Annotated in this window: 47 protein-coding genes, 1 other RNA gene and 9 pseudogenes (1 of these 57 running past the window's edge); 28 read left to right on the forward strand and 29 right to left on the reverse strand. The window is 55.2% G+C overall.

The window, feature by feature from the left end:
* The 3 genes from dnaX to GM30_RS07670 form a co-directional block, all read right to left on the reverse strand.
* Nucleotides 1-1,018: DNA polymerase III subunit gamma/tau (dnaX, locus tag GM30_RS07660; RefSeq protein ID WP_155483942.1), on the reverse strand; the 1,018-nt coding region annotated here is incomplete at its 3' end.
* Between the two features lie 93 nt (nt 1,019-1,111).
* Nucleotides 1,112-1,663, reverse strand: coding sequence for an adenine phosphoribosyltransferase (gene apt, locus GM30_RS07665; protein WP_049848134.1), 552 nt, complete (start codon nt 1,661-1,663; stop codon nt 1,112-1,114).
* 150 nt (nt 1,664-1,813) lie between these two features.
* Nucleotides 1,814-2,191: a DUF454 family protein gene (locus GM30_RS07670; RefSeq protein WP_049848135.1), complete on the reverse strand. Its 378-nt coding sequence runs from the start codon at nt 2,189-2,191 to the stop codon at nt 1,814-1,816.
* A 67-nt stretch (nt 2,192-2,258) separates the two neighbouring features.
* Between GM30_RS07670 and priC the strand changes: the two are divergent.
* Together priC and rsmS are read left to right on the forward strand one after the other, a co-directional pair.
* Nucleotides 2,259-2,720, forward strand: a pseudogene (priC, locus tag GM30_RS07675) (primosomal replication protein PriC); the annotation flags it as partial.
* A gap of 45 nt (nt 2,721-2,765) precedes the next feature.
* Nucleotides 2,766-2,954 (forward strand): pleiotropic regulatory protein RsmS, encoded by a 189-nt coding sequence (rsmS, locus tag GM30_RS07680; RefSeq protein WP_049848136.1) that lies wholly within the window; start codon nt 2,766-2,768, stop codon nt 2,952-2,954.
* A 68-nt stretch (nt 2,955-3,022) separates the two neighbouring features.
* Here the strand turns inward: rsmS and mscK are convergent, their stop codons facing one another.
* Nucleotides 3,023-6,376, reverse strand: coding sequence for a mechanosensitive channel MscK (gene mscK / locus GM30_RS07685; protein ID WP_049848190.1), 3,354 nt, complete (start codon nt 6,374-6,376; stop codon nt 3,023-3,025).
* A gap of 126 nt (nt 6,377-6,502) precedes the next feature.
* On the reverse strand, nt 6,503-7,144 hold the full coding sequence (gene acrR / locus GM30_RS07690) for a multidrug efflux transporter transcriptional repressor AcrR (protein WP_049848137.1): 642 nt from the start codon (nt 7,142-7,144) through the stop codon (nt 6,503-6,505).
* Nucleotides 7,145-7,286: 142 nt separating this feature from the next.
* Between acrR and acrA the strand changes: the two genes are divergently transcribed.
* From acrA to GM30_RS07750, 12 genes and pseudogenes are all read left to right on the forward strand, one after another.
* The gene (gene acrA, locus GM30_RS07695; RefSeq protein WP_049848138.1) at nt 7,287-8,480 is read left to right on the forward strand and encodes a multidrug efflux RND transporter periplasmic adaptor subunit AcrA; all 1,194 of its coding nucleotides are present in this window, start codon (nt 7,287-7,289) and stop codon (nt 8,478-8,480) included.
* Nucleotides 8,481-8,502: 22 nt separating this feature from the next.
* Nucleotides 8,503-11,652, forward strand: coding sequence for a multidrug efflux RND transporter permease subunit AcrB (gene acrB / locus GM30_RS07700; RefSeq protein WP_049848139.1), 3,150 nt, complete (start codon nt 8,503-8,505; stop codon nt 11,650-11,652).
* A gap of 508 nt (nt 11,653-12,160) precedes the next feature.
* Nucleotides 12,161-12,535, forward strand: a complete 375-nt coding sequence (tomB, locus tag GM30_RS07705) for an Hha toxicity modulator TomB (RefSeq protein ID WP_049848140.1) — start codon at nt 12,161-12,163, stop codon at nt 12,533-12,535.
* A gap of 26 nt (nt 12,536-12,561) precedes the next feature.
* Complete coding sequence (locus GM30_RS07710) at nt 12,562-12,780, forward strand: HHA domain-containing protein (RefSeq protein WP_049848141.1); 219 nt, start codon at nt 12,562-12,564, stop codon at nt 12,778-12,780.
* Between the two features lie 215 nt (nt 12,781-12,995).
* The gene (locus GM30_RS07715) at nt 12,996-13,457 is read left to right on the forward strand and encodes a YlaC family protein (RefSeq protein WP_049848142.1); all 462 of its coding nucleotides are present in this window, start codon (nt 12,996-12,998) and stop codon (nt 13,455-13,457) included.
* A gap of 104 nt (nt 13,458-13,561) precedes the next feature.
* Entirely contained in the window at nt 13,562-14,263 is a 702-nt protein-coding gene (locus GM30_RS07720; protein WP_049848143.1) for a GNAT family N-acetyltransferase, read from the forward strand.
* 224 nt (nt 14,264-14,487) lie between these two features.
* The gene (locus GM30_RS07725; protein ID WP_049848144.1) at nt 14,488-15,516 is read left to right on the forward strand and encodes an isopenicillin N synthase family dioxygenase; all 1,029 of its coding nucleotides are present in this window, start codon (nt 14,488-14,490) and stop codon (nt 15,514-15,516) included.
* Nucleotides 15,517-15,537: 21 nt separating this feature from the next.
* Nucleotides 15,538-16,344, forward strand: a complete 807-nt coding sequence (locus tag GM30_RS07730) for a MetQ/NlpA family ABC transporter substrate-binding protein (RefSeq protein ID WP_049848145.1) — start codon at nt 15,538-15,540, stop codon at nt 16,342-16,344.
* Nucleotides 16,341-17,075, forward strand: coding sequence for a methionine ABC transporter ATP-binding protein (locus tag GM30_RS07735; protein WP_049848146.1), 735 nt, complete (start codon nt 16,341-16,343; stop codon nt 17,073-17,075). The genes GM30_RS07730 and GM30_RS07735 overlap by 4 nt, the downstream gene beginning before the upstream one ends.
* The gene (locus GM30_RS07740) at nt 17,072-17,731 is read left to right on the forward strand and encodes a methionine ABC transporter permease (RefSeq protein ID WP_162212983.1); all 660 of its coding nucleotides are present in this window, start codon (nt 17,072-17,074) and stop codon (nt 17,729-17,731) included. The genes GM30_RS07735 and GM30_RS07740 overlap by 4 nt, the downstream gene beginning before the upstream one ends.
* 117 nt (nt 17,732-17,848) lie before the next feature.
* On the forward strand, nt 17,849-19,408 hold the full coding sequence (locus GM30_RS07745) for an EAL domain-containing protein (protein WP_049848148.1): 1,560 nt from the start codon (nt 17,849-17,851) through the stop codon (nt 19,406-19,408).
* 39 nt (nt 19,409-19,447) lie between these two features.
* Nucleotides 19,448-19,946, forward strand: a pseudogene (locus GM30_RS07750) (flavin reductase family protein).
* Between the two features lie 3 nt (nt 19,947-19,949).
* On the opposite strand, the gene GM30_RS07755 reads toward GM30_RS07750, so the two are convergent.
* A complete protein-coding gene (locus GM30_RS07755) occupies nt 19,950-20,222 on the reverse strand; it encodes a metal/formaldehyde-sensitive transcriptional repressor (protein ID WP_049848149.1) in 273 nt (90 codons plus the stop codon).
* Between the two features lie 133 nt (nt 20,223-20,355).
* On the opposite strand from GM30_RS07755, the pseudogene GM30_RS07760 reads away from it, so the two are divergent.
* A pseudogene (locus GM30_RS07760) lies at nt 20,356-21,164 on the forward strand (nickel/cobalt efflux transporter).
* Between the two features lie 45 nt (nt 21,165-21,209).
* Here the strand turns inward: GM30_RS07760 and GM30_RS07765 are convergent.
* The 3 genes and pseudogenes from GM30_RS07765 to yczE all read right to left on the reverse strand — a co-directional run bounded on the left by GM30_RS07765 (nt 21,210) and on the right by yczE (nt 25,368).
* The gene (locus GM30_RS07765; protein WP_038155045.1) at nt 21,210-21,563 is read right to left on the reverse strand and encodes a DUF1428 domain-containing protein; all 354 of its coding nucleotides are present in this window, start codon (nt 21,561-21,563) and stop codon (nt 21,210-21,212) included.
* A gap of 62 nt (nt 21,564-21,625) precedes the next feature.
* Nucleotides 21,626-24,681 (reverse strand): annotated as a pseudogene (locus GM30_RS07770) (beta-galactosidase).
* A 93-nt stretch (nt 24,682-24,774) separates the two neighbouring features.
* Nucleotides 24,775-25,368 carry a membrane protein YczE gene (yczE, locus tag GM30_RS25470; RefSeq protein WP_049848150.1) on the reverse strand — a complete coding sequence of 198 codons (594 nt, stop codon included), beginning with the start codon at nt 25,366-25,368 and terminating at the stop codon, nt 24,775-24,777.
* A gap of 87 nt (nt 25,369-25,455) precedes the next feature.
* On the opposite strand from yczE, the pseudogene GM30_RS07780 reads away from it, so the two are divergent.
* Nucleotides 25,456-26,729, forward strand: a pseudogene (locus tag GM30_RS07780) (aminotransferase-like domain-containing protein).
* A gap of 132 nt (nt 26,730-26,861) precedes the next feature.
* Here the strand turns inward: GM30_RS07780 and GM30_RS07785 are convergent.
* Nucleotides 26,862-27,077 (reverse strand): hypothetical protein, encoded by a 216-nt coding sequence (locus GM30_RS07785; RefSeq protein WP_049848151.1) that lies wholly within the window; start codon nt 27,075-27,077, stop codon nt 26,862-26,864.
* Nucleotides 27,074-27,322 carry a hypothetical protein gene (locus tag GM30_RS07790; RefSeq protein ID WP_038155067.1) on the reverse strand — a complete coding sequence of 83 codons (249 nt, stop codon included), beginning with the start codon at nt 27,320-27,322 and terminating at the stop codon, nt 27,074-27,076. Before GM30_RS07790 ends, GM30_RS07785 begins: the two co-directional genes overlap by 4 nt.
* A 296-nt stretch (nt 27,323-27,618) precedes the next feature.
* Here GM30_RS07790 and GM30_RS07795 point away from each other — a divergent pair, with 296 nt between their 5' ends.
* The gene (locus tag GM30_RS07795) at nt 27,619-28,047 is read left to right on the forward strand and encodes a GFA family protein (protein ID WP_049848152.1); all 429 of its coding nucleotides are present in this window, start codon (nt 27,619-27,621) and stop codon (nt 28,045-28,047) included.
* 34 nt (nt 28,048-28,081) lie between these two features.
* On the opposite strand, the gene ffs is transcribed toward GM30_RS07795, so the two are convergent.
* Nucleotides 28,082-28,178, reverse strand: an RNA gene (gene ffs / locus GM30_RS24020) — signal recognition particle sRNA small type.
* A gap of 188 nt (nt 28,179-28,366) precedes the next feature.
* On the opposite strand from ffs, the gene GM30_RS07800 reads away from it, so the two are divergent.
* Complete coding sequence (locus GM30_RS07800; RefSeq protein ID WP_049848153.1) at nt 28,367-28,678, forward strand: MGMT family protein; 312 nt, start codon at nt 28,367-28,369, stop codon at nt 28,676-28,678.
* A gap of 37 nt (nt 28,679-28,715) precedes the next feature.
* On the opposite strand, the gene GM30_RS07805 is transcribed toward GM30_RS07800, so the two are convergent.
* Nucleotides 28,716-29,288 carry a YbaY family lipoprotein gene (locus GM30_RS07805; RefSeq protein WP_049848154.1) on the reverse strand — a complete coding sequence of 191 codons (573 nt, stop codon included), beginning with the start codon at nt 29,286-29,288 and terminating at the stop codon, nt 28,716-28,718.
* A gap of 213 nt (nt 29,289-29,501) precedes the next feature.
* On the opposite strand from GM30_RS07805, the gene tesB reads away from it, so the two are divergent.
* Nucleotides 29,502-30,362 (forward strand): acyl-CoA thioesterase II, encoded by an 861-nt coding sequence (gene tesB, locus GM30_RS07810; RefSeq protein ID WP_049848155.1) that lies wholly within the window; start codon nt 29,502-29,504, stop codon nt 30,360-30,362.
* 38 nt (nt 30,363-30,400) lie between these two features.
* Here the strand turns inward: tesB and amtB are convergent, their stop codons facing one another.
* The 5 genes from amtB to cof form a co-directional block, all read right to left on the reverse strand.
* Nucleotides 30,401-31,687: an ammonium transporter AmtB gene (gene amtB, locus GM30_RS07815; protein WP_049848156.1), complete on the reverse strand. Its 1,287-nt coding sequence runs from the start codon at nt 31,685-31,687 to the stop codon at nt 30,401-30,403.
* Between the two features lie 30 nt (nt 31,688-31,717).
* Nucleotides 31,718-32,056, reverse strand: coding sequence for a P-II family nitrogen regulator (glnK, locus tag GM30_RS07820; protein WP_038155077.1), 339 nt, complete (start codon nt 32,054-32,056; stop codon nt 31,718-31,720).
* Nucleotides 32,057-32,233: 177 nt separating this feature from the next.
* Nucleotides 32,234-35,500 carry a SmdA family multidrug ABC transporter permease/ATP-binding protein gene (locus tag GM30_RS27835; protein WP_072094068.1) on the reverse strand — a complete coding sequence of 1,089 codons (3,267 nt, stop codon included), beginning with the start codon at nt 35,498-35,500 and terminating at the stop codon, nt 32,234-32,236.
* 45 nt (nt 35,501-35,545) lie between these two features.
* A complete protein-coding gene (locus GM30_RS07830) occupies nt 35,546-36,004 on the reverse strand; it encodes an Lrp/AsnC family transcriptional regulator (RefSeq protein WP_049848157.1) in 459 nt (152 codons plus the stop codon).
* 164 nt (nt 36,005-36,168) lie between these two features.
* Nucleotides 36,169-36,987, reverse strand: coding sequence for an HMP-PP phosphatase (cof, locus tag GM30_RS07835; RefSeq protein WP_049848158.1), 819 nt, complete (start codon nt 36,985-36,987; stop codon nt 36,169-36,171).
* A gap of 121 nt (nt 36,988-37,108) precedes the next feature.
* Here cof and GM30_RS07840 point away from each other — a divergent pair.
* Nucleotides 37,109-38,682: pseudogene (locus tag GM30_RS07840) on the forward strand (SgrR family transcriptional regulator).
* 52 nt (nt 38,683-38,734) lie between these two features.
* Complete coding sequence (queC, locus tag GM30_RS07845; RefSeq protein ID WP_049848159.1) at nt 38,735-39,430, forward strand: 7-cyano-7-deazaguanine synthase QueC; 696 nt, start codon at nt 38,735-38,737, stop codon at nt 39,428-39,430.
* On the opposite strand, the gene GM30_RS07850 is transcribed toward queC, so the two are convergent.
* The 11 genes and pseudogenes from GM30_RS07850 to bolA all read right to left on the reverse strand — a co-directional run bounded on the left by GM30_RS07850 (nt 39,431) and on the right by bolA (nt 50,373).
* Nucleotides 39,431-39,751 carry an addiction module antidote protein gene (locus GM30_RS07850; RefSeq protein ID WP_049848160.1) on the reverse strand — a complete coding sequence of 107 codons (321 nt, stop codon included), beginning with the start codon at nt 39,749-39,751 and terminating at the stop codon, nt 39,431-39,433.
* Nucleotides 39,744-40,091 (reverse strand): type II toxin-antitoxin system RelE/ParE family toxin, encoded by a 348-nt coding sequence (locus GM30_RS07855; protein ID WP_049848191.1) that lies wholly within the window; start codon nt 40,089-40,091, stop codon nt 39,744-39,746. The genes GM30_RS07850 and GM30_RS07855 overlap by 8 nt, the downstream gene beginning before the upstream one ends.
* A gap of 48 nt (nt 40,092-40,139) precedes the next feature.
* A complete protein-coding gene (locus tag GM30_RS07860; RefSeq protein WP_049848161.1) occupies nt 40,140-40,538 on the reverse strand; it encodes a YbgC/FadM family acyl-CoA thioesterase in 399 nt (132 codons plus the stop codon).
* A 105-nt stretch (nt 40,539-40,643) separates the two neighbouring features.
* Nucleotides 40,644-41,015 (reverse strand): helix-hairpin-helix domain-containing protein, encoded by a 372-nt coding sequence (locus GM30_RS07865; protein WP_049848162.1) that lies wholly within the window; start codon nt 41,013-41,015, stop codon nt 40,644-40,646.
* Between the two features lie 148 nt (nt 41,016-41,163).
* Nucleotides 41,164-42,920, reverse strand: a pseudogene (gene ppiD / locus GM30_RS07870) (peptidylprolyl isomerase).
* 201 nt (nt 42,921-43,121) lie between these two features.
* Nucleotides 43,122-43,394 (reverse strand): nucleoid-associated protein HU-beta, encoded by a 273-nt coding sequence (gene hupB / locus GM30_RS07875; protein ID WP_007373541.1) that lies wholly within the window; start codon nt 43,392-43,394, stop codon nt 43,122-43,124.
* A gap of 210 nt (nt 43,395-43,604) precedes the next feature.
* Nucleotides 43,605-45,959, reverse strand: a complete 2,355-nt coding sequence (gene lon / locus GM30_RS07880) for an endopeptidase La (RefSeq protein ID WP_124965760.1) — start codon at nt 45,957-45,959, stop codon at nt 43,605-43,607.
* Between the two features lie 185 nt (nt 45,960-46,144).
* Nucleotides 46,145-47,419, reverse strand: a complete 1,275-nt coding sequence (gene clpX / locus GM30_RS07885; RefSeq protein ID WP_049848163.1) for an ATP-dependent protease ATP-binding subunit ClpX — start codon at nt 47,417-47,419, stop codon at nt 46,145-46,147.
* Nucleotides 47,420-47,545: 126 nt separating this feature from the next.
* A complete protein-coding gene (gene clpP / locus GM30_RS07890; protein ID WP_038155095.1) occupies nt 47,546-48,169 on the reverse strand; it encodes an ATP-dependent Clp endopeptidase proteolytic subunit ClpP in 624 nt (207 codons plus the stop codon).
* A gap of 259 nt (nt 48,170-48,428) precedes the next feature.
* Nucleotides 48,429-49,727 carry a trigger factor gene (tig, locus tag GM30_RS07895; protein WP_049848164.1) on the reverse strand — a complete coding sequence of 433 codons (1,299 nt, stop codon included), beginning with the start codon at nt 49,725-49,727 and terminating at the stop codon, nt 48,429-48,431.
* A gap of 328 nt (nt 49,728-50,055) precedes the next feature.
* A complete protein-coding gene (bolA, locus tag GM30_RS07900) occupies nt 50,056-50,373 on the reverse strand; it encodes a transcriptional regulator BolA (RefSeq protein WP_049848165.1) in 318 nt (105 codons plus the stop codon).
* Between the two features lie 305 nt (nt 50,374-50,678).
* On the opposite strand from bolA, the gene GM30_RS07905 reads away from it, so the two are divergent.
* The 7 genes and pseudogenes from GM30_RS07905 to cyoE form a co-directional block, all read left to right on the forward strand.
* Nucleotides 50,679-51,257: a lipoprotein gene (locus GM30_RS07905; protein ID WP_049848166.1), complete on the forward strand. Its 579-nt coding sequence runs from the start codon at nt 50,679-50,681 to the stop codon at nt 51,255-51,257.
* A 47-nt stretch (nt 51,258-51,304) separates the two neighbouring features.
* A pseudogene (gene ampG / locus GM30_RS07910) lies at nt 51,305-52,618 on the forward strand (muropeptide MFS transporter AmpG); the annotation flags it as partial.
* A gap of 508 nt (nt 52,619-53,126) precedes the next feature.
* The gene (cyoA, locus tag GM30_RS07915; RefSeq protein ID WP_049848167.1) at nt 53,127-54,071 is read left to right on the forward strand and encodes a cytochrome o ubiquinol oxidase subunit II; all 945 of its coding nucleotides are present in this window, start codon (nt 53,127-53,129) and stop codon (nt 54,069-54,071) included.
* Between the two features lie 19 nt (nt 54,072-54,090).
* Nucleotides 54,091-56,000: pseudogene (cyoB, locus tag GM30_RS07920) on the forward strand (cytochrome o ubiquinol oxidase subunit I).
* The gene (locus GM30_RS07925) at nt 55,990-56,604 is read left to right on the forward strand and encodes a cytochrome o ubiquinol oxidase subunit III (RefSeq protein ID WP_049848168.1); all 615 of its coding nucleotides are present in this window, start codon (nt 55,990-55,992) and stop codon (nt 56,602-56,604) included. The pseudogene cyoB and the gene GM30_RS07925 overlap by 11 nt, the downstream one beginning before the upstream one ends.
* Nucleotides 56,604-56,930, forward strand: coding sequence for a cytochrome o ubiquinol oxidase subunit IV (locus GM30_RS07930; protein ID WP_038155109.1), 327 nt, complete (start codon nt 56,604-56,606; stop codon nt 56,928-56,930). Before GM30_RS07925 ends, GM30_RS07930 begins: the two co-directional genes overlap by 1 nt.
* Before the next feature lie 11 nt (nt 56,931-56,941).
* Nucleotides 56,942-57,671, forward strand: partial view of a heme o synthase gene (gene cyoE, locus GM30_RS07935; RefSeq protein WP_049848169.1) — the 5' portion only. The gene runs 158 nt beyond the window's last position; the window shows 730 of its 888 coding nt (coding positions 1-730); its start codon is at nt 56,942-56,944; its stop codon lies off the right edge, out of view.

Below are 57,671 nucleotides of genomic sequence, written 5' to 3' on the forward strand. Positions count from 1 at the left end.
GCAGCTCTTTGCGGCCAATCAGCATCGTCTGGTAATAGAGCTGGATATCCGCTGGCGGTACGGTGCGTGCCAGGTCGCGCATTCTCTGCTCTACTGCGGCCATGTCAGCGCCCAGCGCCGACGGTGACAGTTGCACCATCGCAATGCGGTGCAACAGGCTTTGCATTTCAACCAGCAGCGCTTCCCATTCCACGCCGCGCTGGGCGGCTTCGTTAACCAGCGCCATCACGCGTTCGCCCTCGGCCGCGACCAGCGCTTCTATCAGCGACAGCGCCTGATCGTCATCCAGCGTGCCGAGCATGGTGCTCACCGCGTCGGTGGTCAGTTGCCCTTCTCCGCTGGCAATCGCCTGATCGGTCAGGCTGAGCGCATCGCGCAGGCTGCCGTCAGCGGCGCGGGATAACAGCTGCAGCGCGCGCGGTTCGAAGCTGATTTTCTCTTCGCCGAGGATATGCTCAAGCTGATGGCGAATTTGTTCGACATCCAGCGCTTTCAGGTGGAATTGCAGGCAGCGGGAAAGAATGGTGACCGGCAGCTTTTGCGGATCGGTGGTCGCCAGCAGGAATTTCACATGCGATGGCGGCTCTTCCAGCGTTTTCAGCAGCGCGTTAAAGCTGTGGCGCGACAGCATGTGCACTTCATCGATCAGGTAGACTTTAAAGCGACCGCGCGCCGGGGCGTACTGGACGTTATCCAGCAGATCGCGGGTATCCTCTACTTTGGTGCGCGACGCGGCATCGATCTCAATCAGATCGACAAAACGCCCCTGCTCGATTTCACGGCAGTTATCGCACACGCCGCAAGGGGTCGCGGTAATACCGGTTTCGCAGTTGAGCCCTTTCGCCAGCAGTCGGGCGATAGAGGTTTTCCCGACGCCACGGGTGCCGGAAAAAAGATACGCGTGATGAATGCGTCCTAACGATAAGCCATTCGCCAGGGCTGTCAGCACATGTTCCTGGCCAACGACGTCAGCAAAGGTTTGTGGGCGCCATTTTCGGGCTAAGACCTGATAACTCATGGGCAGGCTCTGCAACGCTGGAAGGTGGATTGTCAGGGGAGTCATGCTAACACAGCCTCGCAGTGACCGCGAGACTGTGTATTCGAGTCGGGATCAATGTCCCGGGAATGGAACCAGGCTGTAGCTATGAATGCCCTGATTTTCCAGGCGCTTTTCGCCACCCAGATCGAACAGGTTAATGATAAACGCCGCATCAGTGACTTCACCACCCAGACGACGAATCAGTTTTACCGTCGCTTCAATGGTGCCGCCCGTCGCCAGCAGGTCGTCCACCACCAGCACTTTATCACCCGGATGAATGGCATCCTGGTGAATTTCCAGCTGATCGGTGCCGTATTCCAGTTCATAGCTTTCGGCAATAGTTTCACGTGGCAGTTTGCGCGGTTTACGCACCGGGACAAACCCTACGCCCAGCGCCAGCGCGACCGGGGCACCAAACAGAAAACCACGCGCTTCGGTGCCCACCACTTTGGTGATACCGGCGTTTTTATAACGTTCGGTGAGCAGGTCGATACTCAGCGCGTAGGCTTTCGGGTCTTCCAGCAAACTGGTGACATCACGGAACAGAATGCCAGGCTTCGGATAATCCTGGATACTTTTGATGCTGTTTTTCAGATATTCAAGCTGCTGTGCAGTCGCTGTCATAGGTTTATGCCTGATAAATACTATTACTAAAGGCGCGCAGCGTTCCGGGCCAGGAAGACAACTGTCTAACCTTTGACCGGGCGCACCTGTACTCGAAAACGCTCGAATTTACTGGCAGAAAGCAATAATTGCAACAGCCATTATTGTGCTTTACGGTTTTTGTTGCTTTGCATCAACCACCGGCAGTCGCCACATAAATATGAGCAGACAGAAAAGGATAATCAGAAGCAAGATTCGTACCCACGCCATTTTTACCATCCATAGCGAGAGGCCGAATGTGATTAAAATCACCACAATGGCACGCGGTTTCGCGCCTGCTGGCATCGCCTTGTGTTTCTGCCAGAAACGCAGATAGCCGCCAAACCACGAGCGGTAGAGCAGCCAGTGGTGAAAGCGCGGCGATGAGCGTGAGAAACACCAGGCAGCAAGCAGAATAAAGGGCGTCGTCGGTAGCACGGGTAAAAACACCCCGAGCGTTCCTAAGACTACCGCCAGCCAGCCAATGATGATTAAAATAGTACGTTGCATAATGCGAATCGTTATCAACCATGACCGCTACTGTAACATAAACACTCACCATTACTGGAAGCGCAACGTGAAAACTGACTCGCTTTTACACATGCTGGAAAAGCAGCTGACTATGCTGGAGGCTCGCACTGCACCGCTGGCGCAGTTTGCGACGCTCGGCCCGCGCTTCGACAGGCAGTTATTTCAGACGCGCAGCTCGCGCCTGGACGCGTGTCTGGCAGAAGCGCGGCATCATCTCAGCGCGCTGAAGCAGGCCGTGGAAAATCAGCAACGACCACAGATAACCTGGCTTGCGGAACATCTGGCGGCGCAAATGGAAGCCATCGCCCGCGAAACCGACGCCTGGTCGCTGCGATCCTGGGATACCGGTTCTCCTGCGCTGACGCGCTGGCAGCGGAAACGACTGCAGCATCAGGAATACGAACGTCGTCTACTGGAAATGCGGTGCCAGCGCGAGCAGCAACGGGCGCAGGCCACGGGGTTCGAGGAGCAGCAGCGGCTGTCCCGTGAAGTGGAAGNCCTTGCAGGATATTGAAGCCGTTCTGGCGCGAATGACGCGTTAACAGGAGACAGTATGTCACTCGAAAATGCCCCTGAAGAGGTCAAACTGGCGGTCGATCTGATTATGCTGCTGGAACAGCATGAGATCCCCCCGGAAACCGTGTTGCGCGCGCTCGAGATTGTGCAGCGGGATTTTGAAAAGAAACAAAAAAACGCGGAAGCCGCCTCGCAAGAAAGGAATCCGCCGTCTGATGCCGGGTGATAAATGAAGAACTGACGGCGCTGACGCACTAAGAAGTCACGGGGCGAGCACTCACCCGCCCCGCGTGCTTATTCGCTTACCGCGCCTGCGGCATCATCCCCGTTGATCTCTCGCTTCACTTCCGTGACTTCATCACCTTTTTCATTACGCAGATGGACTTCCAGCTGGTTAAAGGCAATGTCGATACCGTTTTCACGGCACAGGCGATCGATAGCCCGGTTTAGTTCATCCACCGTGTAGCTGCGATCGCGCAGTTCGCGGACGTACAGACGAAGCTCGTGATCCAACGTACTGGCGCCAAAGGTGGTAAAGAACACGGCTGGTGCCGGATCCTGCATCACCGTCGGATGTTCATTCGCCGCTTTCAGCAGCACCTCTTTGACCTTGTCGAGATCGGAACCGTAGGCCACGCCGAGGCGGATCACCACGCGGGTAATGGTATCGGACAGCGACCAGTTGATCAGTCGCTCGGTCACGAAGGCCTTATTCGGGATGATGACCTCTTTTCGGTCGAAGTCAGTAATCGTCGTGGCACGGATACGGATCTTGCTGACGGTCCCCGAGAAGGTCCCGATGGTCACGGTATCGCCGATGCGCACCGGGCGTTCAAACAGGATAATCAGACCAGAAACAAAGTTACCGAAAATTTCCTGTAAGCCAAAACCAAGACCCACCGACAACGCCGCCGCCAGCCACTGCAATTTATCCCACGAGACGCCAAGCGATCCAAACACCGTCATCGCGCCCGCCGCGATAATGACATAGTTCAAAATAGTGGTAATGGCGTAGGACGCCCCCTGACGCATATTCAGTCGGGAAAGCACCAGCACCTCAAGCAGGCCCGGCAGGTTGCGGATCAGCGCCCAGGCGACCATCGAGGCGATCACCGCGAACAACAGGCTGCCCAGCGTAACGCTCTTCATGACGCTGGCGCCCGCCTCGGAACCGGTGTAATGCCACAGGGTAATGCTGTCCAGATAAGCGAATACGGTGATGAGATCGGACCAAATGGCCCAGAACACCACGGCGAACAGCGCCACCATCACCAGCATAGTGATACGCAGCGTTTGCTGGTTGACCTGCTCCAGCGCGATGGTCGGCTCTTCCTGCGGCTCCGCACCTTCCGCGCCCTCTTTCACCATATGCTGACGGCGCGCCAGTGCACGGCGGTAGGCGATGCGACGAGCGGCGACGCTCAGCCCGCGCAGTACGGTTTGATAGAGCAGATTCCAGATGATGACCAGATACACGGTTTCAATCCAGCGCCCGGCCAGCCGCAGCGTGGTGTAAAAATAACCGGTGGCGGTGAGCACCATCAGCGCGATCGGGACTATCGCCAGCACGGTGATGGTGGCCAGACGCAGGCTGTGAGACTCTTTGTCCCGCCAGCTGTCACGGCACATTGGCCAGATCAGGATGGTGATCAGCAGCAGGTTGAGCAGAATGACAAACTGCCCCAGCACATCATCCATCAAATGCAGTGGAGACAGTTCAGACACCACCGACCAGAAGTGCAGCGGCAACAGCGCGAGGCTGACGCGCACAATCTGGCGTCGCCAGTGGCTGGTCAGTTCCGCGGGCATGTTGAAATGCGTGACGGCGACGCCATTTTTTTCCAGCACTTTCCAGCAGACGCCAAATACCAGCCAGAACATCGCCAGCTTTTTACTGAACGCCCACAGCAGGTCGCTGACATTGAGTTGCATGGTGAGCAAAATCAGCCCGACGGCGAGAATAATCATCACCACCGGCAACGCACGGATCAGGTCGATGAGAATCGCTTTCGGCGTATGCAACTGACTGTCGTTACGCAGTTGCCCCACCTGAGACGCCAGTTTCTGTTGATAATCCCGCAGCCATTTCAGCCGCCAGCGAATCAGCGCGGCAATCAGTAACAACGGCAACCCGGCCAGGAACGCGATAAACACCGCCGGCCACGCCTTTTCCCAGTTCACGGTAATTTTCATCGCCTTAAACTGATCTTTCAGCGCTTTCGGGAAGGATTTAACCCATTCCCAGTCCATCGGCTTGTTGCTGTTGACCCAAAAAATCTGCTGCGTGAGGATCTCTTTTAAGCTTTTCGACACGCTCACCAACTGCTGCTGGTTGATTTGCAGGTTAATCGCCATCATCAGCTGGTTGCCCAGCTGTTTGTTGAGCTGATCGAGCAGCTCGCGGCGCATGTCGACAACCTGCAGCAGCGCGTCATGCACCTCGTCATTCACGTCGCTGCTGTGCCCCTCTTCCAGTTTTGCGACAAAGTTGTCGCTCTGGAAAAGCGCATCACGCTGCTGGTTGACTTCGAACTGTTCAAGACGCAAATCCGCAATGCGGTTGGTCATATCCTCGAGTTCGTCGGCGGACGGCAGCGTCTGTTGCTGCTGGTAAAGAATGCGCGACAACAGCAGGCTACCCTTCAGAACGGCAATCTGCTCTTTAATATTGCGTTCGGACTGCAGGGCGCGATCCAGCCAGTTTTTGACTTTGATGTTTTGCTGAACCAGCTGGTTGCCGTTTTCCGTCGCGGTGATCAGCCGCTGGCTCAGCTGATGGTTAATTTCCAGCTCCTGTTTCACCAGCGGATTGGCCTGAATACGCGCCGTTTCGTCCGGCGTCACCGCTTCCTGCGCGGTTTTTTCGGTCAACGTCAGGCGCTTGCTGTTGACCGCCTCCTGCAACAGCTGGAGCTGATGCTCAAGGCGGTTGCTGTTGGCCGTCACATAGTCACGCTGTTTCTGCAGCGTATCCTGTAAAATCGTGTTGCCTTCGAGGCTTTTCCGCTGCTGGTCGATCTGCGCATTGAGCAACGCCTGCTGCGTCAGCAACAGCCCCTGTTCGCTGGGGCGCAACGCGCCTTCGCCGACCATTGTGCCGTTCAGACGGTTGCGGATCTGCTGAAGCTGTTGCGACGCCGTATACATGGCGTTCTGCACCCGTTCAGGCTGCGTCTGCAACGACACTAATTGGCTGTTATAGGTCGCGAGATCGTTTTGTGAGGTCTGTAAATCGTCGAGGATTTGTGACACCCGCGCTTCAAGTTGTCGCAGCGACAGCGTGCTCAGCGTTTTACGGGTTTCGTCGTCGTTATCGACGTCGCTCAGCGCGTTGAGGCTGTCCATCGCCTGGCGCATTTTGGCAGGCGCCTGCGCGACCTGTTGCTTGAGCTGCGCTGTCTCATCTTTGACGCGGTCGATTTTATCGAGCGTCTGTAATGTTTCAGTAAGATCCTGCTGGATAAGCTTGTCCTGCGCAGAGAGGTCTTTTTGCTTATTCAGGGCATTGAGCTGGCTCTGGACATCAGCGCGTTCGGGCAGGTCATTCGCCCCCGCGCGGGCCTGACTCATCGAGACGATGCTAAAAAAACAAATGAATACGACAAACAGTGCGGTGAGATTATTCCGCCAGCGAATTGAGTGCAGCATAGTGTTATCAAGAATGATTGCAGAAACCGGGATGACCGGGGACAATTGCCCGGCGAAGAATAGCACTTCTGCTTTCAGCCGAATAGCCAAAGACGCTAAGAAAATTCCTGGTGTAGTGCTGAAAATTCACGCCGGTAACGCGCGCAGCGTCGGGCAAAACTGATACATTTCCAGTAATATAGCGACGTAGTCCCGGGCTTCTTTTTTGAGATCAAACGACTGAGGGGAAAAAAGCCAGTTCTCCATGATGCCGGAAATGTAGCTACGCATCAGGATCGCTGAGCGGCGGGTGAGTAGATTGGCGGGCAGAAGTTGGGCTTGAATGCACTCCTTCAGCGTCTGTTCAATGCGGTCGTAACTCTCGAGACACAGGCTGCGTTGCGCCTGTTGCACCACCGCCATCTCACCGACGAACTCGCATTTATGGAAAATTATTTCCATCATCAGGCGACGGCGCTCTTCGATCACCGTAGCTTCAAGAATATAGACTAGTATTTCCCTTAAAACTGAGAGTGGATCGCCGGGGAATTTTGCCCGATACTCAGTTTCGAGATCGCTGATACTGGACTCTGAAAGCTCCCAGATCTCACTGAATACTTCTGATTTGTTTTTGAAATGCCAATAAATAGCACCACGCGTGACGCCAGCGGCTTTTGCAATCTCTGCCAGTGAGGTGGATGATACTCCCTGCTGCGAAAACAAACGCAGCGCGACATCCAGTATGTGTTGCCGCGTTTCGAGCGCTTGCTGTTTGGTTTTTCGTGCCATATGTCGGTGAATTTACAGGGGTTAGATTTACATACATTTGTGAATGTTTGTACCATAGCACGACGATAATATAAACGCAGCAATGGGTTTGCGGACATTTGATCCATTGATCAATTTGAAATCGGATACTAGAGGTTTACATATGAACAAAAACAGAGGGTTGACGCCTCTGGCGATCGTTCTGATGCTCTCAGGCAGCTTAGCGCTAACAGGATGTGACGAAAAACCGGCTCAACAAGGAGCGCAACAGATGCCCGCCGTTGGTATCGTAACGCTCAAATCAGAACCTCTACAGATCACCACTGAACTTCCGGGCCGCACCAGCGCGTACCGTATCGCCGAAGTTCGCCCACAGGTCAGCGGTATCATCCTGAAACGTAACTTTGAAGAAGGAAGTGATATCGAAGCCGGTGTCTCTCTGTATCAGATTGATCCAGCAACCTATCAGGCCAGTTATGAAAGCGCGAAAGGTGATCTGGCGAAAGCGCAGGCCGCCGCCAACATCGCGTCGCTGACGGTCAAACGTTATCAGAAACTGTTGGGTACCAAATACATCAGTCAACAGGATTACGACAACGCGCTCGCCGATTCACAGCAGGCAAGCGCCGCCGTGGTCGCCGCGAAAGCCGCGGTGGAAACCGCACGCATTAACCTCGCCTACACCAAAGTCACGTCACCGATCAGCGGCCGCATTGGCAAATCCGCTGTGACGGAAGGCGCGCTGGTGCAGAACGGCCAGTCAACCGCGCTGGCCACCGTGCAGCAGCTCGATCCCATCTACGTGGACGTGACCCAGTCAAGCAACGACTTTCTGCGTCTGAAAGAAGAGCTGGCGAGCGGCAAGCTGCAGCAGGAGAACGGCAAAGCGAAAGTTGAGCTGGTCACCAGCGACGGCAAAACGCTGCCGCAGGCGGGAACGCTGGAATTCTCCGACGTGACTGTTGATCAGACTACCGGTTCTATCACCCTGCGCGCCGTCTTCCCGAACCCGAAAGGCGACCTGCTGCCAGGCATGTTTGTGCGTGCCCGTCTGCAGGAAGGCACCAATCCGAATGCCTTGCTGGTTCCGCAACAAGGCGTGACCCGTACGCCGCGTGGTGATGCGACAGCGATGATCGTTGGCGAAGGCGACAAAGTTGAAGTGCGTCAGATCACGGCAACGCAGGCGATTGGCGACAAGTGGCTGGTGACTGACGGTCTCAAATCTGGCGATCGCGTCATTGTTACAGGACTGCAAAAAGTGCGTCCTGGTGTTCAGGTAAAAGCGCAGGAAGCCGCAGCGGAAAATAATCAACAAGCCGCGGCGGGCAACCAGCCTGAACAACCTAAGTCTTAACTTAAACAGGAGCCGTTAAGACATGGCTAAGTTTTTTATCGATCGCCCCATTTTTGCATGGGTTATCGCGATCATCATCATGTTGGCAGGGGCGCTTGCGATCCTGAAGCTGCCAGTGGCGCAATATCCTACCATTGCGCCGCCCGCGATTCAGATCACCGCAAGCTACCCTGGCGCGGATGCGAAAACGGTCCAGGATACCGTGACGCAGGTTATCGAACAGAACATGAACGGTATCGATAACCTGCTGTACATGTCCTCGGCCAGTGATTCCTCTGGTACGGTACAGATTACGATTACCTTTGATTCCGGGACGGACGCGGACATCGCGCAGGTTCAGGTGCAGAACAAACTGCAACTGGCCATGCCACTGCTGCCGCAGGAAGTTCAGCAACAGGGTGTAAGCGTAGAGAAATCGTCCAGTAGCTTCCTGATGGTTCTCGGTATGATCAGTACCGACGGCTCCATGACCCAGGAAGACATCGCGGACTACGTCGGTGCGACCATTAAAGATCCGGTCAGCCGTACCAGCGGTGTCGGTGACGTTCAGCTGTTCGGCGCCCAGTATGCGATGCGTATCTGGATGGATCCGAACAAACTGAATAATTTCCAGTTAACGCCTGTAGACGTCATTACCGCGATCAAAGCACAGAACGCCCAGGTGGCGGCTGGTCAGCTCGGTGGTACACCGCCGGTGAAAGGCCAGCAGTTGAACGCCTCGATCATCGCGCAAACCCGTCTGACCAACACCGATGAGTTCGGCAAAATTCTGCTGAAAGTCAATCAGGATGGTTCTCAGGTTCGCCTGCGTGATGTGGCGAAAATCGAACTCGGTGGTGAAAACTACGACGTTATTGCCCGCTTTAACGGCCAGCCGGCGTCCGGTCTGGGGATCAAACTGGCCACCGGCGCCAACGCGCTGGATACTGCCGAAGCGGTCCGCGCGACCATCGCCAAACTGGAACCGTTCTTCCCGCATGGCCTGAAAGTGGTTTACCCGTACGACACCACCCCGTTCGTTAAGATCTCCATTAACGAAGTGGTGAAAACGCTGGTCGAAGCGATCGTGCTGGTGTTCCTGGTGATGTACCTGTTCCTGCAAAACTTCCGTGCGACGCTGATCCCAACCATCGCGGTGCCGGTCGTACTGTTGGGGACGTTTGCGATCCTCGCCGCGTTTGGCTATTCGATAAACACCCTCACGATGTTCGGGATGGTGTTGGCGATAGGCCTGCTCGTGGATGACGCCATCGTCGTGGTGGAAAACGTCGAACGTGTAATGATGGAAGAAGGGCTACCGCCGAAAGAAGCCACGCGTAAATCCATGGGCCAGATTCAGGGCGCACTGGTTGGTATCGCGATGGTGCTGTCTGCGGTGTTCATCCCGATGGCCTTCTTCGGCGGATCGACCGGGGCCATCTACCGTCAGTTCTCCATTACTATCGTTTCCGCGATGGTGCTGTCCGTACTGGTGGCGATGATCCTCACCCCTGCCCTGTGCGCCACGATGCTGAAACCGGTGGCGAAAGGCGATCACGGCGAAGGCAAAAAAGGCTTCTTCGGCTGGTTTAACCGCATGTTTGATAAGAGCACGCACCACTACACCGACAGCGTTGGCAACATCCTGCGCAGTACCGGTCGTTATCTGCTGCTCTATATCATCATCGTGGTCGGCATGGCGTATCTGTTTGTTCGCCTGCCAAGTTCGTTCCTGCCGGACGAAGACCAGGGCGTGTTCCTGACCATGGCGCAGCTTCCGGCCGGTGCGACGCAGGAGCGTACGCAAAAAGTGCTGGACGAAGTGACCGATTACTACCTGAAAAACGAGAAAGACAACGTTAACTCCGTCTTTACCGTTAACGGCTTCGGTTTCTCCGGGCGTGGTCAGAACTCCGGTCTGGCGTTTATCTCACTGAAAAACTGGGATGAGCGTCCGGGCGAAGAGAACAAAGTACCGGCTATCGCCGAACGCGCCAGTGGGCACTTCGCCTCCATCAAAGATGCCATGGTCTTCGCCTTTAACCTGCCCGCTATCGTGGAACTGGGTACGGCGACTGGCTTTGACTTCCAGTTGATTGACCAGGCGAACCTGGGCCACGAAAAACTGACCCAGGCGCGAAACCAGCTGTTTGGTGAAATTGCGAAACATCCTGACCTGTTGGTCGGTGTTCGTCCAAACGGTCTGGAAGATACGCCGCAGTACAAGATCGATATCGATCAGGAAAAAGCCCAGGCGCTGGGTGTTTCCATCAGCGACATCAATACCACGCTGGGTTCTGCCTGGGGCGGTAGCTACGTCAACGACTTCATCGACCGCGGTCGTGTGAAGAAAGTGTACGTGATGTCCGAAGCGAAATACCGCATGCTGCCGGACGATATCAACAACTGGTTCGTGCGCGGTAGCGACGGGCAGATGGTACCGTTCTCCGCCTTCTCAACGTCACACTGGGAATACGGATCGCCGCGTCTGGAACGCTATAACGGTCTGCCATCGATGGAAATTCTCGGTCAGGCTGCACCCGGCAAGAGTACCGGTGAAGCCATGGCGATGATGGAAGAACTGGCGAGCAAGCTGCCGACGGGTATCGGTTACGACTGGACGGGCATGTCCTTCCAGGAACGCCTCTCCGGTAACCAGGCACCGTCGCTGTATGCCATCTCGCTGATTGTGGTCTTCCTCTGTCTGGCTGCGTTGTATGAGAGCTGGTCGATTCCGTTCTCGGTCATGCTGGTGGTGCCGCTGGGGGTTATCGGTGCGCTGTTAGCGGCGACCTTCCGCGGACTGACCAACGACGTGTACTTCCAGGTGGGCCTGCTGACAACCATTGGCTTGTCGGCGAAGAACGCGATATTGATCGTAGAATTCGCCAAAGATCTGATGGAAAAAGAAGGTAAGGGGCTGATTGAAGCGACGCTGGAAGCGGTCCGTATGCGTCTGCGTCCGATCCTGATGACCTCGCTGGCGTTCATCCTCGGGGTACTGCCGCTGGTGATCAGTTCCGGCGCAGGCTCCGGTGCGCAGAACGCGGTGGGTACGGGCGTTATGGGCGGTATGGTGACCGCAACCATTCTCGCTATCTTCTTCGTACCGGTGTTCTTTGTGGTGGTTCGTCGCCGCTTTAACCGCAAGAATGAGGATATTGAGCACACCCACACGGTTGAGCATCACTAATCCTGCACATCAAGGGCCGCAAATGCGGCCCTTTTTTCTCACCAAAATCCCAAAAAGAAGTTATTGCCTTAAGGTTTATTTAAGATAAGGCGATTAAAGTATATAATACAGCGTATAGGGGTTTATCCCTCTCATCTTTACGTGTTAAATATTACCTCTAAGAAAACTGCGCGGACCACCAGGAATATTCCTGGCTGAGTGATGACATTAAGAATTGTCATTAAATTCTGTGTGATAATACTAACTTAATGAATTATAAGGACCATACATGGAACTGGCTCTTTAATCCATGGTCGCACGTATTCGTTTTACTAACACGATGGGTGGATTAACTTTTATTACGCCGGATATTTGTAATTTTTCGTAATAGCCCAGTGAAATCTTTATAAGAGTAGATTATAGTAATAGCTAATCAGGTTTACAGCTAATGCCTCAGGTCAGTCAGTAGTCTCCATCCCGAAACGGTGTTTGATCGTCGTCGTGTATACCACTCATAAGGGGATGCGTTATGGACGAATATTCGCCAAAAAGACATGATATCGCACAGCTTAAATTTCTCTGCGAGACCTTGTATCATGATTGCCTTGTTAACCTCGAGGAGAGTAACCACGGCTGGGTTAACGACCCGACTTCCGCGGTTAATCTTCAGTTGAATGAGCTGATCGAGCACATTGCAACCTTCGCACTTAATTACAAAATTAAGTATAATGAAGACAATAAACTGATTGCTCAGATTGATGAATACCTGGACGACACATTTATGTTGTTCGGTAACTATGGGATTAATGCAGAAGATCTGCAGAAATGGCGGAAGTCCGGGAACAGACTGTTTCGTTGTTTCACTAATGTGAGCCGGGCCAACCCCGTCAGTCTCTCATGTTAAAGATATTACAAACAACAGGTGAATTTATGTCAGAAAAGCCGTTAACCAAAACCGATTATTTGTTGCGTCTGCGACGCTGTCAGTCTATTGATACCCTCGAGCGTGTGATCGAAAAAAATAAATATGAACTTTCCGACAATGAACTGGCTGTATTTTACTCAGCGGCCGATCATCGTCTCGCTGAATTGACGATGAATAAACTTTACGACAAGATCCCGACTTCCGTATGGAAGTTCATCCGGTAATTTTGCGTTTACTTCACTTATGTTTGTTTCGTTTCTGCTATTCAGGCTCGTTGCTTCCGTGTGAATCTCAACACTCAACATCATCGGGATTGTTCCCTGAAAACGGTGACAGCGGCTAACTGTTATGCTTTTCTGCAACCAATCTGTTACTTTTCGCCTCGGTTTTAGCAACATAAAATAGGTTGTTTCCCTTTATCGCCAAACCCGAGGACCGGATGACAGAGATCCAGCGGCTGCTCACCAACACGATTGATGAGCTCAATCAACAGGAAAAGCGTGACAACCGACCGCGCTTTAGCATCAGTTTTATTCGCAACCATCCGGGGCTGTTTCTCGGTATGTACGCGGCGTTTCTGGCCACGCTGATTGTGATGCTGCGTTCTGAAACGCTGGCCGACTCGGTCTGGCTGCTGCTGGTGCTGTTTATACTGTTGAATGGCTTTTTCTTTTTCGACGTCTATCCGCGTTACCATTATGAAGATATCGACGTGCTGGATTTTCGCGTTTGTTATAACGGCGAGTGGTACAACACCCGCTTCGTGCCTTCGCAATTAATAGACAGCATTCTCCAGTCGCCACAGGTGGCGGAAGAACAAAAGTCGCAGCTGCAAAAAATGGTCGCCACCAAAGGTGAACTCTCTTTCTATGATATTTATACCCTGACCCGTGCCAGCTGAGGCTGGCACCACGGCACTTCCCTCACCCAAATTCGTGACCCAGAGACTTTCCATCCTGAACGGAACAGCATACGCTCGTAGCGTGTTCCCATAAGGATATTCCCATGAGTCAGCTCAATCAGTTTGGTCAGCCTGTTGGTGATGCGCTCCCCGACTGGCAGCCGCGCCCCTTTCCCACACGCGTAACCCTGGAAGGTCGGCTATGCCTTCTTGAACCGCTGCAGGTGCCTCATGCCAGCGCGTTGTTTGCTGCTTACAGCCTCTCACCCGATACACGTAGCTGGACGTGGCTCGCGCGCGAACCGGACAGCTGTGTTGAAGACTTCACCCGCTGGGTCGAGAGCATCAGCACGCTGCAGGATCCGCTTCATTTTGCCGTTATCGACAAGCAAACGAATTCCCCGGTCGGCTCGCTGGCCCTGATGCGTATTGATGCCAAAAATGGCGTGATGGAAGTGGGCAGCGTCCATTTCTCTTCACTGATGACGCGTACGCCGTTATCGACAGAGGCCCAGTGGTTGCTGATGCGTTACGCGTTCGACACGCTCGGCTATCGTCGTTATGAATGGAAATGTAACAGCCTGAATGAGCCCTCCCGCGTCGCCGCAAAGCGACTGGGGTTTCAGTATGAAGGACGATTCCGTCAGGCACTGGTGACAAAAGGCCACAACCGCGACACTGACTGGTTTTCCGTGATCGACAAAGAGTGGCCCGCCCTCGATTGCGCCTTTCGCCAGTGGCTCTCAGCCGACAATTTCACCCCTGACGGCACGCAGCTGAAGACGCTGGAAAGCTGCCGCCAGTAACTCACCTCCTGAACCGGTGCTTTTGCGTTATGCGTTTTCTGCAAAAGCACCGAACCCCTCGCCGTCATAAGTTAGAAAAGAACGGTATTGGTTGAAAAATTCCGCTTCAGGCACTCTGCATTCAGACCCTGATAATGAGGAATTCACCATGCAGCGCTGTTGTTGTTACTCCCCGGCTATCCCCAAAAACACTTTTCCATTGCACCTGTTTTCAGGAGACAACAATGAGTATTACCACGCTGCCCGTACTGGATTTTGCCCGCTATCGTAATCCCGCCGAACGCCCCGCGTTCCTGCGACAGCTGCGCCACGCCGCGCGTGATGTCGGTTTTTTCTATCTCACCAATCACGGTATCAACGACGAACTGCAACTGACATTGCAGCAGGAAGCCCGGCGTTTTTTTGCTCTCAGCGAAGCGCAAAAAGAGCAGGTGGCGATGATCCACTCGCCGCATTTTCGCGGTTATAACCGGGCGGCGGCAGAGCTGACGCGCGGGCAACCCGACTGGCGTGAGCAGTTTGACATCGGTGCCGAGCGCCCTGCTCTCCAGCTTGCCGACAACGCCCCCCGCTGGCAGCAGCTTCAGGGGCCAAACCTGTGGCCAGCCGCATTACCGACCCTGAAACCCGCGCTGCTGACGTGGCAACAGGCGATGACCGACATGGCCATTGATTTACTGCGTGCGTTTGCCGAAGCGCTGTATCTGCCGGTGAATGCCTTTGATGCGCTGTACGGCGAAAAACCTAACGAACACATCAAACTGATCCGCTACCCAGGGCAGCAGGAAACCCAAAGCGCGCAGGGTGTAGGCGCGCATAAAGACTCCGGTTTCCTTAGTTTTCTGCTGCAGGATGAACAGAAAGGATTGCAGGTGGAAGTGAGCGAAGGCGAATGGATCGATGCCGCGCCGCTGCCCGGCAGTTTTGTGGTGAATATTGGTGAACTGCTGGAGCTGGCGACCAACGGTTATCTGCGCGCCACGGTTCACCGCGTCGTCTCGCCGCCTGCGGATCGGGAACGGCTGTCGATCGCCTTCTTCCTCGGCGCACAACTGGATGCCGTGGTGCCCGTCTATGCCCTGCCGGAGGCGCTGGCGAAAGAAGCGCCCGGCCCGCAAAGCGATCCGCAAAACCCGCTGCTGCGCGACGTGGGCTGGAACTATCTCAAAGGACGTCTGCGGTCGCACCCGGACGTGGCCGAACGCTACTATCGCGATGTGTTACGCGAACGTACTGAACAGTTAATCGCTTAAATAACAACAGGAAAAAACATCATGAAAAATGCCGCTTTCAAACTGGCAGGGGTTACGCTGGCGCTTTCACTGGCATGGGGCGCGCAGGCCGACGCATTACGCATCGCAGCCGATCCGGTTCCGCATGCCGAAATCCTCAACTTCATCAAAAAGCAGGATCCGAAACTGGATCTGCAAGTCGTCGAACTGACCAGCGGCGTGAACGCCAATGAACTGCTGGCCAATGGCGACGTGGACGCCAACTACTTCCAGCATCTGCCTTATCTGAAAGATCAGGAAAAGGCGCTGGGTAAAACCTTTGCCGTCGCCGCGACAGTACACATTGAACCGCTCGGCATTTATTCCCACAAGCATAAAGATTTTAAAACGCTGCCCGATGGCGCAACGGTTGCCGTACCGAATAACGCCACCAACCTGAGCCGCTCACTGTTTCTGCTGCAAAGTCAGGGGCTGATTAAGCTCAACGCGAAATTCACCGATCCGGCCACCACGCTGGCGACGCCGAAAGACATCGTCGATAACCCGAAAAAACTGAAGATCCTGGAGATTGAATCGCCGCAGATCCCGCGCTCGCTGGACGACGTTGACCTCGCCGTGATCAACGGCAACTACGCGCTGGAAGCGGGTCTGTCGCCAGCAAAAGACGCACTGGGGCTGGAGAAAGCGGAGCATAATCCGTACGCCAATATTCTGGTCACCACGCCGCAACTGGAGAACGATCCGCGCATTAAAGAGCTGGCGAAAGATCTGGCCTCACCGCAGGTGGCGGAGTTCATCCGTCAGCATTACAACGGCTCGGTGATCCCGGTCGCGACGCCGCAGTCATGATCCAGATTGAAGGGCTGAGCAAGCAGTATGCCGGAACAGGCCGACCGGCACTTCAGGACATATCGCTCGAGATCCCGCGTGGCGCCATCTACGGCATTCTTGGCCGTAGTGGTGCGGGCAAGAGCACCCTGATCCGTTGTCTGAATAGGCTGGAGCGGCCCACGGCGGGCCGTGTTTTGTTCGACGGCGATGACATCGGCCTGTTTGACAGCCGTGCACTGCGGGCTCACCGGCTGCGTACAGGGATGATTTTTCAGCACTTCAATTTACTGCATGCGCGCAACGTCGCCGATAACATCGCCGTGCCGCTGGAAATTGCCGGCGTGGCGAAAGCCCAGCGGCAGGNGTCGCAGCTATCCGGCGGGCAGAAACAGCGTGTGGGCATCGCCAGAGCGCTGGCAGCGCGGCCCGATGTGCTGCTGTGCGACGAAGCGACCAGCGCGCTCGATCCGGAAACCACCGCCTCGGTGCTCTCCCTGCTGGAGCAGATTAACCAGCAGCTCGGATTGACCATTGTGCTGATCACTCATCAACTGGAAGTGGTCAAAACCCTCTGCGATCACGCTGCCTTGCTGGAAAATGGCGAACTGATTGAAGGCGGGCGCATTGCCGATCTGTTGCTGTCGCCGTGGTCGCGTCTGCGCCAGGCGCTGCTGGCCGATCCGGACGCCGAGCGGCGCTTTCTGGCGCGTCACAACGTCGACAGGAGGCTGTTATGGGGAGTCGCATGAGCTGGGAAGATCTGTGGCCGGTGCTGCTTAACGGCACCCTGGAGACGCTGTATATGGTGGGATTTGCCGCGCTGTTCACGGTGCTGATCGGCCTGCCACTTGGCGTACTGCTGTTCGTGTCGCGCCGCGACGGGCTGCTGCCGCTGCCAAAAATCAACGCCGTGCTGGGGGCGGTCATTAACGTGGGTCGTTCACTGCCGTTTATTGTCCTGCTGATCGCCATGATCCCTTTCACGCGTCTGCTGGTCGGCACCACGCTTGGCAGCACCGCCGCCATTGTTCCGGTCACCATTGGCGCGTTTCCGTTTTTTGCACGCCTGACGGAAAACGCGCTGGATGAAGTGGATTACGGCCGCATTGAGGCGATTCTGTCGATGGGTGGCAATCTGTGGCAGGTGATCGCCAAAGCGCTGCTGCCCGAGGCGCTACCATCGCTGCTGGCGGCTATCACCTTAACAGTGGTGATGCTGATCGGTTTCTCGTCGATGGCAGGCGTCATTGGCGGTGGTGGGCTGGGCGATCTGGCGATCCGCTACGGCTATCAGCGTTTCAATAATGAGATTATGTTCGGCACCGTCGCCATTCTGGTGCTGCTGGTGCAGGGCGTGCAAATGGCAGGCGATCGGCTGGTGCGCTCGCTGGCGCATCGTCGCTAACCCTTCTGTGATGAGCGAGCCCTGACGGCGCGCTCATTTTCCCCTTCCCGACGGCAGTATTTTTCACCATCGCGTATAATAGTTTTACTTATATCAGCCTTTTAGAAGGGAAGCTCCGTGACGACGCGACATCTGGTGAGCCTGGTAACAGCGGTTTTGATCCTGTCTGTGTTTGTTCCCATTCTGCTCAGCGTCTGGCTGGCCCATCGTCAGGCCAATGAAGATTTTATTCAGGAGCTGAATTCGTACACCGAACGGGTGCTGATGCGCACGAATCTGGTGACGCAACAGGCCAAAGAGGCGCTGGTTCAGGCGAATAAATTCACCGGAGCTCCCTGCAGCACAGCGCATTTACGGTCAATGCGCCAAATCTCCTACGTTTACCGCTATGTTCAGGAAGTATTGTGGACCGACAACGGCGTTCCGCAATGTTCTTCGCTCGAACATCACAGCCAGGACATCACCTTCCCTCCGCCCGATCGCGTGACGCCAGACGGCTACAAGGCCTGGCTGACGCAGAAAAATGATCTCGGCATGCAGCATGTGATGGGCGCACTGGGATCAGGAAATTACATGGTGATGATTGACCCTGCCTCGCTGATTGATGTTCTCCCGGCAGGCGTCAATGACATTGAAGCCGCGCTGATTGGCAGCAAAAGTGAGCGGGTGATTGCCTCAACACAGCCCGTAGACATGGCCGTCTGGCGGCAAATGACGAAAGAGAATCTGTCGACGCTGGAAAACAAAAGCTCACTTTATAATCTGCGGGAATATCCGGATCTCGGTCTGGCGGTCCTCACCTGGTCATCTGTTACGCCGCTGGCGGTGCAGTGGCATCGTCAGTTGCTGGTATGGATGCCGATTGGTGTGCTGGTCAGCCTGTTGACCTGCTTTTTTATTGTGCGTCTGCTGCGCCGTTTGCAGTCGCCCCATCACCGGATGCTGGATGCGATCAACGCCAACGATATTTCCGTTCATTACCAGCCGATTGTGTCGCTGAGCAGCGGAAAAATCGTCGGTGCTGAAGCGCTGGCGCGCTGGCAGCAACCGGACGGCAGCTGGCTTTCCCCGGAGATTTTTATTCCGCTGGCGGAGCAAACCGGCCTTATCACCCGGCTCACCGAACGGGTCATTACCAACGTCTTCCAGGATCTGGGCAAATGGCTGCAACAGCACCCGGACTTTCACGTCTCAATTAACCTGTCGGTGGAGGATTTACTGTCGCCCGCGCTGGCGGCGTTCATCAGCAGACAGCTTAATCACTGGCAGGTGACGCCGTCGCAAATTGCCCTTGAGCTGACCGAACGCGGATTTGCCGATCCGAAAGCAACGCTGCCCGTGCTGACTCACTATCGTAAAAACGGCCACGCCATCTATATTGATGATTTCGGCACTGGCTATTCCAGCCTGCGCTATTTGCAGGATCTGGACGTGGACACGCTCAAAATCGATAAGTCTTTTGTTGATGCGCTGGAATATAAGCAAGTGACGCCGCATATTATTGAGATGGCAAAATCGCTGAAGCTGGCGATGGTCGCCGAAGGTGTGGAAACGACAGCCCAGCGCGACTGGCTGCGGGCGCATGGTGTGCAGTACGGTCAGGGCTGGTTGTACAGTAAGGCGCTGCCCAAAGCAGAGTTTATTCTGTGGGCAGAAGAGAACCTCAGAACACCGTGAGCCTCTGTCATGGTGTTCTCCTGATGAGGATTAACCATGATGCAAAAGAAACCCTGGCCGTTACATGACGTCCGCCACTGGCTGGGGGCNTATGACCCTCGGCTGGCACACGATTCTGGAATTTTCCCCGTCGCTGATTGGCTGCATGATCTCCGCCGGTAATATCAGCTTTGACATGATCCGCCAGAGCGGCGAATGCGTAATCAACCTTCCCGATCTCAGCATGGCCGACACGGTGGCGAAAATCGGCAACTGTGACGGTGATCATGTCGATAAATTCGCTGAATTTGGCCTGACAGCAGAAAAATGTGAACAGGTGCATGCCAGCGCGATCGCCGAATGCCACGGCAGTTTTGAGTGCCGGTTATATGACGATGCGCTGGTCGATAACTACAACTTTTTTATTTTCGAAGTGGTGGCGGCCCGCGTCAAACCGGAGCCTGAATGGCCGCAGACGCTGCATTACGCGGGCGGCGGGCTGTTCCGCACGGATGGCGAGGTGGTTGACCGCCGCAAGCTGTTTACCAAAGTGTCGTAAATCCTATTTCAGATAGGATTTGATCACCTGCATTACGATGTCAAGATCCGCCTCGCGCTGTTCCTCGGCGGATTCTTTCACCACATGATCGGTCAGATGCCCCTGGATCACCTGCAACATCATGCCGTTTACCGCCCCGCGGATCGCGGCCAGCTGTTGCAGGACCTCTGAACATTCATGCTCGCGGTTGAGCATTTTTTCCAGCGCGGTGCTCTGCCCCTGAATTTTCTTCAGGCGAGTCAATAACATCTTCTTGTGACGAACGGTATGCGACATAGCGGGATCCTGCTGTTAATTCTGTTGCCAGCATATCATGCTCTCCCCTTCCGGCGTATTTTTCTACTGGGGGGTAGTATAATTATACTCAGGGGGAGTATGATGACGCCACGTTATGGTAAGGATCTTTTTTATGAACGACTTTTCCTCATTGCTTCAGCAGGGAAATGCCTGGCTGTTCATTCCCAGCGCGATTGTACTCGGTGCACTGCACGGTCTGGAACCCGGCCACTCTAAAACCATGATGGCCGCGTTTATTGTGGCGATACGGGGAACGCTCCGGCAGGCGGTTCTGCTCGGGCTGGCGGCAACGGTATCGCACACACTCGTTGTCTGGGTCATTGCCATGGCGGGCATGTGGTTTGGTCGTGGCTGGGACGCGCAAACCTCAGAACCCTGGTTCCAGCTCATTTCCGGGATCGTGATCATTCTGATCGCCATCTGGATGCTGTGGCGCACCTGGCGCGCGACGCAGCCGCACGATCATCATCACGACCATGATCATGACCATGACCATGACCACGATCACCATCATCATCATCACCATCATCACGATGAACTGGTCACGGCTGAAGGGCTGGACGCGCACGCCTTCGCCCATGCGAAAGAGATCAACCACCGCTTTCAGGGGCAGAACGTGACCACCGGGCAGATCGCGCTGTTTGGCCTGACTGGCGGGTTAATCCCCTGCCCGGCGTCGATCACCGTATTATTGATTTGCCTGCAGCTGAAANGGGCGCAACGCTGGTGCTCAGTTTTAGCGTCGGGCTGGCGTTAACGCTGGTCGCTTCTGGTGCGATAGCAGCGCTGAGCCTGAAGCACGTCTCAACACGCTGGAAAGGGTTTGGTGAGTTTTCGCAGAAAGCGCCCTGGATCTCCGGTGTGCTGATCATTGCGGTCGGGATTTACATGATGCTGCACGGCCTGAACGGAATTCGGTAAAAGACGTCAACTGGCTGGCGGTCACGCCGCACAGCCAGAGGCAAGCTACTCGTCGAGAAGTGGCGCGAAACCGCCGTAGATCATGCGCTTGCCGTCAAACGGCATCGTCTCGCCGAACTCCTTCATCCGCGGGTCGGCCATCATTTTGGCGTTCGCGGCGTCGCGCACCTCTTTCGAGGGGTACTCAATCCAACTGAAAACCACCTCTTCGTCGTCCTCCGCTTTCACCGCCATGCGGAAGTCGGTCAGCTTGCCATCCGGCACATCATCTGCCCAACATTCCACCACGCGGGTGGCGCCAAATTCCTTAAATAACGGCGCCGCTTTAGCCGCCATCTGGCGATATTCCTCCTTATTTTTCGCCGGTACGGCAACAACAAAACCATCAACATACTTCATGAGAGAACCTCCGAAGTGAGCAGTGCGGCCAGCGGGTCTGGCCGCATCTGGCGTTGATAAGTTTAGTTCTGATGCCAGCTAAACGCGTAATGCACGCGCCGCTGTGGCAGTAAATACTCCGGCGACACACTGGGGCTCCACGAGTCATCCCCGCCCACGCCCATGTGAAACGCGTCCAGATTGAGCCAGGCGCCTGGCTCTTCCTGCAACAGATGGCGATGCGTGCTGTCATGCAATTGACGCTGGCTGTAGCAGCTGAGGCCAAAATGGAACGCGCCCTGCCAGCTGTGCGCACCAAACTGCAGTTCGCGGGTATCACACCGCAAACCGTTTTCCGACGGGAACACATATGGCGTATACAGATCGGCCAGCGGTAACGTCCAGCGCCCCTGCCGCGCCGCCAGCTTACGGTCCGGGTAGTTTTCATGCGGTCCCAGACCCAGCCAACTGACCTCCGCAGCAGTTTCAGCCAGCTGGCAATGCAGACCAATCCGCGCGGGCGGCGGAATATCTGTGGCGACCTGCACGTCCACCTCGCCATGCAACATCCCCTGCCCGTCGATGCGCCAGCGTTTCTGGCTGATAAACAGCGGTTTGTCCTGATAACACCAGGCCTGTTGCGTCTCAATAATCACCTCTGCCCCGGCAGTTTGTGCCTGGCAGCTAAACAGTCGTGACGTCATCTGGTACAGCCCGGCGGCTTTCCAGCGTTCCACCCAGGCGTTGGGATCGATACGGGCGGCCTCGCTGACGCCGATGTCGTTGTCCAGCGGCGCGCGGGTAAAGTTATCGCGCAACGGGCTCAGCAATGTGGGCTGTTCGTTACGCCACCACTGGATGAGATCGCCGCTTTCGCGGCAGAATCGCCAGCGCTGTTGCGAGTGAGTGATATCGTAAAACGCGTCGCTGATGTGCAGGCCGGGCGCAACGCCCACCGGAAGCGGCTCAGGTAGCGCCAGCGGTGATGGTAGCTGCCATTGATCCCAGGCACAACGATGCGCCGCCGGTGACCAGTCGGTGGCCGCATTCTGATACACCTCCATATTGAGCCAGATCTCACCCGGCGCGGCAGAAAACGCAGGCATCGACAGCGTAAACTGTTGCGTCCCCTGTGGCGCAAGAGTGAGCGCATACTCACCTTCCGCCAGCCGTTCGCCGTCGCGTTCAACCCACCAGCGCAACTGTTCGTTATCGCTGGTGCGGAACAGGAATTCGCTTTCGACCTCCACCACCAGCGGCGAGGTACTCAGCAAGCGAAACTGGAAAAACTGCTGTGCGCGCTGCGCTTCGTACAGCGCCGGGTGGGGCGTGCGGTCGGGAAATACCAGACCATTCATACAGAACTGGCGATCGTTTGGCGTGTCGCCAAAATCGCCTCCGTAGGCCCAGAACGGCCTGCCGTCGGCATCGGTTTTGGTCAGCGCCTGATCCACCCAGTCCCAGACAAACCCACCCTGCAACCGGGGATAGGCACGAAACGCCTGCCAGTATTTTGCGAAGCCACCGACGCTGTTACCCATCGCGTGCGCATATTCGCAGAGGATCAGCGGCCGCGTTTCACCGGGCAATCCTACCCATTTTTTGATTGACCATTTCGGCACCGCCGGGAACGGTTGATCCTGATCGACCCGCGCATACATCGGGCAGACGATATCCGTCGCCGCGGTGTTCGCGCCGCCGCCTTCGTACTGCACCGGGCGCGTGGGATCGGTGGTTTTCAGCCAGCGGTACAGCGCATCGTGATTAGCACCATGCCCGGACTCATTGCCCAGCGACCAGATGATGATCGACGGATGGTTACGATCGCGCGCCACCATGCGGGTTACGCGTTCGCTCATCGCGGGCAGCCACTGCGGATCGTCCGCCAGACGGCTCATCGGCACCATGCCATGGGTTTCGATATTGGCCTCATCCACGACGTACAATCCATAGCGGTCACAGAGCGTGTACCAGAGGGGATGGTTAGGATAATGCGAACAGCGCACAGCATTAAAATTGTGCTGCTTCATCAGTTCGATATCGCGGCGCATGGTGGCTTCATCCACCACCTGGCCCTTTTCCGGGTGATGCTCGTGGCGGTTGACGCCGCGGATCAGCAATGGTTTACCGTTGAGTTTAAGCAGGCCGTTGTCGATCGCCACATGACGAAAGCCCACGTCGCAGGCTTCACTTTCCAGCAACTGACCCTGCGCGTCATACAGCGCCACCACCAGTCGGTAGAGATTCGGCTGTTCGGCGCTCCACAAATGCGGTTTCTCGACGGGGAGCGAGAGCGTCAGGCGTTCCACCCAGTTGCCACGCTCATCAACAATGTCGCTGCCGGGGCGCTGGCGCTGACGCCTCACCGGCGTATCGCCCCACCACAGCGTGGCTTCCGCCTGCGCATCCGCCATCGCGTCGCCCTGTAACGTCNGCCAGCGTGGCGTGGTGAAAACCGGCGCTCAGTTGCGTTTCGATATGGAAATCGGCAATTTGCGTGCGGGGTTTGTGCAGCAGGGTGACGTCACGGAAAATGCCGCTCATCCGCCACATATCCTGATCTTCCAGATAGCTGCCGTCGCACCAGCGCAGCACCATCACCGCCAGCCGGTTGCTGCCGGGTTTCAGCACGTCGCTCAAATCAAACTCGGCGGGCAGACGGCTGTCCTGGGAATAGCCAATCCAGCGCCCGTTGCACCAGAGATGAAACGCCGAGTTCACGCCGTCGAAAATAATGCGCGTCTGACCGCTTGCCAGCCACGCCGCGTCGACGTCTATTGTGCGTGAGTAACAGCCGGTGGGATTATCCGCAGGAACCTGCGGCGGCGTGACCCTAGGTGACGTTGGTGTAGATCGGCGTATCAAACCCCTGCATCTGCCAGTTTGACGGCACCGGCATCGCCACCGCATCGTCACAGTCCTGATTCAGCCAGTGTTCAGGCACCGCGTCCGGCGCCGTAAAAAACGAAAATTGCCAGTCGCCATTAAGCGAACACCGTGAGGCTGAAGGCGCATCGCTACAGGCCGATTGCAGATCGCGCCAGCTGTTAAACGGCGCGTGAGCGGGAAGTCGGTGCCAGTGAGTGACCTGCGGATTTTCCCAGTCCCGGCGCGCCAGCAGCGTCTGAAGTTGTGTCATGTTGTCCTCATCATGGTGCGCGAAAAAACTTCTGCCACATTGCCGTTTTCGGCGGTGCGGGTAAAGCGGCGCACGCACAGGAGGAGAGTCAGATCACGCCGGCGTCGGCCTGGCGGGAAGACGAACAAACCACGGCAGGCACAGCTGGATCAGCGGGCCAATCGCCAGCGCATAGAATACGGTTCCCACGCCGATTGAACCGCCCAGCAACCAGCCAATCAGCAGCACGGACAGCTCAATGCAGGTCCGAATCGCCCGAACCGACCAGCCGGTGCGCGCATGAAGCCCGGTCATCAGCCCGTCGCGCGGGCCCGCGCCAAACCCGGCGCCGATATAGAGCGCGGTGGCCAGCGCATTCATCACCACGGCAGAGATCAGCAACGTGATGCGAATGGTCATCGAGGTCACGGGCGAAACAACGGCCAGCGTCGCGTCCGCCACCAGCCCCAGCACAATAACGTTACTGATGGTGCCGAGCCCGGGGCGTTGCCGCAGCGGGATCCACAGCAGCAACACCAGCACGCCGGTGAGAATCACCACCTGGCCGATTTTCATCGACAGCAAATACGACACGCCCTGATGAAACACATCCCAGGGATCCAGCCCCAAATCGGCACGCACGAACAGCGCGATAGAGACGCCATACAAGACCAGGCCAGTATACAGTTGAATCAAACGACGCCCCATTTCTTACCTCTGCTAACCACGTTATGCTTTCATCATGCGCAAAAATGGCATTATGATTAATGACCAGTTTTTACAAAGTGGACTGCTATGTCACCTCGTCGTTCCGGAACACAATCGCTGGTGCGCCTGCTTGGCCACTGGCAGGAAACCGCCTCGCGCACTCCGCTATGGCGGCAGCTTGCCGATGCGCTGCGCCTGTTGATCCTCGACGGTCGGCTGGCGCTGGACAGCCGCTTGNNATGTCCGCCACGCAGGCGCTGGATCTCTCCACCGCCGCACTGGCTGCCGGGCCGGAAATCCATCAGGCGTTCAACCATGCGCTGACTGTGTTACCGCAGCATCTCACCAGCACCGGCTACGATCAGCAGGGGCTGTTTGCCCTGCGTGACGCCATCGCCCGGCGCTATGGCGAACGCGGGCTTCCAACGCGCGCCGACGAAGTGATGATTGTGAACGGCGCCGTCAGCGGGCTGGCGCTGATCCTGCGTCACCTGACCGGGCCGGGCGATCGCGTGGTGGTGGATAACCCGACCTATCCGCTGGCGATTGCTGCCATTCAGGGAGCGTCCTGCCGCCCGGTTGGCGTCGCGTTGCCGGAACAGGGGTGGGATGTGGACGGCCTCACCGCAACATTTGCACAAACCGCGCCGCGACTGGCCTACCTGATGCCCGATTTCCATAACCCCACCGGCCGCTGCATGGACAGCGTCACGCGGCAGCGCGTCGCAGATCTCGCCGCCCGCTCCCGCACCACGCTGGTGATCGACGAGACGATGGTGGATTTGTGGTACAACGCGCCCCCACCGCCACCGCTGGCGGCATTCAACACCGACGCGCCAGTGATTACGCTCGGGTCAGCGGGAAAAAGTTTCTGGGGCGGACTGCGGCTGGGCTGGATCCGCGCGTCCTCTCGTACCATCGCGTCATTAATTCAAACACGTGACACGCTGGATCTCGGTTCGCCGCTGCTGGAACAGCTTGCCTCCTGCTGGCTACTGGAAAACGCGTCAACGCTGCTGCCTGCGCGTCGCCAGATGCTCAAGACCCGGCGGGACATGTGCCGCCAGCTGATGGAGGAGATTTTTCCACAGTGGCGTTTTACGCAACCGGACGGCGGTCTTTCTTTCTGGGTGGAGCTGCCGGATATGCTGGCAACGCTGTTTGCCGCCCGCGCGGAAAGTACAGGCATCCATCTGGGCACAGGGACTCGCTTTGGGATGGCAGGCGCGTTTGATCGTTATTTACGGATTCCCTTTACGCTGGAAGATAACGCATTGCGTGCGGCATTTAATACCTTACAGCCATTATGGAATTCACTGGCGGGGCAACATAATATGATGCGGATGCGTAAAATAATATAGTTGCAGACGAAAAGAGAAATTGACGAACTCCGAAGAGTTCGTCTGAATCACCATCCGTGATGAATATGAGATGATTAGCGTGATTAATTACACCTTATCGTCTCTTCTTTCTGTGAAAGAAAGATGACAGGATTAGTGTTGCCGTGGGATGGGAAAGCCTTTCAGCGAGATAATAAAACCATCGCCGTCTTTTTTGATTTTCGCGCCGGTATCGCACCAGTCAGACGCAATGCGAAAAAACTCATCGCTACCGACATTCCAGTTCAGTCGAACATGTTTAACGTAACCGGAGCGTAGCAGCTCACAGGCTTCGTTATAGTTGCTGGCTGTTGAGAGTTGCTGTTTCATTTTTTCTTCTTCAGAAGTTTGCGTAACGCTTTAATTTCTTTAGGAGTAAAAGGAGTTACATCTTCTTCGGTGTGCTGGCTGTCAACGTCATCTTCTGATACTCCCGCCTCTTCTGCCGCTTCGAAGGCAAGCAGCAGCAGTTTCTCTGTTGCTGTACTCAAATTCTCGTTATTGACTTCTGCATAATGGCGGAGTCTTTCTTTCAAGGCTTCGTCAATTTTAACATTCAACACTACAGTGGCCATGTTAACGCGTCCCCGTATTAAAATATCAGATATTTAATACACTAAGTTAACACGTTGTTCCAGTGATATATTTTTTGCTTATACCTGAAAAGAATACGCCAATAGTCACTCTGCCCGTTATTTATGACGAAATAATGACGGCATTATGACAATATTATTTCAATAATATGACAACGTATTTTATTGATGCTATAGATAATGAGTAACCAGACATCAATTCAACGTAGCAAACTTCATTAAGATCCTATAATTACCGGAGTTATTATCTTTCAGACTTACATTCGGAGAGAGAAACGATGCCAGAAAAATTACTCGCGAAATGCCACTGCGGCGCAGTGGTCTTTTCTGTTCAATTATCTGACGGATATCGCACAATTCGTCGCTGCAATTGCTCGTTTTGCCGCATGCGTGGCGCGGTTGTCGTGTCGGCGCCGCTGTCGGGCATAGAAGTTCTCAAAGGGAAAGACAAGTTAACGGAGTACCGTTTTAACACTCGCCAGGCTGCGCACTATTTCTGCTCGGTATGCGGCATCTACACGTTCCACCAGCGGCGTTCAAATCCCGATCAGTACGGCGTTAACGTCGCCTGCATCGAAGGCGTTTCGCCCTTCGATTTCCGGGAAGTGGTCGTGTCCAATGGCGTCCATCATCCGTCTGACGGCGGAGGCGGTACAGCAGGGTATCTTCATTATTCGCCTGCAGAGGTGTCAGACAAAAAAGCATGAGGGAAAAATTACGAAGCGCAGAAATGGGTGGGGGCCCTGCCAGCTACATCCCGGCACACACGTCGTCTGCTCTGGCTGCTTCCTTCCGGACCTGACCTGGTAAACAGAGTAGCGTTGCGGGAGAACCAACAGAGCCCCCATTGAGAGCGTTGATAACCAACGCGCTGGCGCATTATCCCTGTGCAGTCCGGCAATTGCAAGCCGGGGCGGTCCGGATGCTGGATTATTGTGCAACCGGGCAAAAACGCCCGCAGCGGACTGCCTTCACAATGGCGGAGCCGTAGCTTATCCTGTGTTTTTCACTGCTACCGGACGTGCTATGGACCCCCTCGACACCTTCCCGCAACGAGTCTGGCAAATCGTCGCCTCTATCCCTGAAGGCTATGTCACCACCTACGGTGATGTCGCACGGCTGGCAGGATCGCCACGCGCTGCGCGCCAGGTGGGCGGTGTGCTCAAACGTCTGCCTGAAGGTTCTACGCTGCCGTGGCACCGTGTAGTCAATCGCCATGGCACCATTTCGCTCACCGGTCCCGATTTACAGCGACAACGACAGGCGCTGCTTTCCGAAGGCGTTCAGGTTACTGGCGGCGGGAAGATTGATATGCAGAAGTATCGTTGGGTGTACTGACAGCCCTCTCACACGGAGAGGGCTGGAAAGCAGTTTACTACGGGATTTGCGTCGGCGCAGGAGTCGCGCTTGACGGGCTCACCTGGGTAGGCGACGTGGACGGTACCGTCGTTGCCGCACCACCGCTCGGCTGCACCGGGATTGCCGTTTGCTGAACCGGCACCAGCGTCAGATCCGCTTTGGTTCCGCCGTTATTAATGACTGGCTGAACGGTATCAGTGATAAACACCAGCTGGTCATTCACAGTGATCGCCGCGCTCAGCAGGATGCGTGCATTCGGCTGAACGTCGGACGGATTATACGGCAGCACGAAGCTGAACGGCGCCTGTTTACCCTCGGTACGAACGGCTTTCTGAGATAACACTTTCGACGGCGCATCCGCCAGCGATGCATCAGACAGCGTCACGGTCAGCACGGCATCCGGCGGTAAGGCGACTTTCTGCCGGATCCAGACGGTACCTGACACATTAGGCTGCTGAATAGCGGGTTGTGTAGCCACACCAGACGTATTGGGGTTCGGCGCCGGGGTCTGAATATCTGCGCTTTTATCTGCGCAGGCACTCAGTGCGACCGCAACCGCTAAACCACTTAACATATGCACGAGTTTCATTATGTTCTCCTTATCATCCATGCATCCACAGAGGTAAATCCTGCGGATTGAGTGGTCTGAACAATCTTTACGAGCATAATTGTGGCACAGATCTCACATTTGTGCCTGGAAAGGACCTGCAATTCAGACTATTGCACCCGGCAGGCGGCTTTTGATTCTGCGTTATAATCTGGTTATTCTCATGCTGCCGCGTTTCCATTACTGAGGTTATCTATGAGTCTGGCATTAACGAACCTGCTGACGTTGTTGAATCTGGAAAAGATTGAAGAGGGACTGTTTCGCGGCCAAAGCGAGGATCTTGGCTTACGTCAGGTGTTCGGCGGCCAGGTCGTGGGACAGGCGCTGTACGCGGCGAAAGAGACCGTGCCCGCGGACCGCCTGGTGCACTCGTTCCACAGCTATTTCCTGCGCCCCGGCGACAGCGCTAAACCGATTATTTATGACGTTGAAGTGCTGCGCGATGGCAACAGCTTCAGCGCTCGCCGTGTGGCGGCAATTCAGAACGGCAAACCCATCTTCTACATGACCGCCTCGTTCCAGGCACCGGAACCCGGGTATGAGCACCAGATGCCAATGCCGCCTGCTCCCTCACCGGAATCGCTGAAATCCGAAACCGATATTGCCCGTTCGCTGGCGCATCTGCTGCCACCCGCAGTGCAGGAAAAGTTTTTGAGTGATAAACCACTGGAGATCCGTCCGGTAGAATTTCATAACCCGCTGAAGGGCCATGTCGCCGAGCCAAAGCGTCAGGTCTGGATCCGCGCGAACGGCACCATGCCGGAAGATTTCCGCATTCACCAGTACCTGCTGAGCTACGCTTCCGATTTCAACTTCCTGCCGGTTGCCCTGCAGCCGCACGGCGTGGGTTTTCTTGAAAAAGGGATGCAGGTGGCAACTATCGATCACTCGATGTGGTTCCACCGTCCGTTCAATATGAACGAATGGCTGCTGTACAGCGTGGAAAGCACCTCCGCCTCCAGCGCCCGCGGTTTTGTGCGTGGCGAGTTTTACACCCAGGACGGCGTGCTGGTTGCCTCTGCGGTGCAGGAAGGCGTGATGCGAAACCGGGGTTGAGGATACGAAAAAGCCTCCCATCGGGAGGCTTTTCACTGCTATGCGTTGTAGGCGTTTTCGCCGTGGCTGTTGACGTCCAGCCCTTCGCGTTCCTGCTCTTCCGGTACGCGCAGACCGACCGTTAAATCCGCCAGCTTGTAACCGATATACGAAACGACGCCGGACCAGACGATAGTCACCGCCACGCTCTCCAGCTGCACCAGCACCTGATGCCCCATCGTGACGCCTTCTGCGTAACCGACACCACCCAGCGACGTAGAGGCAAAGACTCCGGTGAGGAGGCAACCGATAATGCCGCAGACGCCGTGGACACCGAACACGTCGCAAGGATCGTCCACACGCAGCCAGCGTTTCAGCGCGGTGACGCCCCACAGCCCTGCCAGCCCCGCCACAATACCGAGCAGCAGCGCGCCGCCAACGCCGATGTAACCACAGGCCGGCGTAACCGCAACCAGACCGGCAATCGCACCAGAACAGGCACCCAGCAGCGAGGGTTTACCGCGCAGCGCCCATTCACCAAAGACCCAACCGAGGATAGCTGCCGCCGTCGCGACGACGGTGTTGACGAAGGCCAGCGCGGAGATTTCGTTTGCAGAGCTTGCGGAACCGGCGTTGAAGCCGAACCAGCCAACATAGAGGATCGCGGTACCGGTAAACACCATCGGCAGGTTATGCGGTTTAAACGCTTCTTTGCCAAAGCCCACGCGTTTGCCAATCAGGTATGCGCCCACCAGCCCCGCAATCGCGGCGTTGATGTGCACGACCGTACCGCCAGCGAAATCCAGCGCGCCGTGAGCCGCCAGCAGACCACCGCCCCAGACCATATGCGCAATCGGCACGTAGGAGAGCGTCAGCCACACCACCACGAAAATCAGCACGGCGGAGAAGCGGATACGCTCGGCAAGCGCGCCGACGATCAGGCCGACGGTGATACAGGCAAACGAACCCTGGAACGCCACATGAATGTATTGATAGAAGGTGCCCATCAGCGCGGTGAGCTGAATGTTCTTCAGCATGACCCAATCGAAGCTGCCAAAGAAGCTGCCACCGGTGCCGAACGCCAGCGTGTAGCCGTAAACCACCCACAAAATGCAGACCAGCGCGAAGGTCACGGCGACCTGCGTTAGCATTGAGAGCACGTTTTTGCCGCGAATCAGACCGCCGTAGAACAACGCAATGCCGGGAATCGTCATAAACAGCACCAGCGCGGTACATATCATCATAAAGGCGTTATCGGCTTTGTCGGCAACTGCCGGTGCGGCCATCGCCAGGCCTGGCATCAGCGCCAGCGCCCCGAGGCCCGTTTTCATCGTAGCTATCTTCATTTTTCGATCCCTATCGCTGTGTACCAGGAATTAGAGCGCCGCTTCGTCGGCTTCGCCGGTACGAATGCGAATCACGCGTTGCAGTTCGGCGACGAAGATTTTGCCGTCGCCAATTTTTCCGGTGTAGGCCGCTTTGCTGACCACATCGATCACCTCGTCGAGCTGATCGTCAGCAATCGCCACATCAATTTTTACTTTGGGCAGGAAATTGACGCTGTATTCAGCGCCGCGATAAAGCTCGGCGTGACCTTTCTGGCGTCCGAAGCCTTTCACTTCGGTGACGGTCAGTCCCTGAATACCAATGGAAGACAGCGCCTCGCGAACGTCTTCAAGTTTGAATGGTTTGATTACCACGGTAACCAGCTTCATAGTTCCTCTCCAGTCAGAATACGGTGATGTCCAGGAGAGTAAAGCAAGGGGCATGCCAGAAATGAAACGGGCAGAAAACGGGCGTGATGCGCGCCGCCCCGCGATGACAGATAAGAAAAACGCACCATGATAGTGCAGGTGCGTTGAATGTTTAACAGATTGCCTGTTCCTGGTGCATCAGGCGATAAGCGACTCTTCGTGGGCGCTGGCGGCCAGCTCTTCACCCGCCAGTTGCAACTGATACATCTGCCAGTAACGGCCTTTCGTTTCCAGCAGTTGCTGGTGCGTCCCTTGCTCCACCGCCTGACCGCGATGCAGCACCATAATGGTGTCTGCCTCGACGATGGTGGAGAGACGGTGGGCGATGACGATCAGCGTCGTATGCTCACGCACGGCGACCAGTGCCTGTTGAATGGCGCGTTCGGTTCCGGAGTCAATGTTGGCGGTCGCCTCGTCGAGGATCAGTACCTGCGGGGTTTCAACCAGCACCCGCGCCAGCGCCAGCAACTGCTTCTGCCCGACCGAGAGATTATTCCCCTGCTCGCCGAGACGCGTGTAAATGCCTTCGGGCATGCTGCGTGCCAGTTCTGCCAGTTGTACCGTTTCCAGCGCCTGCCAGACACTCGCTTCGCTGATGTCGCGTCCCAGCGTGACGTTGGCGAAGAACGAGTCGGCCATCACCACCGGATCCTGTTGCACCATCGCAACGCCCTGCCGCAGCGCGGAATGACTCAGTGTGGAGAGCGGACGCCCGTCGAGGCGGATCTCGCCCTCGGTCAGCGGGTAATAGCCCATCAGCAAACTGGCCAGCGTGCTTTTACCGCTGCCAGTATGCCCCACCAGCGCCACAAAGCTGCGTGGCGCAATAGTGAGGTTGATATCCTGCAGCACCAGGCGATCGTCGCGATAGGCAAAGGAGACGTTATCAAACACCACGGCGCCGCTCTGTAATGGCGCGCTGTCGCGGCCATAGCTCTGGCGCGGTCGGTCCATCATCTCAAACACACGTTCGCCCGCCACTACCGCCTGCTGCATCATTGACTGCTGAGTGGTGAGTTCAATCAGCGGCTCCCTCCGNNCAATCAGCGGCTCGTTCAGACGCCCCAGATAGCTGATAAACGCATACAGCACGCCCACTTCAATCGTCCCAACGGAGGTGAAACCAAACAGCAGCAGCAAACCGCACAGCACCATGGCGGAAAACAGACTCAGCAGCGGACGCAGCAAGAAACCGTCAAGGCGCAACGTCTGCATCCGTGCGGCATAGTGCGAGCGGCTCGACTCGCTCATGCGTTCACCGAAACGCGCCTGCTGACGGAACTGCTGAATGACGCTCATGCCGTTGATAACTTCGTTGAAACCGTCGTTGATATCCGCCAGATAGGCGCGGACGCGGCGCACAATCGGCGTGCTGTAGCGCTGATAGATCAGCATCACCACAATCACTGCCGGGAAGATGCCGATCGCCACCAGCGCCATGCGCCAGTCGAGGCTGAACATCGCCACCAGCATCGCGCCAATCAGCGCGGCGCTGCGCAGCACCGTCGCCACGACCGTGACGTAGAGATCGCGGATCACTTCGGTGTCGTTGGTGACGCGGGAGATAATTTCGCCCACCGGTTGGGTATCGAAGGCGCTCAGCGGCTGACGCAGCGCAGCGTCCATTACGTCGATGCGCAACTGCTGCACAACGCCCTCAGCGGGTGCATCGTTGAGCGCCGCTTCCAGCTGCTGATAGCGGTACATATCGCGATACCAGCCTGACTGCGCTGCCAGCTGTTCGTGTCGCCCGCGCTGGGCGATATGCCCGTGCTGCATGACGATAATTTCACTGGCGTCGGTCAGCGCCGACAGCCGGTGCGCACTGATAATCACCGTGCGTCCCTCGCCCCACTGGCGCAGGTTACGCAGGATCTGATGCTCCGTGCGGCCATCCACCGCCGACAGCGCATCGTCGAGGATCAAAATTTCCGCTTCCAGCAACAGCGCACGGGCAATTGAGATGCGCTGCTTTTGCCCGCCGGAAAGCATCACGCCGCGCTCGCCTACTTCGGTGTCATACCCCTGCGGCAGACGCAGGATATCGTCATGAACGCTCGCCAGCCGGGCCGCGTGCTCGACTTCCTGCTGCGTTGCGCCGGGTTTCCCCAGCGCAATATTGCTCGCCACGGTATCGGAAAACAGGAACGGGGTCTGGCTCACCACGGCGAGGCGGCTGCGCCAGTTGTCCAGCTTCAGGCGCGGTAAAGGAATGTCGTGATAGCGGATATCGCCCTGTGCCACATCAAAATGGCGCTGAATCAGCGACAGTACGGTAGATTTGCCCGCGCCGGTCGGGCCGCAGATACCGAGCATCTGCCCGGGTTGCAGCGTGAAATTGACTTTATCCAGCGTCGCGGCGTCGGTATGCGGATAATGAAATTCGCGGATAGCCACCGCCAGTGTGCCGCGCCCGGCAGGAATGGACGCTTCGCCATCGTTTACCACTGGCGCTTCAGCGAGCATCGCGCGAATACGGCTGTACGCCGCGCTGCCACGCTCGACGATGTTAAACATCCACGCCAGCGCCAGCATCGGCCAGATCATCAGCCCGAGGTACATCATAAAGCTGGTGAGCTGACCGAGCGTAATCGAGCCCTGTGTTACCATCCAGCTACCGCCGCCGATAGCCAGCAGGTTTGCCATGCCGATGGCGATATAAATCGTCGGATCAAAACGGGCATCGACGCGGGCCACGCGCATGTTTTTCACACCGGTATCCGCCGCATCGGCGGCAAACAACCCTGACTGGCGATCTTCCAGACCAAAGGCTTTGATCATGCGGATACTGGTCATGCTCTCCTGGGTGCGATCGTTGAGGCTGGAGAACGCCGCTTGTGCCAGCTTGAAACGCTCATGCAGCATGTCGCCGTAACGCTTGATCACCAGCGCCATGATCGGCATTGGTACCAGCGCCAGCAGCGTTAACTGCCAGCTGATTTGCGTCGACATCACGATCAGCACCGCCAGGCCGGTCACCATCGAGTCCACCAGCGTCAGCACGCCTTCCCCGGCGGCGAACACCACGCGGTCAACATCGTTCGTCGCACGCGCCATTAAGTCGCCGGTACGATGACGAAGGTAAAATTCCGGGTGCTGACGGCTGAGCTGGCGGTAGAAATCTTCCCGCAATTCGACAGCCAGTTGATAAGAGGCACCAAAAAGCAACACGCGCCAGACGTAGCGCAGCAGATATACCACCACGGCGATCAGCAGCATCGTGCCAATCCACATCAACACGCGATCGGTGGTGTAATGGTGTACGGTAACGCCGTCTACAATAATCCCGACCACTTTCGGCGGGATAAGCTGTAAAAAGGCGATGATAATAAGCAGTGATACTGCCCCGAGGTAGCGTCGCCACTCCCGACGGAAATACCAGCTGAGTTGAGCAAATAAACGCAAACGGTGTGATCCTGAACGTAATTGACCGGTCCAAAACCGGGAGAGTTATTCAATAGGTAACGCCGTGGTGAATTTTATCTGTTCCATGGCAAAACTGGAGGTGACATCCGATAAGCCAGGCACATTGTTCACCAGCCGTTTATAAAAGTCGTCATAGCGTTTCATGTCTGCTACCTGCACGCGCATCAGGTAATCGTATTCCCCTGCCATGCGCCAGAAGCCCAGGACTTCCGGCATTTGCGAGACTTCGGTGACAAAACGACAATACCAGTCGCTGCTGTGGTGCTGCGTTTTGATCAGCACAAAGGCGGTCAGGCCCAGCCCCAGTTTTTCGGCATCCAGCAATGCGACCCGCCCGAGCAAAATACCGTCATCTTCGAGGCGTTTGAGGCGCTTCCAGCAGGGTGTGGTGGTCAGATTAACGGCATCGGCCAGCTCCTGCAAAGAGAGGGTGCAGTCTGCCTGCACCAGAGAAAGCAGCTTTCGGTCAATTTTATCTAACACAGCCCACCTCAGGAGAAAGATTTTCTCCTTTAATTCTATTTCAAAGGCCAGTTAGCCACAATTTTTTCCAGACGCCAGGCACAAAATGATAAGTGGGAACGGGGGGGAACGTCATAAAAAAAGCCGGATATCACAGGATAACCGGCTTGCTGGAAGGGATCTCGTCATTCGGGGGAATAAGGAAGATGTGGTGTGTCCAGCCAATGCGTCAAAAAATGGGAAACCGCCTGATTCTGGCAGTGTCCGATAACCGGTAAATGGGGCAGCGCCGCTTTCAGTTGCGCCATTGCGTTGCCCATAATCACGCCGCGCCCGACCAGACCAAGCATTTCGCGGTCGTTCATCGCGTCGCCAAAGGCCATGCAGTCCTGCATCGTCATGCCGAGATGTCCGCTCAGCACCGACAGCGCCGTGCCTTTGTTGCAGCCCACCGGTAACACTTCCAGGCAATCTACCGCCGAGAAGCAAAGGTTCGCGCGCTCGCCTAACGCTTCGCTCAGTTGTACCTGCAACCGGACCAGATCGTCATGATCGCCACAGAAACAGATCTTGGTGACATCGCTGGCAGAAAGCGCTTTGAGATCGCACAACTGATAATGGAAACCGCTGTAAACATGAGCGTGGAGCAGTTCAGGGATCGCTTTATCCGTCAGCCAGCCGCTGTCATTGAAGGCGTGAATGCTGGCCTGGGTATCCCAGACAGTATGCAGAACGCGGTGCGCGACCTCGGGGTCCAGATCGCTACGATGCAGCACATCGCCCTCCACAGAATGGATGCGCGTGCCATTGCCAGTGATCAGAAACGCGTCCAGCGCAAAGCGCCCCATCAGATGACGCATTTCGAGCACATGACGACCAGTGGCAAACGCCAGCGTGATATCACGCTCACGCAGACGTTTCAGCGTTGACAGCGTCTCATCACCCAATAGGTGATTCGGCATCAACAGCGTACCGTCCATATCGAATGCAGCCAGTCTTGCCATGATCGTTCCCCGGAGTGTAAGCGATTGCGCTGTAGTATCATCCGGGATATACGGAAGTAATAGTGAATAGTTCATATTTATTGTTCCGGGTTTCTGTTTCACCGGACGAGGCTGATATTTCATGCGAGTGTTAAACCGACTCAATCAGTTCCAGCGTCTGTGGCAGCCAGGCCAGGGCGCGCCGCAGCAGGTCACGGTGGCGGAGCTTGCCGAACGCTGTTATTGCAGCGAGCGACACGTCAGAACGCTGCTGCGCCAGGCGCAGGACGCCGGCTGGCTGGAGTGGCAGGCGCAGTCCGGACGCGGTAAGCGCGGCACGCTGCGTTTTCTGACCACGCCCGACGCCCTGCGCAACCAGATGATGGAACAGGCGCTCCGCGAGGGGCAGCAGCAGAACGCGCTGGAGCTGGCGCAACTGGCGCCGGTGGAGCTTCGGGCGCTGCTGCACCCGTTTCTCGGTGGTCAGTGGCAGAACAATTCACCAACGCTGCGTATTCCCTACTATCGCCCGCTCGATCCGCTACAGCCTGGTTTTCTGCCCGGGCGCGCGGAGCAGCATCTGGTCGGACAGATCTTTTCCGGTTTAACGCGTTTTTCGCTGGATTCGCCTCGGCCAGTCGGCGACCTGGCGCACCACTGGGAGGCCAGCGATGACGGCCTGCGCTGGCATTTTTATATTCGCTCAACGCTGCACTGGCATAACGGCGATGTAGTGGAAACTACGCAGCTTCAGCAACGCCTGATGATGCTGCTGACGCTGCCGCGGATGCGCGAACTGTTCGCCAGCGTCAAAACGATCGAAATCACTCATGCGCAATGCCTGACGTTTACCCTGCACCATCCCGATTACTGGCTGGCGGGGCGGGNNTTGAATACTGGATCACGCCGCAACTGTTCGATAAAGATATGGGATCCAGTTGCCGTCATCCGATCGAAATCGCCATCGGCAAGCCCGAAGAACAGGATCAACTGCGACTGGTCAGCAACAGCATCAGCCTCGGTTTTTGCTATCTGGCGCTCCGCCAGAGCGAACGGCTCACACAGGTGCAGGCGCAGCGGGTGATTGCGCTGATCCACCGCACCACGCTTCTGCAGACGCTGCCGCTTGATGAAAACCTGATCACCCCCTGTGACGAACTGCTGCCCGGATGGCCGATCCCGCAGTGGGCCGAGGATGAACAGGCGGCGCTGCCAGCCACCTTAACGTTGATTTACCATCTGCCGGTTGAGCTTCATACAATGGCAGAACAGCTTCGTCAGGCGCTGGCCGTGCGGGGCTGTCAGCTGACGGTCATTTTTCATGATGCCAAAACCTGGGACGGTTGCCCGGCGCTGGCCTCCGCCGATCTGATGATGGGGGACAGGCTGATTGGTGAGACACCCGAATATACACTGGAGCAATGGATGCGCTGCGATCCGCTCTGGCTGAATGTGCTGACGCACCCGCAATTCGCCCACTTGCAGGCCACGCTGGATGCGGTACAGCGCCAACGGGACGACGCTTCACGCGCAAAAGCATTGCTCGGCGTTGTCAGCACTCTGATGGACAGTGCGACGCTGACGCCGCTCTTTAACTATCACTATCGCATCAGCGCCCCGCCGGGCGTGAACGGCATTCGCCTCACGCCGCGTGGCTGGTTTGATTTCACCGAAGCCTGGCTTCCAGCCTCTTCTGGTGAAGAAGCTGGTCGCTGACGCATTCTGGCGCTACCATAGCCCCCTCATTTTTTGACTGTCAGGAATTGCTATGAAACGCGCTGTTGTTGTCTTTAGCGGAGGACAAGATTCCACCACCTGCCTGGTACAGGCGTTGCACCAGTATGACGAAGTTCATTGCGTCACGTTCGATTATGGTCAGCGCCATCGCGCCGAAATTGACGTCGCACGCGACTTAGCGCTGAAACTGGGTGCGCGGGCGCATAAAGTGCTGGATACGACGCTACTCAATGAACTGGCCGTCAGCAGCCTGACTCGCGACAGCATTCCGGTGCCGGATTACGAACCGGACGCCGATGGCATTCCGAATACCTTTGTACCGGGCCGCAATATTCTGTTCCTCACCCTGGCGGCGATTTATGCGTATCAGGTCAAAGCCGAGGCGGTGATTACTGGCGTCTGCGAAACCGATTTTTCCGGCTACCCGGACTGCCGCGACGAATTCGTCCGGGCGCTGAACCATGCGGTGAATCTGGGCATGGCAAAAGATATCCGCTTTGAAACGCCGCTGATGTGGATAGATAAAGCCGAAACCTGGGCGCTGGCAGATTACTGGGGAAAACTGGATCTGGTCCGCAGCGAAACGCTCACTTGCTACAACGGCATCAAAGGCGACGGTTGCGGACACTGCGCGGCCTGTAACCTCCGTGCCAACGGCCTGCAGCATTATCTGAGCGACAAGCCTGCCGTGATGGCCGCGATGAAAGCGAAGACCGGGTTGAAGTAATCAGCCTTTACGTGTGTTGTCGACCAGCTTAACACCGGCAGCACGCGTAATTTTCATTAAGGTTGTCAGGGTTGGATTACCTTCCTCAGAAAGCGTTTTATAAAGCTGCTGGCGAGACAGCCCCGATTTCGCCGCAATTTCTCCAATACCGCCACGCGCTTCAATAATCCGTCTTAAGGCGATAAGAAAAGCACCGATGCCCTGCTCTTCGTGGATCTCCTCCAGGGCGACCTGTAGATAGAGCTGCGCTTCATCGGGGTTTTCACGCAACATCTGAACGACGGCGTCATGATGGCTAACTGAGCGTTTCTTGCTATCCATTCGCGAACTCCTTTGCCTGATGAGTTTTCCAGTAACTCACTGCTTTATTGATGTCAGCTTTCTGGGAACGTTTGTCTCCGGCAATAAGCAGAAGCACAATCCGCTTATTCTCGAAGGCAAAATAGAGTCGATAGCCGGGACCACAGTCGATCCGCATTTCCCATACGCCATCGCGGAGGTATTTGTAATCGCCAAAGTTGCCTTTTTCGGCCCGGTCAATGCGCACCAGGATCCTGAAGGCCGTATGCAAATCCCGGCGCTTCAGGTTATCAATCCATTCTGTAAACGGTATGCCCCCGTCAGGAGTGCGATACCGTTCAATAACGTATTCCCTGTTCATCATTCTATCCCTAAAAATATCATTTGTCTTTTATAGAAGACAAATTAATCATGCTACCATCTGCTCCAGATGCGTACGCAGTTCGCCTTCCAGTGCCAGCGCCTTTTGCGTTTTCAGATCGATACAGACAAACGTAATCAAGGCGTCTGCCACCACCTCCCCTTCTGGCTCCAGCGTCACGACCTGGCTCAGCACCCCGCTTTTTCCGTTAAGTTGCCGCACGGCACTGGTCACCGTGAGAAGATCGCCCAGCACCGCCGGACGTCGGTAGTTGATATTGATATTCACCACCACGAACGCGATGTTATGGGCGGTCATCCACTGGAAACCGGCACTGTTTTCCAGCCCGTCCCAGCGCGCCTCTTCGAGAAACTCCAGATAGCGGGCGTTGTTCACATGCTGATAAACGTCGAGATGGTATCCACGAACTTTGATTTGAGTCTGCATAGCGCAATAGCCTTATTTTTTATGTTTAATAGAATCAGAGGTCACACCACTGGTATGACCTCTCTAGTCTGGCAAAAAAAAGCCACTCTGCAACTTCCGTCAGGATCAGAGCATCAGATGCGCCAGGTTACGCTCAACCAATGAACTCCCCATTCCCGGCACCTGGCGAAGATCGTCAAGCGTTTTAAACGGGCCGTACTCCTCACGGAAACTGACAATGGCCTGTGCTTTTTTCATCCCCACGCCATTCATCACTCGCGCCAGTTCTTCCGCCGAGGCGGTATTGATGCTGACTTTGGTGCCTTCCTCATCGGCAGGTTTCAGGGCATCCGCTTTTTTGACCTGCGCCGTTTGCGCTTCAGTCTGCGTTTGCGCCGCCTGTGGTTTCGCCGTTGTGCTCGCAGCCAGCGCGCTATGACTCATACCGGCAAAAACGAGACTGGCGGTGATGATGAGGGTTTTGATTCCACGTTTCATGCTGTTTTCTCCTTGTTTGTTGACAGCGAGGCCACGATAGCGGGAAGGAAAAAACAGAACAAAAGGCAAATAACAGAAATGGAAAAGGCCGCGAAAGCGGCCTTTAGGCATTACATCGGGTTACTTATTTTTGCGAAGCGGATTCCGCTTACTGCTGCTGTTCGACGACGTCGCCAAGCTTAATTTTGGCAGATTTACGCAGGTTGCTCATCAGCGCTTCGAAAGCGATCTGGGCGTTATTCTGCGTGATACCCTGGACCATTGCTTTCTTCTGCTCTTCCGGCATAGCACCCGCTTTCACTTCATCCAGCGCCAGCAGCACGACGTTGCCCTGCAGATCGGTACCCATACCGTAGCTCGGCTTATCTTTCTGCGGCAGCGGCAGGGGGAAAGGNNCGCATCCAGCTTCGCCTGCTGCTCTGCTTTGGTGTGCTTCACGATATCAGCCACCTGCGCTTTGACGTCGCTCAGCGGCTTAACCGCTTCCGCTTTATGCTCGCTGATGCGCAGCACGAACGCGCGATCGCCATCAACCGTGATGATGTCGGAGTTGCTGCCCGGCGTACCGTTTTCGCCCACCAGACCGCCATTGAAGATGGCGTCAGAAACCGGTTTGAAATTGAGTGCTTCCGGCAGATTGTTCTGGGTAAACCAGTCGGTCTCCATCACTTTCTGTCCCGAAACCTGCGCAGCGCCTGCCAGAGATTCATTATCATTGCTGGCCGCGTCGCTCACTTTCTGCTGCAGCGCGTAGTAAGCATCCAGCGCTTTTTCCTGCTTCACTTTCGCCGCGATGTCGTCGCGCACGTCGCTCAGCGGTTTCACCTGTGCAGGCTGAACGTCATCCAGACGTGCAACCAGGAAACCCACAGAAGACGCGATCACGCCCGACAGCTGGCCTTTCTCTTTCAGGCCTGCGTTTTTCAGTTCGTCCGGGGTGGTGGATTCTTCCAGCCAGCCCATGTCGCCGCCGTTACGGGCAGAGATAATATCGGTCGATTTTTCTTTCGCCACAGTGGCGAAATCCGCGCCGTTGTTCAGCGCATCCAGCGCCGCTTTCGCATCGGCTTCGGTTTTGGTCTGAATCACGCTGTAGCGGCTACGCTGCGGCTGTGTGAACTGATCTTTGTGCTGATCGTAATAAGACTGGATTTCAGTGTCAGACGCGCTCTCCTGCATGTCAGCCGCATCCATTTTGATGTAGCTGACACGGAACTGTTCCGGCGACATGAAGTTGCCTTTGTTTTGCTCGTAGTACGCGTTGATTTCCTGGTCGCTGACCTGCTGTTTTGCCGCCAGCGCGTTAACGTCAATGGTGGCTTCGCGCACGACGCGCTGCTGAGAAACCAGCGCCGCCAGCTCATCGGTCTCGCCTGGCAGCATGAAGTCAGTACCGGCAACGGCGTTAATAAGCTGTTGTGTGACGAGCTGATTCCGCAGCGCCTGGGCGTATTGATCGGCAGTCATGCCCATCTGGTTCACAATGCCGTTGAAACGGGCATTGTCGAATTTACCGTCGGACTGGAACGCCTGAGTGCTGAAAATGGCCTTCTTCACCTGCGCGTCGCTGATGTTCAGACCGAGCTCTTTGGCATACTGGTCAAGCAGCGACTCGTCAATCAGGCGGTTCAACACCTGCTGACGCATCGATTTCATGTAGTTTTCGTTGCTGGCCAGTTCGGAGAATCTGTCACCCAGCTGCTGCTGCATACGGTTACGTTCGCTGGCAACGGCATTTTCAAACTGCGGACGGCCAATTTCCTGACCATTCACTTTCGCGGCATAAGTATTGTTACCGCCAATCAGGTAGCTACTGACGCCGGTCAAAATGAACGACACAATAATGATACCGAAAATAATCTTGAGCACGATGCTGTTAGCTGCCGTGCGTAAGTTGTCCATCATGGTGTAACAACGCTCCGCTGTAGGTGACTGTAGACCTCGCGCAGCATAGCACGTCATGACCGCTGCGCGTGAGGCCGTATTTTGACAAGAAAACGGGTCTGTTGTCAGCCCACTACGCGCAATTCTCGCAGAAATGGGATAAAAAAAGGCACATCCAGCGATGCGCCCTTGTACTTAGTCACTTCCCTTTTCGGGAATCGATCAGTTTACTGCGTCTTTCAGTGCTTTACCTGCACGGAAACCAGGCACTTTAGCGGCAGCAATGGTGATTTCTTTACCTGTTTGCGGGTTGCGACCAGTACGGGCAGCACGCTCTTTAACAGCAAAAGTACCAAAGCCAACCAGTGCAACGTCATCCCCAGATTTCAGAGATTCAGTAACAGAAGCGATCAGCGCATCTAATGCACGTCCAGCTGCAGCTTTAGAAATGTCCGCACCCGCAGCAATTTTGTCAATCAGTTGAGATTTATTCACTGTTTTCTTCCTCTCTTTATAATTTATATCGCACCTGAATCCTTCATAGTGCGACCGCGCAGCAGTTATATCAGGTGTGTCATAACCTTACAACACCCGTAAATGATGACATACCCGACTCGCAATCTAAATTAGCTATACAAAAAAAGGCTGGCAAGTACGAAATGACTCACCAGCCTCTATTTTATTAGCGCTCTTTGCGCGCGGTCACTATTTTGCGGTCACAACCTGCATTCCGAAGGGCTCATTCTGCAGGGCGAGGGCCAGAACTTCCTCGATACGCTTCACCGGATGAATGTCCAGATCGGCGATAACGTTCTCCGGAATCTCTTCCAGATCGCGTTTGTTCTCGTCAGGAATCAGAACTGTCTTAATCCCGCCGCGATGTGCCGCCAGCAGTTTTTCCTTCAGACCACCGATGGGCAGCACCTGACCACGGAGGGTGATCTCACCGGTCATTGCGACATCCGCACGCACCGGGTTGCCCGTCAGGCAGGACACCAGTGCGGTGCACATCGCGATACCGGCGCTCGGCCCGTCTTTTGGCGTTGCCCCTTCCGGAACGTGCACGTGAATGTCGCGTTTTTCGTAGAAATCACCGTTGATGCCCAGTTTCTCCGCCCGTGCGCGCACCACAGTCAGCGCGGCCTGGATGGATTCCTGCATCACTTCACCCAGTGAACCGGTGTAGGTCAGCTTACCTTTACCCGGCACGCAGGCGGTTTCGATGGTCAGCAGGTCACCGCCCACTTCCGTCCACGCCAGCCCGGTTACCTGACCGACACGGTTTTCGCTGTCCGCACGGCCATAGTCATAGCGCTGTACGCCCAGGAACTCGTGCAGGTTGTCGCCGTTAATCTCGATGTGCTTGAGGGTTTTATCCAACAGCAGCTGTTTAACCGCTTTACGGCACAGTTTGGAGATTTCACGCTCGAGGCTACGCACGCCTGCTTCACGGGTGTAGTAACGAATAATGCCCACAATGGCGCTGTCATCGACGGTTATTTCGCCTTCTTTCAGCGCGTTACGCTCGATCTGCTTGGCCAGCAGGTGGCGTCTGGCGATGTTCAGTTTTTCGTCTTCCGTGTAACCGGAAAGGCGGATCACTTCCATACGGTCCAGCAGCGGCGCCGGAATGTTCATGGAGTTCGACGTGGCGACAAACATCACGTCGCTGAGGTCGTAGTCCACTTCCAGATAGTGATCGCTGAACGCCACGTTCTGCTCAGGATCCAGCACTTCCAGCAGTGCTGAAGCCGGGTCGCCGCGCATGTCAGACGACATTTTGTCGATCTCATCAAGCAGAAACAGCGGGTTTTTAACGCCCACTTTCGCCATTTTCTGGATCAGTTTGCCCGGCATTGAGCCAATGTAGGTACGGCGGTGACCGCGAATTTCCGCTTCGTCACGTACCCCACCCAGCGCCATGCGGATGTATTTACGGCCGGTCGCTTTGGCGATGGACTGACCCAGAGAGGTTTTACCCACCCCCGGCGGTCCCACCAGACACAAAATCGGCCCCTTGATTTTGTTAACACGGCTCTGTACCGCAAGGTATTCAAGGATGCGGTCTTTGACGCGCTCGAGGCCATAATGATCGGTATCAAGGATTTCCTGCGCCTGGCGAAGGTCTTTTTTGACCTTGCTGCGTGCGTTCCACGGCACCTGAACCATCCAGTCGATGTAACCGCGCACCACGGTCGCTTCCGCCGACATTGGAGACATCATTTTCAGCTTCTGCAGCTCAGCTTCCGCTTTTTCTTTAGCCTCTTTCGGCATTTTCGCCGCGTCGATCTTACGCTTCAGCGCTTCGTTTTCGTCCGGGGCATCATCCATTTCGCCGAGTTCTTTCTGAATAGCTTTCATTTGCTCGTTCAGATAGTACTCGCGCTGGGATTTTTCCATCTGCTTTTTGACGCGATTACGAATGCGTTTCTCAACCTGCAACAGATCGATTTCCGATTCCATCATCGCCATCAGGTATTCCAGACGTTCGTTGATGTCGGACATCTCGAGAACCGATTGCTTGTCAGCAAGCTTCAGCGGCATGTGTGCCGCGATGGTGTCTGCCAGACGCGCCGGATCGTCGATGCTGTTCAGCGACGTCAGCACTTCCGGTGGGATCTTTTTGTTCAGCTTGATGTAGCCTTCGAACTGGCTGATCGCTGTGCGCACCAGCACTTCCTGTTCGCGCTCATCAATCGCCGGCGATTCAAGGTATTCCGCTTTGGATGAGAAATGTTCGCCATCATCGGAAAGCGTGGTAATACGCGCACGCTGCAGGCCTTCGACCAGCACTTTGACGGTACCGTCAGGCAGCTTCAGCATCTGCAGAATAGAGGCCACGGTCCCGACGGTGAAAAGATCGTTTACACCCGGCTCATCCGTTGACGCTTCTTTCTGAGCCACCAGCATGATTTTTTTATCATGATCCATGGCAGCTTCCAGACAACGGATAGATTTTTCCCGCCCTACAAATAAGGGAATGACCATGTGCGGATAAACCACCACATCGCGCAACGGCAATACGGGGATTTCAATGCGTTCAGAACGCTCAGGATTCATAGAGCTCTCTCTTAGTTTAGTGTCCGCCAGGTAGCCGATGGCATGATCAAATCCCATGCCACCGTTTAACATGTATTCCAGTATATGGGGATGTTTCCCACACATTCAACGCCGGGAATGCAGGAAAAATAAAAGGGGAGATAAAATCCCCCCTTTTCGCTTAACTGATTGACAAATTTGGCTAATTATTCGCCAGACGCCTGCTGGGTTTCTGAGGAGCCGTAGATCAGCAGCGGTTCGCTCTGACCTTCGATAACCGACTCGTCGATAACCACTTTTTCGACATCTTCCATCGACGGCAGGTCGTACATCGTGTCGAGCAGTGCCGCTTCCACGATAGAACGCAGTCCACGCGCACCGGTTTTACGTGCCATGGCTTTACGGGCAATCGCATCCAGCGCTTCGTCACGGAATTCGAGATCCACGCCTTCGAGGTTGAACAGCGCCTGATACTGTTTGGTCAGGGCGTTTTTCGGCTCTTTCAGGATCTGAATCAGCGCTTCTTCGCTCAGCTCTTTCAGCGTCGCGACAACCGGCAGACGACCGATGAATTCAGGGATCAGACCAAATTTGATCAAATCTTCTGGTTCAACCTGGGTCAGCAGCTCGCCTTCGTTGGCCTTCTCAGACTTCGCTTTCACCGTCGCGCCAAAACCAATACCGGTGCCGGTTTCTACGCGGTTCGCGATCACTTTGTCGAGGCCCGCAAATGCACCACCGCAGATAAACAGGATTTTGGAGGTATCAACCTGCAAAAACTCCTGCTGCGGATGTTTGCGTCCGCCCTGCGGCGGTACGGCCGCCACGGTACCTTCGATAAGTTTGAGCAGCGCCTGCTGCACGCCTTCGCCGGAAACATCGCGGGTAATCGACGGGTTATCCGATTTACGAGAAATTTTGTCGATCTCATCGATGTAAACGATGCCGCGCTGCGCTTTCTGCACGTCATAGTCGCATTTCTGCAGCAGTTTCTGAATGATGTTTTCGACGTCTTCACCGACGTAGCCCGCTTCGGTCAGCGTGGTCGCATCCGCCATGGTGAACGGAACGTCCAGCAGACGCGCCAGCGTTTCCGCCAGCAGGGTTTTACCGGAACCGGTCGGGCCAATCAGCAGAATGTTACTTTTGCCGAGCTCAACGCCGTTACTGGAATCGCCGTTACGCAGACGCTTGTAATGGTTGTACACCGCCACCGCCAGCACTTTTTTCGCCTGTTCCTGACCGATGACATAGTCATCCAGGTGATGGCGAATTTCGTGTGGCGTCGGCAGAGCACTGCGTTCACGATGCGGCGCTACCTCTTTAATCTCTTCGCGAATGATGTCGTTACATAAATCGACACATTCGTCGCAGATATACACGGACGGCCCGGCAATCAGTTTACGCACTTCATGCTGGCTTTTGCCGCAAAAAGAGCAGTACAACAATTTGCCCGATCCATCTTTGCGTTTATCTGTCATGAGTCCAAACCTCTTCTTAAGTTCTTTGTGCCGCACATGACGACGCAAATGCCATAATCAAGCGCATGCCGCTTCGCAAGCAGTGTGCCGTCCATACATAGTATAGCGGCACGCACGCGCCAGGCATTAGTTACGATGGGTCAAAATGGAGTCGACTAAACCGTACTCAACCGCTTCTCCTGAGGTCAGGAAACGATCGCGCTCGGTGTCACGCTCAATCTGCTCAAGGGATTGACCCGTATGGTGCGCCATGAGTTCATTCATGCGCGCTTTAACTTTCAGGATCTCTTTGGCGTGGATTTCGATATCCGTCGCCTGACCCTGGTAGCCGCCCAGCGGCTGGTGAATCATCACACGGGAGTTCGGCAGGCAGAAACGTTTACCTTTCGCGCCCGCGGTCAACAGGAAGGCGCCCATGGAAGCGGCCTGCCCCATACAAATGGTGCTGACGTCCGGCTTGATGAACTGCATGGTGTCATAAATGGACATCCCTGCGGTGATCACGCCGCCCGGTGAGTTAATATACAGATAAATGTCTTTTTCCGGGTTTTCCGCTTCCAGAAAGAGCATCTGCGCCACGATCAGGTTCGCCATATGGTCTTCGACCTGGCCTGTCAGAAAGATGACGCGTTCCTTGAGCAGACGGGAATAGATATCAAATGAGCGCTCACCACGTGAGGTCTGTTCAATGACCATCGGCACCAGGGCCATATGGGGTGCAAAGTTATCTCGTTCGCCACTGTATGACATTTCCGTCTCCTGGATAAATATGGATAAATACCTGCTGTACTGATTGTAACCTTGTCGACGGAACATCAGCCAGTCACTTATTGCCGTATTGATGGTTATGGGTACGGCAACGCGCTATTTCAAGCATAACAATCTTTTGTTGTTACGCTAACACCGAAACGTGGATTTGGCACTCCTGCACAACAAATTGCAATGACAAAAAAACCCGTCACCAGAGGGCAACGGGTTTTTGTACAAACGGTGTCCCAGTCGAGCGATATTACGCTTGCTGGTTCATCAGTTCGTTAAAGGAAGTGGCTTTTTCAGTCACTTTCGCTTTATTCAGAACAGTCTCAACCGCCTGTTCTTCCAGAGCCACGTTGCGCATGTTGTCCATCAGTTCTTTGTTTTTGCTGTAGAACTCAATGACTTCAGTCGGATCTTCGTAAGCAGACGCCATCTCTTCGATCAGGCCTTTAACGCGTTCTTCGTCAGCTTTCAGCTCGTTGGTGCGAATCACTTCACCCAGCAGCAGGCCAACAACCACGCGGCGTTTTGCCTGCTCTTCGAACAGTTCACGCGGCAGTTCCAGAGCCTGTTTCTCGTTGCCACCGAAACGCTGTGCAGCCTGACGACGCAGAACGTCGATTTCGCTGTCGATCAGAGCAGCCGGAACGTCGATGTTGTTCGCGTTCACCAGACCGTCGATAGCCTGAGACTTCACGCGGTTACGCACAGCGCCTTTCAGTTCGCGTTCCATGTTTTTACGCACTTCAGCGCGCAGACCGTCAACGGAACCGTCTTCAACACCGAAGCGTTTGATGAAATCAGCCGTCAGTTCTGGCAGTTCACGCTCTTCGACTTTCTTCAGATTGATAACGAATTTCGCCGCTTTACCTTTCAGGTTTTCAGCGTGGTACTCTTCCGGGAAGGTCACATCGATGGTGAACTCTTCACCCGCTTTGTGACCTTTGATACCGTCTTCAAAGCCCGGGATCATGCGGCCCTGGCCCATTGCCAGTACGAAATCAGTCGCTTTACCGCCTTCGAACTCTTCGCCGTCAACAGAACCGGTAAAATCGATGGTGACGCGATCTTCAGCGTCAACAGCGCCTTCTTTGTCTTTCCAGGTCGCCTGCTGCTTGCGCAGGGTGTCGAGCATGGTGTCAACGTCAGCGTCGGTCACTTCTACCAGCGGTTTTTCAACTTCGATGGTTTCCAGACCTTTCAGTTCAACGTCCGGATACACTTCAAACTCAACGGCGTAGGTGAAGTCTTCACCCAGTTTGTATTCGCCCGGAACGTAGTTCGGTGCGCCAGCCGGATTGATTTTTTCTTTGATGATCGCCTCAACGAAGTTGCGGCTCATCAGGTCACCCAGCACGTCCTGGCGAACAGAGGCGCCATAACGCTGAGCAACAACATTCATCGGTACTTTACCCTTACGGAAGCCGTCGATGCGTACTTTTTTCGCAACGTTGACCAGCTCGCTTTTTACAGCGTTTTCGATGCTGTCAGCAGCGATAGTAATCGTTACACGGCGGCCAAGGCCCTGAGTGGTTTCAACTGAAACTTGCATCTTGTTACCTCAAAAAAATCACAGTGCTCGGTCAACTCTGAATTTGCCTGCGCAGTACCGGGATGAAGGTAAATCATCGTCCCTGTCGCCAGAATCATCCCGAAGACATTCCGAAAAATAAGACGCAGCATTATAGCGGCATCAAAGGGGTGAGTCGAGAACGGTGGTTGCATGTTGATGCGGCTTTTTTCACAATTCCCGGCGATTTTTTGTCTGAAAACGGTCTGTACTGTGCATTTTTCAGGCAAAATAAAACGGCCAGAAGGCCGTTTTATCATAATCTTTACGCAACATACTGGAAAACTTCCGCCCGTTGCAATGCGTTTTGTCAGGCGATGCTTCCTGCACCGCGGCACGCCGGAGAGGCAAATACCGTATCCTGTAGCCCTTCCCACTCCTTAATGGTGTAGGTATGTAACGCCAGAGCATGAACTGTAGATGCAAGTTCATCAGCCAGCGCGCCATAGATCATGCGGTGACGATTGAGAAAACGTTCGCCAGCAAAGCAGTCGCTGACCAGCACCACTTTAAAGTGGCTTTCCGATCCTGCCGGGACATTGTGACGATAGCTTTCGTCAACCACTTCCAGTAATACGGGTTTAAACGCTGCACTTAATTTTGCTTCGATTTGTTCGCGTATCATCATGACATTACTCCTTCGACAACGCTGAGATGCCGCCCATCTCTTTAAATATTAGCCGCTTTTACCGTTTCCATTACATCAAGACAACAAATATTTAGCTTTCGTCCGATATCCTCATCCAAACGGATGAGTTTTACTCTTTCATACCAACGTTTCGCTGCCATACTGCCTGCGAAACGGTAAAGAAGCGGTCAGAAAAAGCACATCACGATGAATTTACACGCGTAGCCACTTCCCCTTACCGTTGGCGATGTTATGATGGCGAGAATTTTTCTTTTACTTAACCAAAGCGTTGAGAGCCTGACATCATGTTGAAAAAAATCCTTTTCCCGTTGGTGGCCCTGTTTATGCTGGCGGGTTGCGCCACACCGCCGACCACCATCGACGTATCGCCGAAAATTGCCCTGCCGCAACAGGACCCGAGCCTGATGGGCGTCACCGTTAGCATTAACGGTGCCGATCAGCGTCAGGATCAGGCGCTGGCGAAAGTGACCCGCGACAACCAGCTGGTGACCCTCACCGCCTCCCGCGACCTGCGCTTCCTGCTGCAGGAAGTGCTGGAGAAACAGATGACCGCACGCGGTTATATGGTTGGCCCAAGCGGTGCGGTTGACCTGCAGATCATCGTGAACCAGCTGTACGCCGATGTTTCTCAGGGTAACGTACGCTATACCATCGCCACGAAAGCCGATGTTGCTATCATCGCGACTGCGAAAAACGGCAATAAAATGACGAAAAACTATCGTGCCAGCTACACGGTGGAAGGCGCCTTTACGGCAACCAACCAGAATATCGCTAATGCGGTGAATAGCGTGCTGACTGACACCATCGCCGATATGGCTCAAGACACCAGCATCCACGACTTCATCAAGCAAAACGCCCGTTAATCGCCGCAGGCTGACCCGGTGCCCTGCCGGGTCAGCAGTCAGGACTCATGACCAGTCAATACTTACGCATCTTTCAGCAGCCTAAATCAGCCATTCTGCTGATCCTCGGCTTTGCTTCCGGGCTGCCGCTGGCGCTCACATCCGGCACCCTGCAGGCATGGATGACGGTGGAAAATATCGATCTTAAAACCATCGGCTTCTTTTCACTTGTCGGACAGGCGTACGTGTTTAAATTTCTGTGGTCGCCGGTGATGGATCGCTATACCCCGCCGTTTTTTGGCCGCCGACGGGGCTGGTTATTCACCACGCAGGTCTTACTGCTTATCGCTATCGCCGCGATGGGTTTTCTCGAGCCGACCTCTCAGTTGCGCTGGATGGCGGCGCTGGCCGTGGTGATCGCCTTCTGCTCCGCCTCGCAGGATATCGTTTTTGACGCATGGAAAACCGACGTGTTGCCGCCGGAAGAGCGTGGTACGGGTGCGGCTATCAGCGTGCTGGGTTATCGTCTCGGCATGTTGATGTCTGGCGGTCTGGCACTCTGGCTGGCGGACAAATGGCTTGGCTGGCAGGGAATGTACTGGCTGATGGCAGCGTTGCTGATCCCGTGCATTATCGCCACGATGCTCGCGCCGGAACCGAGCGATGTGATCCCGGTGCCCAAAACGCTCGAACAGGCAGTCGTCGCCCCACTGCGCGATTTTTTTGGCCGCAACAATGCGTGGATCATCCTGCTGCTGATTGTGATGTATAAGCTCGGTGATGCGTTCGCCATGAGCCTCACCACCACGTTTCTGATCCGCGGCGTCGGATTTGACGCCGGGGAAGTTGGGGTGGTTAACAAAACGCTGGGGCTGTTTGCCACCATTATTGGCGCGTTGTATGGCGGAGTGCTGATGCAGCGACTGACGCTGTTCCGCGCACTGCTTATTTTCGGCATTTTGCAGGGCGCGTCCAACGCCGGTTACTGGCTGGTGTCTGTGGCTGNTGCCGTCTTTTTTGAAAACCTGTGCGGCGGTATGGGGACTTCCGCGTTTGTCGCCCTGCTGATGACGCTGTGCAACAAGTCCTTCTCTGCCACACAATTTGCGCTGTTGTCTGCTATTTCCGCCGTCGGACGCGTCTATGTCGGCCCTATCGCGGGTTGGTTTGTGGAAGCGCACGGCTGGTCGACGTTCTATCTCTTTTCTGTGGCGGCGGCCGTACCGGGGATTCTCCTGCTGCTGGTGTGCCGTCGGACGCTGGAATACACCCAACAGACGGAACATTTTATGCCACGCAGCCAGTTCAACGGCGGCTATCAGTTCGCGCTGTATATGCTGTTGCTGGGCTGTCTGCTGCTGGCACTGTGGCTGTTGATGCTGGNTGCTGGATTTTCTTGCGTTGCGAAGGACGCGATTCGCATAAAAATCCCGTATTGTTATTTGCCGTTGTAATTACATACAGTAATTATAACGGTGAATGACGTGCATAATTATGACTTGTTAATTTGTGCGCTTTAGAATTTGGAAATTATTGGCAATTTTCGGCTCCGCCTTATTTCCTTAACGATTCAGCTGCCCGGCTTTTATTTTCCCGCCTTTACGATGTCTATTATTTGCTGCTCAATTGTTAATTATTTGTATATTTCAGGCAATAGTTATACCAATTGACCACGTTGAGAATTTATTACTTCCCCTTTCGTTATAACGCTTGCGCTACGCGGCTTCTGGTTGAAAATTAGACATATTGGGTAACATATGTGACATGAGCGGCAGAACCCGGTAACACGGAACAGACACTACTCCAATCATGTTTACAGTAATGTAACCTTCCCGTAAAATGCCCACACACTTTAAACGCCACCAGATCCTGTGGAATTGAGGTCGTTACATGAGACTCAGGAAATACAATAAAAGTTTGGGATGGTTGTCATTAATCGCAGGCACTTTTTTACTCAGTGGCTGTGATTCTGCACTTCTTGACCCCAAAGGACAGATTGGACTGGAGCAACGCTCACTGATACTGACGGCATTCGGCCTGATGTTAATTGTCGTTATTCCCGCCATCTTGATGGCTGTAGGTTTTGCCTGGAAGTACCGTGCAAGCAATAAAGATGCGAAGTATAGCCCTAACTGGTCACACTCCAATAAAGTGGAAGCTGTGGTCTGGACAGTGCCAATTCTGATCATCCTGTTCCTGGCCGTACTCACCTGGAAAACCACGCACTCGCTTGAACCCAGCAAACCGCTGGCGCACGACGAACAACCGATCACCATCGAAGTGGTGTCCATGGACTGGAAATGGTTCTTCATTTATCCGGAGCAGGGCATTGCAACGGTGAACGAAATTGCCTTCCCGGCGAACGTTCCGGTTCAGTTCAAAGTTACCTCTAACTCGGTGATGAACTCGTTCTTCATCCCTCGTCTGGGTAGCCAGATTTACGCGATGGCCGGTATGCAGACCAACCTGCACCTGATCGCGAATGAAACAGGCACCTACGACGGTATCTCTGCCAGCTACAGTGGTCCGGGCTTCTCAGGTATGAAGTTCAAAGCCATCGCTACACCGGATCGCGGCACTTTCGATCAGTGGGTCGCAAAAGTGAAGCAGTCTCAGAACACCGTCAGCGATATGGCGGCGTACGAGAAACTGGCTGCACCGAGCGAGTACAACAAGGTGGAATACTTCTCCAGCGTGAAGCCGGATTTGTTTAAAGATGTTATTAACAAATTCATGGCTCACGGCGACATGCACATGGGCCAAACCGACGGTGAACACGCGTCACACGACGGGATGGAAGGCATGGACATGAGCCACGCGGAAACCGCTCACTAAGGGGCCGAGGAAGAAAACGATGTTCGGAAAATTGACACTGGATGCAGTGCCCTACCATGAACCCATTATCATGGTTACGGTGGCTGCGATTATCATCGGGGGTCTGGCGGTTCTCGCCGCGATCACGTACTTCGGTAAGTGGTCATACCTCTGGAACGAGTGGCTGACCTCTGTCGACCACAAAAAACTTGGCATTATGTATGTCATCGTCGCCATCGTCATGCTGCTGCGTGGCTTTGCCGATGCTATCATGATGCGTAGTCAGCAAGCGCTGGCATCGGCCGGGGAAGCAGGCTTCCTGCCGCCTCACCACTACGATCAGGTCTTCACCGCCCACGGCGTGATCATGATCTTCTTCGTGGCGATGCCGTTTGTTATCGGTCTGATGAACCTGGTGGTTCCGCTGCAGATCGGCGCTCGCGACGTGGCATTCCCGTTCCTGAACAACCTGAGCTTCTGGTTCACGGTTGTCGGTGTGATTCTGGTTAACCTGTCTCTCGGCGTGGGTGAGTTCGCGCAGACCGGCTGGCTGGCCCNNTGCAGCTCTCCGGTATTGGTACGACGCTGACCGGTATTAACTTCTTCGCGACGATCATCAAGATGCGCGCGCCGGGTATGGGCATGTTCAAGATGCCGGTATTTACCTGGGCATCACTGTGTGCCAACGTGCTGATTATCGCCTCCTTCCCGATCCTGACCGTGACCATCGCGTTGCTGACCCTGGACCGCTATCTGGGTACCCATTTCTTCACGAATGATATGGGTGGCAACATGATGATGTACATCAACCTGATCTGGGCCTGGGGCCATCCGGAAGTGTACATCCTGGTTCTGCCGGTCTTCGGGGTCTTCTCTGAAGTGGCGGCGGCCCTCTNNACCTCGCTGGTATGGGCAACCATCTGTATTACCGTCCTGTCGTTCATCGTTTGGCTGCACCACTTCTTTACGATGGGTGCTGGTGCGAACGTCAACGCCTTCTTCGGTATTGCCACCATGATTATCGCCATCCCGACCGGGGTGAAGATCTTCAACTGGCTGTTCACCATGTACCAGGGTCGTATCGTATTCCACTCAGCAATGCTGTGGACCATCGGCTTCATCGTCACCTTCTCTGTGGGTGGCATGACTGGCGTACTGCTGGCGGTACCGGGCGCAGACTTCGTGCTGCATAACAGCCTGTTCCTGATCGCGCACTTCCACAACGTTATCATCGGTGGCGTGGTGTTCGGTTGCTTCGCAGGTATGACCTACTGGTGGCCGAAAGCCTTTGGTTTCACGCTCAACGAAACCTGGGGTAAACGCGCATTCTGGTTCTGGATCATTGGCTTCTTCGTGGCATTTATGCCGCTGTACGTGCTGGGCTTCATGGGTATGACCCGTCGCCTGAGCCAGCAGATCGATCCGCAGTTCCACCCGATGCTGATGGTTGCCGCTTGCGGCGCCGCGCTGATTGCCTGCGGTATCCTGTGCCAGCTGATTCAGATCTACGTTTCTGTCCGCGACCGCGATCAGAACCGTGACCTGACCGGTGACCCATGGGGCGGTCGTACGCTGGAGTGGTCAACCTCCTCTCCAGCGCCGTTCTACAACTTTGCCCACGTCCCGCACATTCATGAGCGCGATGCATTCTGGGAAATGAAAGAGAAAGGCGAAGCGTACAAGAAACCTGCGGGCTATGAAGAAATTCACATGCCGAAAAACAGCGGTGCAGGCATCATCATCGCCGCCTTCGCGACTATCTTCGGCTTTGCCATGATCTGGCATATCTGGTGGATGGCGATTGCAAGCTTTGCCGGCATCATCATCTCCTGGATTGTGAAAAGCTTCGACGAGGACGTGGATTACTACGTACCGGTTGCGGAAATCGAAAAACTGGAAAACCAGCATTTCGATGAAATCACTAAAGCAGGGCTGAAAAATGGCAACTGATACTCTGACTAACGCGCACGCCCACGCGCACGAACATGGGCACCATGATTCAGGGCCGACCAAGATTTTCGGCTTCTGGATCTACCTGATGAGCGACTGTATTTTGTTCTCCATCCTGTTTGCGACCTATGCCGTTCTGGTGAACGGCACCGCGGGTGGCCCGACAGGGAAGGACATTTTCGAACTGCCGTTCGTTCTGGTTGAAACCGCCCTGCTGCTGTTCAGCTCCATCACTTATGGCATGGCGGCGATCGCCATGTATAAGAACAACAAGAGCCAGGTCATCTCCTGGCTGGTGTTGACCTGGCTGTTCGGCGCCGGATTTATCGGGATGGAAATCTATGAATTCCATCACCTGATCGTTGAAGGCATGGGCCCGGATCGCAGCGGCTTCCTGTCAGCGTTCTTTGCGCTGGTCGGCACCCACGGTCTGCACGTAACGTCCGGTCTTATCTGGATGGCGGTGCTGATGATTCAGATCGCGCGTCGCGGCCTGACCAGCACTAACCGCACCCGCATCATGTGCCTGAGCCTGTTCTGGCACTTCCTGGATGTGGTGTGGATCTGTGTGTTCTCTGTAGTTTATCTGATGGGGGCGATGTAATGAGTCATGCAACCGATCACGGCGCTTCCCACGGTAGCGTAAAAACCTACATGACAGGATTTATCCTGTCGATCATCCTGACGGTAATCCCGTTCTGGATGGTGATGAACGGTACGGCGTCCCACGGTGTCATTCTTGGCACCATTCTGGTGACCGCCGTGGTACAGATTCTGGTGCATCTGGTTTGCTTCCTGCATATGAACAGCAAGTCAGATGAGGGATGGAACCTGACAGCCTTCGTCTTCACTATACTGATCATTGCGATTGTGGTGATAGGTTCAATCTGGATCATGTGGAACCTCAACTACAACATGATGGTTCGATAAGAGCGGCGCGTATGTTTAAGCAATACCTGCAAGTAACGAAACCTGGCATCATCTTTGGCAACCTGATCTCCGTGATCGGCGGTTTCCTGCTGGCCTCAAAAGGCAGCATCGATTACCCGCTGTTCGTCTGGACGCTGGTCGGGGTTTCTCTGGTGGTGGCGTCAGGTTGCGTGTTCAACAACTACATCGACCGTGATATCGACAGGAAGATGGAAAGGACCAAGAATCGGGTGCTGGTAAAAGGCCTGATTTCACCGAAGGTCTCGCTGGTGTACGCCACCTTGTTGGGTATTGCTGGCTTCATGCTGCTGTGGTTTGGCGCCAATCCCCTGGCCTGCTGGCTGGGGGTGATGGGGTTCGTGGTTTATGTCGGCGTTTACAGCCTGTATATGAAGCGCCACTCCGTCTACGGCACGCTGATTGGCTCTCTCTCCGGCGCGGCGCCGCCGGTGATTGGCTACTGCGCGGTGACCGGTGAATTCGACAGCGGTGCGCTCATTCTGCTGGCGATTTTCAGCCTGTGGCAGATGCCTCATTCCTACGCCATCGCGATTTTCCGCTTCAAGGATTATCAGGCGGCGAACATTCCGGTTCTGCCGGTGGTGAAAGGTATCTCGGTCGCGAAAAACCACATCACGGTTTACATCATCGCCTTTGCCGTGGCGACGCTGATGCTCTCTCTGGGCGGTTACGCCGGATATAAATATCTGGTGGTAGCGGCGGCGGTGAGCGTCTGGTGGC

The sequence above is a fragment of the Trabulsiella odontotermitis genome (assembly GCF_001188485.1).
Taxonomy (GTDB): domain Bacteria; phylum Pseudomonadota; class Gammaproteobacteria; order Enterobacterales; family Enterobacteriaceae; genus Trabulsiella; species Trabulsiella odontotermitis_A.

Excerpts from the sequence above, each read along its gene's own strand:
- apt (WP_049848134.1), bottom strand. The coding sequence starts at position 1,663 with ATGACAGCGACTGCACAGCAGCTTGAATATCTGAAAAACAGCATCAAA.
- GM30_RS07670 (WP_049848135.1), bottom strand. The coding sequence starts at position 2,191 with ATGCAACGTACTATTTTAATCATCATTGGCTGGCTGGCGGTAGTCTTA.
- rsmS (WP_049848136.1), top strand. The coding sequence starts at position 2,766 with ATGTCACTCGAAAATGCCCCTGAAGAGGTCAAACTGGCGGTCGATCTG.
- mscK (WP_049848190.1), bottom strand. The coding sequence starts at position 6,376 with ATGCTGCACTCAATTCGCTGGCGGAATAATCTCACCGCACTGTTTGTC.
- acrR (WP_049848137.1), bottom strand. The coding sequence starts at position 7,144 with ATGGCACGAAAAACCAAACAGCAAGCGCTCGAAACGCGGCAACACATA.
- acrA (WP_049848138.1), top strand. The coding sequence starts at position 7,287 with ATGAACAAAAACAGAGGGTTGACGCCTCTGGCGATCGTTCTGATGCTC.
- acrB (WP_049848139.1), top strand. The coding sequence starts at position 8,503 with ATGGCTAAGTTTTTTATCGATCGCCCCATTTTTGCATGGGTTATCGCG.
- tomB (WP_049848140.1), top strand. The coding sequence starts at position 12,161 with ATGGACGAATATTCGCCAAAAAGACATGATATCGCACAGCTTAAATTT.
- GM30_RS07710 (WP_049848141.1), top strand. The coding sequence starts at position 12,562 with ATGTCAGAAAAGCCGTTAACCAAAACCGATTATTTGTTGCGTCTGCGA.
- GM30_RS07715 (WP_049848142.1), top strand. The coding sequence starts at position 12,996 with ATGACAGAGATCCAGCGGCTGCTCACCAACACGATTGATGAGCTCAAT.
- GM30_RS07720 (WP_049848143.1), top strand. The coding sequence starts at position 13,562 with ATGAGTCAGCTCAATCAGTTTGGTCAGCCTGTTGGTGATGCGCTCCCC.
- GM30_RS07725 (WP_049848144.1), top strand. The coding sequence starts at position 14,488 with ATGAGTATTACCACGCTGCCCGTACTGGATTTTGCCCGCTATCGTAAT.
- GM30_RS07730 (WP_049848145.1), top strand. The coding sequence starts at position 15,538 with ATGAAAAATGCCGCTTTCAAACTGGCAGGGGTTACGCTGGCGCTTTCA.
- GM30_RS07740 (WP_162212983.1), top strand. The coding sequence starts at position 17,072 with ATGAGCTGGGAAGATCTGTGGCCGGTGCTGCTTAACGGCACCCTGGAG.
- GM30_RS07755 (WP_049848149.1), bottom strand. The coding sequence starts at position 20,222 with ATGTCGCATACCGTTCGTCACAAGAAGATGTTATTGACTCGCCTGAAG.
- GM30_RS07765 (WP_038155045.1), bottom strand. The coding sequence starts at position 21,563 with ATGAAGTATGTTGATGGTTTTGTTGTTGCCGTACCGGCGAAAAATAAG.
- yczE (WP_049848150.1), bottom strand. The coding sequence starts at position 25,368 with ATGGGGCGTCGTTTGATTCAACTGTATACTGGCCTGGTCTTGTATGGC.
- GM30_RS07785 (WP_049848151.1), bottom strand. The coding sequence starts at position 27,077 with ATGAAACAGCAACTCTCAACAGCCAGCAACTATAACGAAGCCTGTGAG.
- GM30_RS07790 (WP_038155067.1), bottom strand. The coding sequence starts at position 27,322 with ATGGCCACTGTAGTGTTGAATGTTAAAATTGACGAAGCCTTGAAAGAA.
- GM30_RS07795 (WP_049848152.1), top strand. The coding sequence starts at position 27,619 with ATGCCAGAAAAATTACTCGCGAAATGCCACTGCGGCGCAGTGGTCTTT.
- GM30_RS07800 (WP_049848153.1), top strand. The coding sequence starts at position 28,367 with ATGGACCCCCTCGACACCTTCCCGCAACGAGTCTGGCAAATCGTCGCC.
- GM30_RS07805 (WP_049848154.1), bottom strand. The coding sequence starts at position 29,288 with ATGAAACTCGTGCATATGTTAAGTGGTTTAGCGGTTGCGGTCGCACTG.
- tesB (WP_049848155.1), top strand. The coding sequence starts at position 29,502 with ATGAGTCTGGCATTAACGAACCTGCTGACGTTGTTGAATCTGGAAAAG.
- amtB (WP_049848156.1), bottom strand. The coding sequence starts at position 31,687 with ATGAAGATAGCTACGATGAAAACGGGCCTCGGGGCGCTGGCGCTGATG.
- glnK (WP_038155077.1), bottom strand. The coding sequence starts at position 32,056 with ATGAAGCTGGTTACCGTGGTAATCAAACCATTCAAACTTGAAGACGTT.
- cof (WP_049848158.1), bottom strand. The coding sequence starts at position 36,987 with ATGGCAAGACTGGCTGCATTCGATATGGACGGTACGCTGTTGATGCCG.
- queC (WP_049848159.1), top strand. The coding sequence starts at position 38,735 with ATGAAACGCGCTGTTGTTGTCTTTAGCGGAGGACAAGATTCCACCACC.
- GM30_RS07850 (WP_049848160.1), bottom strand. The coding sequence starts at position 39,751 with ATGGATAGCAAGAAACGCTCAGTTAGCCATCATGACGCCGTCGTTCAG.
- GM30_RS07855 (WP_049848191.1), bottom strand. The coding sequence starts at position 40,091 with ATGAACAGGGAATACGTTATTGAACGGTATCGCACTCCTGACGGGGGC.
- GM30_RS07860 (WP_049848161.1), bottom strand. The coding sequence starts at position 40,538 with ATGCAGACTCAAATCAAAGTTCGTGGATACCATCTCGACGTTTATCAG.
- GM30_RS07865 (WP_049848162.1), bottom strand. The coding sequence starts at position 41,015 with ATGAAACGTGGAATCAAAACCCTCATCATCACCGCCAGTCTCGTTTTT.
- lon (WP_124965760.1), bottom strand. The coding sequence starts at position 45,959 with ATGAATCCTGAGCGTTCTGAACGCATTGAAATCCCCGTATTGCCGTTG.
- clpX (WP_049848163.1), bottom strand. The coding sequence starts at position 47,419 with ATGACAGATAAACGCAAAGATGGATCGGGCAAATTGTTGTACTGCTCT.
- clpP (WP_038155095.1), bottom strand. The coding sequence starts at position 48,169 with ATGTCATACAGTGGCGAACGAGATAACTTTGCACCCCATATGGCCCTG.
- tig (WP_049848164.1), bottom strand. The coding sequence starts at position 49,727 with ATGCAAGTTTCAGTTGAAACCACTCAGGGCCTTGGCCGCCGTGTAACG.
- bolA (WP_049848165.1), bottom strand. The coding sequence starts at position 50,373 with ATGATGATACGCGAACAAATCGAAGCAAAATTAAGTGCAGCGTTTAAA.
- GM30_RS07905 (WP_049848166.1), top strand. The coding sequence starts at position 50,679 with ATGTTGAAAAAAATCCTTTTCCCGTTGGTGGCCCTGTTTATGCTGGCG.
- cyoA (WP_049848167.1), top strand. The coding sequence starts at position 53,127 with ATGAGACTCAGGAAATACAATAAAAGTTTGGGATGGTTGTCATTAATC.
- GM30_RS07925 (WP_049848168.1), top strand. The coding sequence starts at position 55,990 with ATGGCAACTGATACTCTGACTAACGCGCACGCCCACGCGCACGAACAT.
- GM30_RS07930 (WP_038155109.1), top strand. The coding sequence starts at position 56,604 with ATGAGTCATGCAACCGATCACGGCGCTTCCCACGGTAGCGTAAAAACC.